This is a genomic window from Kluyvera sp. (assembly GCF_965301105.1).
Window position 1 is genome coordinate 1 of the sequence record NZ_CBDKZX010000008.1, and the last position, 56048, is coordinate 56048.

Below are 56048 nucleotides of genomic sequence, written 5' to 3' on the forward strand. Positions count from 1 at the left end.
TGAAGATTCCGACGTTACTAACTGAGTGTTGTATCTAATCGTGGGGGCAGGTCAGTCATCCAGGCAGGAAGCCCACGAAGTAGCTGCCGGCGGCATACGAAACACCGGATGAGATGACAATAATCAACGCGCAGCAGGCAGTACCGTTCCGTCAGCCAGACGTTAAGGGCACACAGGAGGAATCATGATTGATTTTGCACGCAGACCAGCGCGGCAGCAGGCTGTGAAACTGAGTTGTTTTTCAGTCAAACCAGTCCGGCAGCAGGCCGTAAAGTTGAATTTTATTGAGGTGTGGATCCGCCGCCTCTGCTACTTCCTAGCCCAGAAAGGCGACCCGGCTGCCGACCAACAGCCAGTAAAAAGTTACTAATCGAGTTTTGACCAATGGCCGTTATGGCCGGAGAAGTGATCATGGAATTTGGAATGAAACGCGTTCTGGCATCCGTCCAGGCCGCAGCCACTTTGAATAAGCTCTATAACGGCTCGCCCGTTTCTCTGACGGCCATCAGCAAAGAGTCAAAGCTGTCGACTTCATACCTTGAGCAGATCTTCAAAAAGCTGCGTACGGGTAACCTGGTTATTTCACAGCGCGGCCCCGGTGGTGGATACAGCCCTCGAAGCGATGACATCACCGTTACAGACGTGATCACCGCTGTATCTAAACTGCCAGCCCATAAAACCCTTTATCCTATCCTGCGAGCGCTTGACGGCGTTCGCGTTTCACAGCTGTTACGGGGCGATTCGCCAGCCCCATAAAGCACAAAACCCGCGCAAGGCGGGTTAAGTACCCGGAAAGCCGACCAAAGCGTTCCGGTTTCGAGTTTTGACCAATGACCACCACCAAGGCGGCTGCCATCAGCTGCCGGGTATCTTACAACCTGAAGGAGCCCGAACGCAATGAACAACTATGCGTACCTGATAAAAGCAAAAGCAAAAGCCACAGAAGCAAAAAGCCTTTTCTGCTGGTTTTCCGCAAAGTCCGATTCCCGTGCTGAGCGTGAAATTCTCAACATCCTTGAAGATGAAGGGATCACCGTCGGTCGCGCAGCTGACCACCAGCTGCCTATTCGTACTAACTTCCCTGTTCTGGACGATCTGCCAGAAGAAAGTGTTTTAGACAGCACCTGGTGCGACCGCTATCAACTCGACGACAAGAACTGCTGGCAAAAGATTGAAGCTACTCAGCCAGCTGATGCTGATGCTGATGCTGATGCTGGCGAGGATGACAACAGCAGCAACGCAAAAAGTAAAATCATCGATACTCTCGACAATATCGCGCCTATGCCCTTTCGCATCCAGCTGCTGGCACAGTTCAATGCCAAGGGCGGCCACGTATGGCACATCAACAAGGAAACTCGCGCACAACTTGCCAGCCTCGAAATGGACACGGATAACACCTACGTTCAGAACCTGCTGCTGGCCGTCGAGAACTGTCCGGAAGTTAAAGCATTCGACATGCCGACGCTCTGGAAGCTTACCGACGCGGTGAAAAAGGTATTTCCGCAGGATAAGCGATGCGAACTGAACCAGGTGATCCAGTTCGTCAAAGCGTGGGGAGGCACCGAACACATCGATCGCGGTCTGCTGGTCAAAGAGTGGTTGAGTGGGAACCGTGTGGCGCAGGTTCAGCGCACCGACGTCAAGACAAACGCCGGCGGCGGCAAGACAGACCGTAACCCGACCCTGACTCATACGCTGGACACTCTGGACGTTGATATTGCGCTGGCCACACTGCCAATGGATTTCAATATCTACGATATCCCAGGCGGAGTTTACCGCCGAGCAAAAGAGATCATCACTAAAAACGAAAGCCCGTTCAAAGAGTGGTCCGCCGCCCTACGCAAACGAGCTGGCATTCTGGATTATTCCCGCGCCGCTATTTTCGCGCTTATTCGCGGAGCCGAAGAAAACACTCACCATTTCCCGGAACTGTTGAGCCGTTACATCAACAAGAACCTGACGGAAACAGACCACCAGCACCCATCAGAAGAAATGCTGGCTGCAGCTGGTCACGCTCCAGAAAAAAGCTGGGAAAACGAGATAAGCCACCGACTGGCAGCCGAACGTGGGGAATTCGTTCCGGGTATCAGCGACCCTACGGATCCAAAGTGGGTGCATGAAGACTTGACCAAACCACAGCCAGAAATCGCCAACATGGGCAACGGCGTTTTCTCCATAGATGGTCTGATGGACAGCCAGCCAGCCCCTGCTCTTTCAGTCGTAGATCAGGTGCGCCAGCGCGCAGTCGAAGAAAAAATTCTTCAAGTCGATACCGAGGCAACCAGCGATGTGCAGATGGAAAAAGATCTCAATGATGAAAACTCGGTTGAACCTGAAATGCCAGTTAGCGAAACAACAACTGACCCAGTTACAGGCAATGCTGAAGATAGCGATCAAACAGATACCTTAAATAATGATACCGTTCATCACAATGATGATTTCCGCCACGTTATGGTAGACCTCGAGACTATGGGGAACAAATCTAGCGCACCCATAGTATCGATTGGAGCAGTTTTTTTTAACCCAGCCAGCGGCAGAACTGGCGCCGAGTTTTATGCAGTCGTATCTCTGGAATCAGCCATGCTGTTGGGTGGCTTGCCAGATGCAGGAACAATTTTGTGGTGGTTAAAGCAGTCTCCGGAAGCACGTTCTGCCATCACTATGGGTGACGCAATGCCGCTGGAGGATGCACTGGAGTTATTTTCTGATTTTATCAGTGAAAATTCCGACGCTGGCTCTAACGTACAGGTCTGGGGTAATGGCGCATCATTTGACAATGTCATCCTGCGTTCATCGTATGAGCGAGCAAATATCGAATGTCCCTGGAAGTTCTGGAACGATCGTGACGTGCGAACCATTACAGAAATGGGTGAGGCCATTGGGATAAAACCTCGTTACGACATTCCATTTGAAGGGGATATGCACAATGCCCTTTCTGATGCCCGTCATCAGGTCAAATACGTTTCCGCTATCTGGCAGAAATTGATTAAGAACTGATTTTTCATTATCAGCATGTGGCCCAGCAATGGGCCATACTCTGGAGGAAAAATGGCGAGACTTGTACTGCTCTCGGAATGGGCTGAGCATGAATTTGGTAACCCGATTCCCGGCCCCTCAACATTAAATAAATACGCAAAGAATGGGATGATCTCACCACCAGCCTGTAAGGTTGGAAAGAGCTGGCGCGTTGAGCTGACAGCTCGGTTCGTTGGCTTCTCATCCCAACCAGAAATGAAAAAGCAGGATCATCCGCTGTTGAGGAGAATCTTAGAAGATGGGCAGACCACGGAAACATAATGTCACTATCCCGGGCCTTTCCCCGTATTTAGACTCAAGAACAAATAAAGTTTATTGGCGTTACAAACACCCTGTTACAGGGAAATTTCACGGACTGGGTACCGACGAAAAGATTGCCAAAGAAATTGCAATCGAAGCTAACAGTCGGTTAGCTGAGCAGAAAATGAGGCATATACTCAAAATTAAAAACGAAGTTAATTCACGCCTTGGCGGCTCATCAACTATTTCTGACTTTATACCGAGATATAAGAAAATTCAGGAGGAAAGACTGGTTCGGGGAGAGATAAAAATGTCCACCTTGAAGCAGAAAGATTCCCCCCTAAAGGTTCTTGAACAACATCTCGGCATGTCTCAGATGGATCAAATAACAGTTAAAGATATCGTTGCCATCCTCGATGAATACAAAGAGAAGGGTCATAACAGAATGGGACAAATATTCAGGAAGATTGTGATTGATGTATTCAAAGAGGCTCAGCAAGTGGGGGAAGTACCCGTGGGATTTAACCCGGCGGAAGTTGCGAAAAAACCGCATGTAAAAATATCTCGCCAACGATTAACCTTTGCTGAGTGGCAGTTGATCTACAAAGCAGCAGAAAAGGATAATTATTTTTTACAGCGCGCGATGCTGCTGGCACTTGTGACCGGCCAGCGCCTTGCTGATATATGCAACATGAAATTCAGCGACATCGAGGACAACTATTTACTTGTTGAGCAGGGTAAAACAGGCGCAAAGATCGCAATACCACTAGCACTCAGGAGTCAGCAGTTAAATATTAGCCTCGGGGAGATAGTATCGATGTGCAGAGATAAGGTATTGAGTCCTTTTCTTCTGCATCACCATCACGCGAAAGGAAAGGCAAAGCGCGGTGGGAAAGTCATGCCGGCAACGCTAACTGTAGCCTTTAGCAAGGCAAGAGATGAAGTGGATTATAACTGGGGAGAAAACGGCACGCCTCCAAGCTTCCACGAACAGAGATCACTCTCAGAACGACTGTACAGAACGCAAGGAATTGATACCCAGGTTCTTCTCGGTCATTCGAGCAAAACCATGACAGATCGTTACAACGATTCGCGGGGAAAAGAATGGAAAAAACTGGTCATTTAATGACCAGTTTTGCAGAAAGGTTTTGCAGGAGTTTTGCAGAAGAAATCAGAAGCGATAACCAGCCGAGAACATAAACACCCACGGATCCAGTCTGGTACTGACGCTCTGGTTCACGCCGTTAGCTTTAAACTTCACGTTGGTGTCGATATCCATGTACCAGACCGACATATTAATCAGCCAATCACGGTTAATCAGATAATCCAGCCCCACCTGCCCGGCTGCGCCCCAGGAGTCGTCCAGGCTCAGATCGGAAAGTCCTGCCTCTTTGCCGGTTTTGTTGAAATCATTATCAAAGAAGGTGGTGTAGTTGATGCCCGCGCCAACGTACGGGCGAAACTTACTCTGCGCATCACCGAAATACCACTGGGCCATCAGCGTAGGGGGTAACTGGTGAACGGTCGCGATATTACCGGTTGGGCCGGTGCCGACTTTGTGGCGGAACGGCGTGGCGGCCAGCAGTTCAATACCGATGTTATCCGTCGCCATATAGGTAAAGGTTAAGCCAAGCTGCGTATTGTTGCTGACGTTAAAGCTCCCCAGACTGCCGAGAACATTATCGGAACCCTCGGTAGGCCGCACCGTTGCAGAACCGGCACGAATGAAAAACTCCCCTGCCTCATGCGCCCAGGCACCGCCGGAAACGGTACTCAACATCAATGCAACCACTGCTAACTTTTTCATATCCACTTCCTCATTATGGTTTTTCAAGCGCGGCAAATATACCCACAATGAGTTACTTTTGAACCATCACAGATCACACAAAGTCATTAGATTTAACATTTATTAATCCAGATCAATTTTCACAACCTATGTCAGGCGGGAAATTATCACCCACATCAATTTCATTGATTTTGTCGGAAAAAATTTTTTGCCCCCTCTTGTCGGCATCAAAGCGGCTGGATAATTTAGAGCGTGACAATTTTGTTGATGCGTTTTTATCAGGTGTAATCATGAGTGAAATCAACCCGTGCATGACGTGCGGTGCCTGTTGTGCGTATTTTCGAGTCTCTTTTTACTGGGCTGAAGCCGATGATGCCGGTGGCCCTGTTCCCGCGCAGCTCACCGAGCCCGTTACCCCCTTGTTACGCTGTATGACCGGCACCAACCAGCGTCAGCCCCGCTGCGCGGCCCTCTCGGGGGAAATCGGCGGTTCGGTCAGTTGCACCATCTATGCCAATCGCCCTTCTCCGTGCCGCGAATTCGCTATGTCCGGTGAAAATGGCGAGCCCAATGAAGCCTGCAATCGCGCCCGCGCGCGATACGGCCTGCCGCCGCTGAATCCTATTTACAAAGATATACTTAGCGGAGCCGGCGCAGAGGCTGCTACGCAGGGGAGATTTGCGGTACAATTGCCGGCTAATTAACACCTGCAATACTCAAGGAGAGTGCATGTCTATCACGGCGCAGTCTGTATACCGTGACACGGGTAATTTTTTCCGTAATCAGTTCGTGACCATTTTGCTGATTGCTTTGCTCTGTTCATTTATCACGGTGGTGCTTGGCCATGCCTTTTCCCCCAGCGATGAACAGCTCGCGACGCTGACTACCGGAGAGCATCTGGCAGGCAGCACAGGGCTGTTTGATTTGGTGCAGAACATGACGCCGGAGCAGCAGCAAATTCTGCTGCAATCCTCTGCGGCTTCCACCTTTGCCGGGCTTATCGGTAATGCGATTCTGGCGGGCGGTATTCTGCTGATGATTCAGCTCATCTCCGCCGGTCAGCCGGTCAGTGCGCTGCGAGCGATTGGCGCCAGCGCGCCGGTGCTGCCGAAGCTGCTGGTGCTCATTTTTATCAGTACGTTCCTGATTCAAATGGGCGTCATGCTGATCGTGGTTCCCGGCATCCTGCTGGCCATCGTGCTGGCATTCGCCCCGGTGATGATGGTGCAGGATAAACTGGGCGTTTTTTCCGCCATTCGTCACAGCACTCGTCTCGGCTGGGCCAATATTCGTCTGATTGCCCCCGCGGTGGTTGGCTGGATGCTGGCGAAAACGCTGCTGCTGTTGTTTGCATCAAGCTTTGCCTTCCTGACGCCATACCTTGGTGCCGTGGTGGCTAACACGCTCAGCAACCTGATTTCCGCCTTGTTGCTGATCTATTTATTCCGCGTGTATATGCTTATTCGTCAATAATCTGATGCCGCCCGTGGGTGGGCGGCATGAACTACGGAATCGAAGTATGAAGCAGTTTCTTGATTTCTTACCGCTGGTTGTCTTTTTCGCCTTCTATAAAATCTATGACATCTATGCGGCCACCAGCGCGCTGATTGTCGCCACTGCGGTGGTGCTGATTTATAGCTGGGTACGCTATCGTAAAGTCGAAAAAATGGCGCTGATCACCTTTATTCTGGTGGCTGTGTTTGGCGGCCTTACCATTTTCTTCCATAACGATGAGTTTATTAAGTGGAAAGTCACCGTGATCTACGCGCTGTTCGCCGGTGCGCTGCTGATTAGCCAGTGGGTGATGAAAAAGCCGCTGATTCAACGCATGCTGGGCAAAGAGATCACCCTGCCGGAAGCGGTGTGGTCGAAGCTGAACCTCGCCTGGGCGGTGTTCTTTATCCTCTGCGGGCTGGCAAACATTTATATCGCCTTTTGGTTACCGCAAAACATTTGGGTAAACTTTAAGGTGTTTGGCCTGACGGCATTGACGCTGGTATTCACCGTGCTGAGCGGCGTGTATATCTATCGTCATATGCCACAAGATGACCATAAGTAAGCACAGAGAATAATAATGACACTACAGAATGACGCTCCACAGGGAGAGCTGGTATTACGCACTTTAGCCATGCCTGCGGATACCAATGCCAACGGCGATATCTTCGGCGGTTGGCTGATGTCGCAAATGGATATTGGTGGCGCCATTATGGCGAAAGAAGTGGCCCATGGCCGCGTGGTGACCGTGCGGGTAGACGGTATGACGTTCCTGCGCCCGGTAGCGGTCGGCGACGTAGTGTGCTGCTATGCGCGCTGCGTCAAACGCGGCAATACGTCGGTGACGATTAATATTGAAGTGTGGGTAAAAAAGGTGTCATCAGAGCCGATTGGTCAGCGCTATAAAGCGACCGAAGCGCTGTTTATCTACGTCGCGGTCGACCCTCAGGGGAAACCGCGCGCTATCCCTGCTGCATAATCACAAGCCCGGCCACCGCCGGGCTTGCTGCTTTTAGAGGAAACCTAACACTTTCAGGACAAAGTAGCCGACGACAATCACAATGATCGGCAGAATATAGAGCGGGAAGAATTGCACAAAAATGGTATGACGCGGCACCTCGACGCGGGCCTCCAGCGCTTCACGACTCATCCCTTCCGCCCCTTTCGCTTTCTCCAGAATCAGCTGATCGTTCACCCCTTCACGCAAAAACTTCGCCTGACGCGCCATCCGCGCGCCGGAGTCCTGTAGCGCCAGCGCAACGAAAATCAGCGCAAAAATAACCCAGAACATAATATTCAGGCCGTTATGAAAGTCCGGTTGCGGCGAGTTGTACCAGAAGAGATTCAGGAATGGCGTATTGAAACGCATCATATCGACCATCACGTGGACAAAATCCATCATGACGGCATCGATTCCCGGCTGCTTAGCGCTGTGTTCATACATGAATTTCAGCACGGAAATCAGCGTAGAGATCAGGGCGGGAATAAAAATAACCCACCCGGCAATACGCTTGAGGATGGCAATGCGTCCAGCTTGTTGATACGTCATGGGTTCCCCTTGTTAAGACGCAGACTCTCGGGCTAAGTGCTTATTAAGTCTACCTGCTGAAGGTGACTTTCGCCCGACTTTACGCCCGATATGATATACCATTAACCGGCATTCGTTACCCTAAAGGAGAGGTAGTTATGTCCACCGAGCGTCAAATACGCGCCGCAATATTCGATATGGATGGATTACTGATCGATTCCGAGCCGCTGTGGGACCGTGCCGAGCACGAAGTGCTGAGCGAGCTGGGCGTCGATTTTACCCGTCGTCACGAGCTTCCCGATACTCGCGGTTTACGTATCGATCTGGTGGTCGACCTGTGGTACGGCCAACAGCCGTGGAGCGGCCCGGACCGTGCCGCCGTAGTTGAACGGATGATTGCCCGCGTCATTTCGCTGGTTGAGCAGACGCGCCCGCTGCTGCCAGGCGTGCGTGAAGCCGTCGCGCTATGCAAAGCACAAGGGTTAAAAGTCGGCCTGGCTTCCGCCTCTCCGCTATACATGCTGGAAAAAGTGCTGACCATGTTTGACCTGCGCGAGCAGTTCGACGCGCTGGCCTCCGCCGACACGTTGGCCTATAGCAAACCGCACCCACAGGTCTATCTGAACTGCGCGGCCGCGCTGGATGTCGATCCGCTGTGCTGCGTGGCGCTGGAAGACTCGGTGAATGGCATGATTGCCAGCAAAGCGGCGCGCATGCGCTCCATTGTTGTCCCGGCTCCGGAAAGCCAACTCGACCCGCGCTTCGCTCTGGCCGATGTGAAGCTGCCGTCTCTGGAATTCCTCACCCGCGAAAATTTGTGCGGCTAATCATGATGCGGGCACGGATTGTGCCCGCAAATGCCAACCCAATCATAAAAATGAAACACTGTTTTATTTTTATTTGAATTTTCCGCTACGCCCTTCTATGCTTTAGCCCTGTAGGTCATCTCATAATGATAAAAACCGTATACAGGGGTCGAAATGATTCTTCATGCTTTCAATCTGCAAGGTAAAGTCGCACTCGTTACCGGCTGCGATAAAGGTCTCGGTCAGGGTATGGCGCTGGGGCTGGCGGAAGCCGGATGCGATATCGTCAGCGTCAGCCGAAGCATTCCGCAAGAAACCGCAGAAAAAGTGGCGGCGCTGGGCCGTCGGATGTTTGCGATTCAGGCCGATCTGAGCCAGCCTGAGGCCATTGCTGATATCGTCCCCGCCGCCGTGGCCGCCGCGGGCCGTATCGACATTCTGGTCAACAACGCCGGGACCATTCGACGTGAAGATGCGCTGACCTTCAGCGAAAAGAACTGGGACGATGTGATGAACCTGAACCTGAAGTCGGTGTTCTTCCTGTCACAGGCGGTGGCGAAACAGTTTCTGCAACAAGGTAACGGCGGGAAAATTATCAATATTGCGTCGATGCTCTCTTTCCAGGGCGGCATTCGTGTGCCATCCTACACCGCTTCAAAAAGCGGGGTATTAGGCATCACCCGCCTGCTGGCCAACGAATGGGCTCAGCACGGCATCAACGTCAACGCCATCGCGCCGGGGTATATGGCCACCAACAACACCCAGCAGCTGCGTGACGACGCTGAACGCAGCAAGGAAATCCTCGACCGTATTCCGGCCGGACGCTGGGGGACGCCAGACGATCTCAAAGGCCCGGTGGTATTCCTCGCCTCGTCTGCCTCGGACTACATTAATGGCTATACGGTGGCCGTAGACGGCGGCTGGCTGGCACGTTAATTTTTTGACAAAGAGTTACACTGTAACCTCTTCCGCCTACTGTATAAAAACCCTATACTGTATGAATTCACAGATTAATGGGTTTCATCATGACGGCGGAAGGTCATCTCCTTTTTTCAATCGCCTGCGCGGTATTTGCTAAAAATGCCGAACTGACGCCGGTCCTGGCACAAGGAGACTGGTGGCACATCGTGCCGTCGGCGATATTGACCTGTCTGCTTCCGGACATTGACCACCCACGCTCCTTCCTGGGGCAGCGGCTAAGTTGGTTATCGAAGCCCATTGCGCGGATGTGTGGCCATCGCGGTTTTACCCACAGCCTGCTCGCCGTCTTTGCCGCGCTCACCCTTTTCTATCTGAAAGTACCGGACAGCTGGATAGTCCCCGCCGATGCCCTACAGGGGATGGTGCTGGGCTATCTGAGCCACATTCTCGCCGACATGCTCACGCCAGCGGGCGTCCCGCTGCTGTGGCCCTGCCGCTGGCGTTTTCGTCTGCCGATTCTCGCACCGCGTAAAGGGAATCAGCTGGAGCGCGTTTTGTGTATGGCGCTGTTTGCCTACGCCGTGTTCATGCCGCAATCGCTACCGGAAAACAGCGCCATACGCTGGTCATCGTCGATGATAAATTCGCTGCAAACCGACTTTAATCGCTTCATTCATCGCCGGGCTGAGCAATAATTCGGCGAAGATCGCATTTTTGGCATAAACCATTCCATTTGGATATAAGCGTACCATTTCAGTTCTGTTAACCTTCTCACATCCAGACAAATCTTTACGGGTTTGTCCTAAAAAGACACCCGCCGCGGCAACACAAAATCACCGCGAACGGCGTGAAAAAAACTTCAGGAGAACGGGGATGAACTTTCCACTAATCGCGAACGTCGTTGTGTTCGCCGTATTGCTGCTGGCGCTGGCGCAAACGCGTCACAAGCAGTGGAGCCTGGCCAAAAAAGTGCTGGTCGGCCTGGTTATCGGTGTGGTCTTTGGCCTGGCGCTGCAGCTGATCTACGGTTCTGACAGCCAGGTGCTGAAGGACTCTATCCAGTGGTTTAACGTGGTCGGTAACGGCTATGTGCAACTACTGCAAATGATCGTCATGCCGCTGGTCTTCGCCTCAATTCTGAGCGCGGTAGCCCGTCTGCATAATGCCTCTCAGCTGGGTAAAATCAGCGTGCTGACCATCGGTACCCTGCTGTTTACCACGCTTATTGCCGCGCTGGTCGGCGTGCTGGTGACTAACCTGTTCGGCCTGACCGCTGAAGGTCTGGTTCAGGGCACCGCCGAGACTGCACGTCTGAACGCCATTCAGAGCAACTATGTCGGCAAAGTTGCTGACCTGAGCGTACCGCAGCTGCTGCTGTCGTTCGTGCCGAAAAACCCGTTTGCGGATCTCACCGGCGCTAACCCAACCTCTATCATCAGCGTCGTTATCTTCGCGGCATTCCTGGGTGTGGCTGCGCTGAAGCTGCTGAAAGATGATGAACCGAAAGGCCAGCGCGTACTGACCGCTATCGATACCCTGCAAGGCTGGGTGATGAAGCTGGTGCGCCTGGTGATGCAGCTGACGCCGTACGGCGTGCTGGCGCTGATGACCAAAGTGGTCGCCGGTTCTAACCTGCAGGACATCATCAAGCTGGGTAGCTTTGTGGTTGCGTCCTACCTTGGCCTGCTGATTATGTTTGTGGTGCACGGCATTCTGCTGGGCGTCAACGGCGTGAGTCCGCTGAAGTACTTCCGCAAAGTGTGGCCGGTGCTGACCTTTGCCTTCACCAGCCGCTCCAGCGCCGCGTCTATCCCGCTAAACGTTGAAGCGCAGACTCGCCGCCTGGGCGTACCAGAATCCATTGCCAGCTTCTCTGCTTCCTTTGGTGCGACCATTGGTCAGAACGGCTGTGCAGGTCTCTACCCGGCCATGCTGGCGGTGATGGTTGCTCCAACCGTGGGCATTAACCCGCTGGATCCGCTGTGGATTGCCACGCTGGTTGGTATGGTGACCGTCAGCTCTGCAGGCGTTGCCGGCGTGGGCGGCGGTGCAACCTTCGCTGCGCTGATCGTGCTGCCCGCGATGGGGCTGCCGGTTACCCTGGTTGCGCTGCTGATCTCCGTTGAGCCGCTGATCGACATGGGCCGTACCGCGCTGAACGTCAGCGGTTCCATGACTGCCGGAACCCTGACCAGCCAGTGGCTGCGCCAGACCGACAAAGAGGTGCTGAACAGCGAAGAGGATGCCGAACTGGCGCATCGCTAAAACAGACCGTTATACCGATAAAAAAACCGCTGACTCAGCGGTTTTTTTATATCCAGCCAACGCGATTAAGCGTCGAGCTCCCCTTCCTGGCGCATCTGCACCGCCCAACGTTGGGCCGATTCCGGAATACTGAACGCCTGCGAACGACGAAACGCGCTGCCCATCAACACAAACGCAACGTACTTTCCACGCAGCAGCCACACATCGCGAAAGCCTTCAACCTTCACGGCGTGATCGGGGGGAGCGGGTTCGGTGCGCGGTACGTAGCTGATAATCTGCCGATTTTGTTGGCGAAGCGGTTTCATAAGCAGTTAAATTCACAATCAGTAAGACAAAGCGGTAAACCCCTATAATAGCAGCAATCGCCAGCGATCGTCATACACAAAAAAGCCCGGCAGGGTCGCTGCCGGGCAAAGGGTTGAGGGGGTAAAACGGTCGATTACACGTCGCGGTAAGTACCGAGACGATAGCCTCGCTCCGCAATGGCATATTTCAGCGAGGCGGAGGTCAGGACGTCCAGCTCCGCCAGGCGCGGGTAGCAATAGGCGCTACCCATAATAGTATTGTCGACAAACGCCGGATGACACATGACCTCCAGCGAGCCTTCCCCGCGTGCGGTTGAGTCGTCCAGCACCTTCAGGAACAGCTCATCGGAAATCGCATCGCCGTAAAATTCGCTGCTGAATCCCTCGCTGCTGCGCAGCCCTTCCGGGAGGGCAAACGGGTACGGGATAGAGCGATCAATACGTAGCGCGATGCCTTTGGATTTCGCAAACTCGGCCACCAGCGGAAAGATCTGCGGGATCATATGCACATGGTGGTGGCTGTCAAAATGTGTCGGCTCAGCGTCAAACAGGTCGACAAAACGCTGATACTGACACGCCAGTTCACGCTCAATCTCGTCCAGCGGCAGCGCATCTTCCTCGGCCACCTGCCAGATCCACTTACCGAGTTTGCCTTCGCGGGCCAGACCCGGCATCGGCGTCAAGGGTTCGCCCAGCGTGAGCACAAAGTGCATGCCCACCGCCAGCTCTGGCGTACGGCGGCTCAGTTGAGCCGCGTGGTCAATAGCCGCGCCGTTAACCAGCGCGGTGGTGGACGTGACCAGTCCGTTCTTACAGGCGTCGAGGATGCCGTAGTTCTGCCCTTTACTCAGGCCAAAATCGTCGGCGTTCACGATTAACAAACGTTCCATCATGCCTCCTGTCACTGTTTCAGTTTCTCCACGGTGGCAGCGAAGTTCGGCAACCATTTTTCATGGGCCAGAATCAGTTCGCGCGCCAGAATCTCTGCATCTTTATCAGAGTGGATCAGCGGGCTTAAGTTCAGTGCCAACAGCACATCGTTAAATTCACCGCTGATCGCTGCCTTACTGGCCGCGATTTCAAAACCTTTGATGGTATGGATCAGACCCAGCACTTTCTCGTCAAAATGCGTGACGCGCGGGTGCGGTTTCGCGCCGTCGCGGCCCAGGATGGAGGTGACTTCAATCGCCCAATCCGCCGGGATGTTGTCGATATGACCGTGGTGCGGAATATTCACGTAGTGTTCAGTCTGCTTATCGTTGTAGATAGCGTTGATCACCTCACACGCCGCATCGGAGTAATAGGCCCCGCCGCGCTGTTCCAGCTCTTTCGGCTTGACGTTCAGGTCCGGATTTTTGTACAGCTCAAACAGCTGCTTCTCAACCTTCTGCACCACCTGCGCACGCGCGCCGCCTTTGTAATACTCGCCCATTTCGATAGCCAGCATCTCTTTCTGCTTGAAGTAGTACAGCAGATAAGAGCACGGCAGCAGGTTCAGAGAACGCAGCAGGCCTTCGCTAAACGGCATATCGAAAATGTTTTTCACAGTGTTCGCCGACAGCGTACCGGAGGCCACGCCGTCCAGCAGTTCAGCAAAACGAGACTCGCCGTTGACCAGCACATCGCGTACGAAAACCATGTGGTTCAGGCCGAACAGGTCGATGGAAAGATCGTCTTTCTCACTCAGGCGCAATACGTCGGTGAAGAACATCTTCATGCCGATTGGAATGTTGCACACGCCGATAAAGCGTTTGAAATTGGTGTGGCGATAGACCGCTTCGGTCACCATTCCCGCCGGGTTGGTAAAGTTAATCACCCACGCGTTCGGGCACACTTCTTCCACATCTTTAATGATGTCGAAAATCACCGGAATGGTACGCAGACCTTTAAACAGGCCGCCAGCGCCGTTGGTTTCCTGCCCCAGGTAACCATGGCTCAGCGGGATACGTTCATCTTTCTCACGGGCTTTGAGCTGACCAACGCGCAGCTGCGTAGTCACAAAGTCGGCACCTTCGAGCGCTTCGCGGCGATTCAGCGTCTTATAGACCTTCATCGGTACGCCGGCTTTTTCCACCATGCGCTGGCAAAGGGCATGAATGATATCCAGCTTCTCCTGGCCATCTTCAACGTCAACCAGCCACAGTTCGCTGACCGGCAGTTCGTGATAACGCTTGAGAAAACCTTCCAGCAATTCCGGCGTATAGCTGCTACCACCACCAATTGTGACGACTTTTAATTTCTGGCTCATCTCTTTCTCCCTCGTGATCCACAAGTAAACGTGGGTTACCCTCCACATTATACGTGGATAGTTAAAGTCTTTAATTCAGAGCTGCGGAGTGATTCCGCAGCGCGTTATTTGATAATCGTCAGCTGTTTGCGATAATTGCTCGGTGTGAATGAGGTTAGCTTCTTGAAAGTTTTAATAAACAAACTTGGGCTACTATAACCTGACTCATACGCAATATCGGTCACCGAGTAATTCGTTATTTCCAGCTGTTTCTTGGCAAAGTTGATGCGGATGTCATTAATAATCTGCATCGGTGTTTTACCGTAATAGCGTTGGGTGGCTCGGGTTAAATATTCCTGGGTTTTCCCGGATAACTCGACCATATTCTCCAACGCGCCTTCACCAAACTTTAATTTATCGTGCATGGCTTCGACAGTAGATTTTAACCACTGCGGCGTCACATCCTGCGCCTGTTCTTCGCGATAATGGCGTAAGCGATTAATCACGTAGAAGGAAACCAGTTCAATAAATTCGTCAAATTCCGTTTCACGAAAGTGCAGTGACGAAATAACCGACTCAATGTAACTAAGAAACGTGCTTTTAATCGAATAGACTTGTGATGCAACCAGCGCAAACGGAACCAGCGACTGATAGTGGGTATCGAAGAAGTCTTTGCTGATTCCGACGTTGAGGATTCGCGTCGCGCCAAACTCATAGAAGCTCTGGTGATGTGAACCCATCGGGATAAAGACAAAGTCTCCGCGCTCCAGCATAACCCGTTTGCCGTTTATCTCCTGATAGTAGCGCCCGGTCAGTACGATAGTGAACTCGTAGTAGTCATGCTGGTGCAGCCCGCTGATGCTTTCCGTTTTGTTGTAGATGAAGACATGAAAATTCTTACCGTTAAAGAGCTGTTGTTCTCGGGCGGTGTTGATTTCCATGGTGATCATCTTAGGTTGCCTCATAGGGAAAAGCCTATTGTACCTTCTCGTGAAGTTCGATCAATTCAGCAACCAGCTCACGCGCTAACATTGACGTCATAAGATGATCCTGCGCATGAACCAGCACCAGGCTTACCTTCATACGGCCTTCGCCTTCATCGCTTTCAATCAGCTGCGTTTGCACACGGTGCGCTTCGCTCAGGGCAACGCGGGACTGTTCCATGGTCGCTTTCGCGCCAGCAAAATCACCCTGCTTCGCCTGCTTCAGCGCGGCGTATGCCAGGCTGCGCGCCTGTCCGGAGTTGATAATCAGGCCCATCACCACTTCTTCGAGATCGTTTTCCTGCACGTCCTCAGCAACGACATTATCCAGATCAAACATATTTATTCCTTTTGTTGAGGGCGGTATGGAGACCGGCTCCATACCGCATTGGCATTAGAATTTCAGAGCGGCAGCGATGTCTTCTTCGCTTTCTTCTTCTTCAATGGTGGCCTGCGCTTTGTTCGAGATAATCACGAACGGCATGTACACCATCGTTGCGACACAGAGGTTGAACAGTGCGACCAGCAGCGCCGCGACGCTTCCGTTACTGTTGAAGAAGGCGCCCAGGCCGGTTGGCATGGTCCACGGTGCCAGGTTGGTTACCGGAGGGATGATACCCATCGAGTAAGCAGCCAGGGTGATAGCAGCCAGAATCGGTTGTACCAGCACGAACGGGATAAACATAACCGGGTTCATGATGATTGGCAGACCAAACAGAATCGGTTCGTTAATCTGGAAGATACCCGACGGCAGAGCCAGTTTCGCAACCTGACGATGGTCAGCGCGGCGAGAGGCGATGAAGATAGCGATAATCAGGCCTAAAGTCGCACCGGAACCACCCAGCAGGATGTAGGAATCCAGCATCGGTTTCGCCCAGAAGTGGAACTGCTGGCCCGCAGCGATAGCCGCATCAACAGAGCCGTACTGGTTGTACAGCGCGATGTTTTCCAGCGCCCATGGGGTCATGATGCCGTTGTCCAACGCGGTGAGCGCCAGTGAACCATGCACACCGAAGAACCACAGCAGGGAGTTGAACAGTACGTATGCCCAGCCAACCACGCCACCCATTGCCGCCAGCGGTTTGGAGATGGAGTCCATGATGATCTGGTGGAAGTTGCTGCCGTAAGAAGACAGAATCCACGAGATGATGCCGAAGATGGACAGGATCAGGAAGCCTGGAATTAACGCCGAGAAGGAACGCGACACCGAGGACGGTACGCTGTCTGGCAGAGTGATAACCCAGTTGCGACGGATAACGAAAGTGAACAGTTCAGCCACCACCAGACCGATAATCATACCGGAAATGATGTTCTGACCACCCAGCCAGTTCGCGCCAACCGCATAGGCATCGCCAACGCTGTATGGGGTGACGGTCATAAATGCCGCTACCGCTAACAGGCCAGCCGCCATCGGGTCAACTTTACGCTCTTCCGCTAAGGCGGAACCGATAAAGAAAGGCGCCATCAGCGACATAATACCTAAAGTACCGTTATAAACGTTACCGCCAATAGCTTTAAAACTGTTTAACGTGTCAATGGTTGACGCGTCCAGGCGAACACCCATTGAATAAAAGAATGATCCCTCACCAAAGCTCAGAAAAACGTTGTTAATTAATACAAACATGGCCCCTGCAAGGGTCAGCGGCATTAATTTAATAAAACCGTTTTTAATCGCATTAATGTGTGGCTGTTTTCCTATTTTAACGGCAAAAGGAAGGAGTACCTTTTCAAGCGAATCGATCACTTTACTCATAGAAAAATACCCTTAAAAGGCCGCAATTAATATTGCGGCGATTGAAATATGAAATAACTCTTTGACGGGAAAATTATAAAATTATTGCGCAGCGGCTTTTTTAATTGCAGCAACCGCTGCCTTAAGCACGCCTAAACCATCTACCTTACCGTACAACGTTGAATCGATAACTTCGATCGGCTTGTTCGGTAAAATCTTTTTAATATCGTTCAGCATATAGCCGATTTGCGGGCCGAGCAGAATAACATCTGCCTGCGGGCCTTTTTCTGCGGCAAAAGCTTCTGAGAATGCTTCGATCACTACCGGTACTTCGTACTTCTCAGCCTGCGCTCGCATTTTAGATACCAACAATGAAGTGGACATCCCCGCAGAGCAAAAAAGATAGATATGTTTCTTTTCCATTCACGCTTCCTCAACTTGTGAAATCTGTCATCACCGGGCGATGTTCCATGTGCCCACTACCCTCGTATGTAACAGATGAGTTATCTTCTGTTTATGCATTGAGTATACGGCAACAATTTGCCTACTGATAATTCTTAACAGGCAAAAATTGTCTCTCATTGACCTTCGGTTTTGACTGTCTTCACACTTTGCTCAAAATAATTCGCGACAAGAAATAAGCATCAGATCTGATAAAAAAACCCGACACAAAGGTCGGGTTTTCGTAGGCATCCTATAAACACACGATTATGACTTAGCAGCAGCCGGGTCCGTATCGTACTCAGCACACGTCTGGTAGCCGGAGTTGATCACGTGGCCAGTCTCATCGAGAGCCACAAAATAGGTTTCAGCTTTACCATCTCGTTGACCCAGGATATAGGTCTGGCAGGTGCCGCGAGCGTGAATCATGGTGACTTCAGAAGACGGTTTGCCGGCAATTTGCATTACCTGTGAACGGCTCATCCCTTTTTTAACATCTTTGACCACCGGCTGAGTAAACTGATCTTTAGTACGATCGTATGCAGTACAACCCGCCAGCATCGCCAGCACAGCGCCGGCGCCCAGAAGCCCTACGACTTTTTTATTCATGTTCCCTCTCCTTTCGTTCAATGTGTAATAAGCGTGGGATAAATATTGCTATTTATCAACCAATACGCCGAAATCAATCTCATCAGGACCGAAAAATCGGATTAATTTACCGCAGTCAAAACTGTGATCCTTGTCGTTTTACCGTCAAAGAGGTAGCTTTAACACTTTGTTCTGATGGGCTAACGGCAAGGCTGGCACACTACATTCCGGAGGGGTAAATGGCATTACAACAAGAAATTATTCAGGCGCTCGGCGCAAAACCGCAGATTGAGGTACAAGAAGAGATCCGTCGCAGCGTGGATTTTCTTAAGTCATACCTGAAGACCTATCCGTTTATCAAATCACTGGTGCTGGGCATCAGCGGCGGCCAGGACTCTACCCTGACCGGTAAACTGTGCCAGCAGGCTATTAATGAACTGCGGGCGGAAAGCGGCGATAGCGCGCTGCAGTTTATCGCCGTACGCCTGCCCTACGGCGTTCAGGCCGACGAACAGGACTGCCAGGACGCGATTGCTTTCATCCAGCCGGATCGCGTGCTGACCGTTAATATTAAAGGTGCTGTATTGGCCAGCGAGCAGGCACTGCGTGAAGCGGGTATCGAGCTGAGCGACTTTGTTCGCGGTAATGAAAAAGCTCGCGAACGTATGAAAGCCCAGTACAGTATTGCAGGTATGACTCACGGCGTAGTGGTCGGGACCGATCACGCCGCGGAAGCTATCACCGGCTTCTTTACCAAGTACGGCGACGGCGGCACCGATATTAACCCGATCTTCCGTCTCAATAAACGCCAGGGCAAACAGCTGCTGGCCGCCCTCGGCTGTCCGGAGCATCTTTATAAGAAAGCCCCCACCGCCGACCTCGAAGATGACCGCCCTTCTCTGCCAGACGAAGTGGCGCTGGGCGTCACCTACGACAATATTGACGATTATCTGGAAGGCAAAACGCTGGCGCCAGAGCTGGCGAAGACCATCGAAGGTTGGTATCTGAAGACCGAGCATAAGCGCCGTCCGCCGATTACCGTGTTTGATGATTTCTGGAAGAAATAAAGAAGAAAACCGCCGGAGCTGCCCATAGCCTTTTGGCATTTATGGGCAACTCCGGCGGTCTTAAGACAGTGTGCCGAGTGGATTATTCGGCAGGCGCAGCAGGCATTTTACCTTCTGGCGCTTTGTGTTCTGTCAGACGCTTCTCAAAATTAGCATTAAACTGCTTTTTCTGTTCCGGGGTTAAGATGTTGTAAATCTTGTTCTGGGTTTCCAGACGAGACAGCATCATGGCTTTATGCTGCTCTTCCATCTTCGTAATCTGCGCTTCCGCTTTCGCTTTATCGAAGCTGTCGCTGGCAATCAGGTTATGCATCGCACGCATCTCTTCCTGCGGCGGACGTTTCATATGTTCGCGGTTGTCTTTCATGATGTCGCGAATCTGCTGTTTCTGCGCATCGGTCAGGTTCAGTCCCTGGAACATCATATCGTGACGCGGGCCCATCTTACCTTTGTGATGATGCATCATTTTACCTGCCGGCTGCGTGGCGTCGGTGGTGGTGGTAGAAGTCGTATCTGCCGCATGAGCCAGATTAGCCGCGCCCAGAGCCAGAGTAGAAGCAACAAACAGAGCAGTTAATTTTTTCATCATTAAGTCCTTACTTTCAGTTATTCTGACGGCGCATTGCCGTGTTGACGAGATTAACTTTACGGGGTTTATCGTCAATTAATCAGAGCGAGAGTAAAACAATGAAAGTGTAAAAAACAATTTTTCGCCAATTATGATGAAATTAAGGATAAAGTGTGGAGAGTTGCAACGAAAATATTCAATACGATGATTAATAAGAGATTTTCTTAAAAGTATAAAGCAGCGCCGATTATTAATAAAGCAATATTCCAGGAATAATCCGTAATACCATCAGAACGCCAAAATAAAAAGCCGCAACACAATGCTGTGCGGCTTTTTTCGCTATATAGCAGGCGGGCAACGTTCTAACATCAGGCCAGCACGCAACCCCAACGCCACGTCCGGGTTGGGGAACAAGACATACTCACAGGCCGATTCCACCACGTAGCGCGTATCACCGTCTTCCGCCAACAGTGTCCCCTTCGCGAAAGGCGTGAAGTTCAGCGTCTGCGCGGACATATGCAGCCGGAAGTCCGCGCTGCGGCGGGTAATCTGCTGCACCACCCGGTAGTAAAGCGGCGTTGCCGCTGCGCCACCGCCAGATTCCCCCGCCAGCAAATTCGCCAGCTGTCGCTCAAACAGCGCGAACTGGCTAAGATCGTTTTGTCCGAAAGGTCGTGCCTTACCCAGTTCCAGCGTGCAGGACAGCGCGTCAAACGTTTCGCAGGTAAAATGGGTAAACGTTCCCCCCGGCGCCTGATGAAACACCAGCGCCTGCAGCCCCGCCGAGCCCAGCCAGCGTAAAAAATCCGCGTCCCACGGGGTCTCTCGCATCGGCAATACGCCAAAACGCGGGTGATGAGAACCGCGAATGGCGGTATGCATATCAAGATGCCAGCGCGTCTCAGCCGGGCAGCGCTGGTAAAACGCCGCTACGGTTTGCTCGAGGCTGGCGGCGCGTACGGTTTCATCACTCACCGGGAAATGCCGCCAGCGGGCGCCAAACATCCGGTTGAGATCGCTGTGCAGGTAGCGTTTGTTATCACGCAGCGCTGGCGGGTTACCCAATACCACCAGCAAATGCCAGCGCAAGGCCTGTTTGCCGCTGATTAATGCGGTCAGTAGATTATCGAGGATTTCAACCGGCGCGGTCTCATTGCCGTGGATCCCCGCCGACAGCACCATCGCCTGCGAGCAACTTTGATGCGGCGTCAGCTGTAGCACGCCGGCTTCACGCCACTCCCAGCGAAAGTTGGCCGTTTCGCCCTCCGGCTGCGGCGGCAGCCTCCCCGCCAGCGTTAACGCCAGAAATTGTTTCATGCCGCCTCCTTAGCGCTGAAAAGGGTAGATCGATCCCAACTGTAAAATCTGGGTTAATCTGTCCAGCGCTTCGCGCCCTTCCACCAGCAACTGCGGGTCGGCGAGATCGGCTTGCGTCAGACGATCGCGGTAATAACAGTCAACCCAGTCATTGAGCGTGGCAAATAGCGTATCGTTCATCATCACTGCCGGGTTCACCGCCCTGCGCTCATCGTCGGTCAGCACTACCCGCAGACGCAGGCACGCAGGCCCACCGCCATTGGCCATGCTTTCGCGCAGGTCGAACACCCTCAGTTCGTCAATCGGATTATCCTGCGCCAGCAGCGCGTTGAGATAACGCCAGACGCGCGGATGCTCCTGCGCTTCGCCGGGCAGCACCAGCAGCATGCTGCCGTCGGGTTTGCTGAGCAGTTGGCTGTTAAACAGATACGTTGCCACCGCTTCGGCAACCGTCACTTTCGAGGAGGGAACCTCAATCGGCATGAAGTTCGGTACTTTCAGTGCCAGCTGGCGCAGCAACGCGGGCTGATCGACAAACGCCTGCTCGTGGCAAAACAGCACCTGCCGGTTACTGACCGCGATCACATCGTTGTGGAACACGCCCTGATCAATCACCTGCGGATTTTGCTGGGCAAAAATCACCTGGTTAGGGTTAAGCTGATTGAGACGCGCCACCGCCTCACTGGCGGCTCGCGTTTGTCGCGCCGGATAACGCTGCGGCTGACTGGCGTTCAGCGAATCACGACCGTAGATAAACAGCTGCGTCCCCGGCTGCCCATAGTCACGCCCCAGCCGGTTATGGTTCGCCGCCCCTTCATCGCCCAGCGCCGCCACCGATGGCAGCGGGCCATGTACGGCAAAGTGCGCCGGATGCGCAAAAATGGCCTGCAGCACGGCCTGAGTGGTCGGCGCTTCGCTGGCGCGGTGCAGCAGGCTACTGAGATTGGCGACAGTCAGGTGCACCTTGCCATCTAAAGCATCCGCCGAGGGGCATACCGTCGCCGCGTTCGCGACCCACATTGCTGACGCCGAACTGGCCGCGCTCAACAGTTCCGGTGCCTGTGCGGCGGCCTTCGCGACCACCTGCTCATCGCGGCCGCTAAAACCAAGCTGGCGCAGAAGCGCCACGTTCGGCCGCTCCTGCGGTGGGATCACGCCTTGCGGGAAACCGGCATCCGCCAGCGCCTTCATTTTCAGCAGCCCCTGCTTCGCCGCCCGCTGCGGGTTTGAAATCTGATACTGGTTGCGGGTCGAGGCCTCATTACCAAACGACAGCCCGGCGTAGTGGTGCGTTAGCCCCGGCAGACCGTCAAAATTCACCTCCCAGGCGTTCATGATGGCACCTCGCGCTGGAAATCCAGCCCTGGGTTGAGCGTCGCCGGCAAGGTCGCCGTCGGCGCTTCAAGGCTGGCCATCGGCCACGCACAATAATCGGCGGCATACCAGGCTCCCGGACGATGGTTGCCGGACGCGCCGACGCCACCAAACGGCGCGGTGCTGGCCGCTCCGGTGAGCGGTTTATTCCAGTTCACGATACCGGCCCGCGCTTCCAGCAGCAGGCGCTCAAATTTATCCCGTTCCGGTGAAATCAGCCCGCAGGAGAGCCCATAGCGCGTCGCGTTGGCAAGCGCGATAGCCTGGTCGAAATCATCATAGCGCCAGACGCCCAGCAACGGCCCGAACACCTCTTCATCGGCGATATCATGTGCTTCGCTCAGCTCAACAATACCCGGCGTCAGCAGCGAGGTACCCGGCTGTAACAAACGCGGCGTCAGCAATGTCACACCGCCATGTTCTACCTGCATCTGCCAGGCCTGGTGCACGCGCTCTGCCGCCTGCGCCGAGATCAGCCCGCCAATAAACGGCTGCGGCTCGGCATCCCAGGCCGCGGGAATAATACGCCCGCTTACCTCCACCAGCCGCTGTAAAAAGGCATCACCCAGCGCGCCACGCTTGACCAGCAGTCGACGCGCGCAGGTACAGCGCTGTCCGGCGGTAATAAACGCCGATTGAATGGTCAGGTGTACGGCGGCATCGATATCCGTGGGTTCATCAACGATCAGCGGGTTGTTGCCGCCCATCTCCAACGCCAGCATTTTTTGCGGCTGCCCGGCAAGCTGACAATGCAGATGGAAGCCAGTCGCCGAACTGCCGGTAAACAACACGCCGTCAATACCCGGCTGGACGCTCAGCGCTTCGCCGGTCTCACGACCGCCCTGCACAAGATTGAGTACCCCCGGCGGCAGCCCCGCCTGTTCCCAGAGCTTCACTACGGCCTGGGCGCAGTCCGGCGCCAGTTCGCTGGGCTTAAACACCAGCGTATTTCCTGCCAGCAGCGCGGGAACAATATGGCCGTTCGGCAAATGACCGGGGAAATTATAGGGGCCGAACACCGCCAGCACGCCGTGTGGCCGGTGGCGTAGCGTCGCCGCGCCATCGGCCATATCGGCATGGCTTTCGCCGGTCCGGCTGTGATAAGCCTTCACGGAAATGGCGATTTTATTGATCATCGCCGCCACTTCGGTCGCCGCTTCCCAACGCGGTTTCGCCGTCTCGCGGGCGATGGTTTCCGTCAGCGCCGCTTTGTTCGCCTCCAGCAGACTGGCAAACGTTTCAACAATTTGCTGACGTTCGCTGAACGCGCGCTTCGCCCAGGCAGGAAAGGCGTGCCGGGCCGCGTCCACGGCGGATTCTACCTGCAGAGCGCTGGCATCGTGACCCTGCCATACCGTTTCACCGCTGACCGGATTGGCGCGCTGACGGCGCGGTCCCTCGCCGATCAGCCATTTTCCATTAATCCATAGGCTCATATCTTCTTCTCCTCAGGGCACAGGCGGACCAGGCGAACCGCATCGCCCGGATGACAGTTCAGGGCGTCCAGCTGCTCAGCGTTTAACGTCAGGGTTTCGCCCGCCGGGTCGGCGTGCACCAGCATGGCGCGATAGTGCTGATACTGTTCATTCGCAACCACGCACAGCGGCAGGTCGCTGCCGCCGGTTTCCCCTTCCGTCACCGTCACCAGGCGACTTTTGCGCACCGCGCGCACCCGGTCGATTTCGCACTCCAGCGTCGGGCCGCCGTCAAAAATGTCGACATAATCGCGGTAACGGAATCCCTCTTTTTCCAGCACCGCTCGCGCCGGCGCGGTTTGCGGATGAACCTGCCCGATCACCGCGCGGGCTTCTTCACTGAGAAAATCGGTGTAGATCGGATGTTTCGGCATCAGCTCGGCGATAAACGCCTTCTGACCGGTACCGCACAGGTAGTCAGCGCGGGCGAACTCCATCGAGAAGAAGCGTTTTCCCAGGCTTTCCCAGAACGGCGAGTAGCCGTGTTCGTCAATCACGCCGCGCATTTCCGCCACCACCTTATGGTTGAAGCGATCGCGAAAGGCTGCCATAAATAAGAAGCGCGAGGATGATAGCAAATGACCGTTGCTCTCTTTGCGCCACGCCGGGTCAAGGAACAACGTGCACAGCTCGCTGCTGCCGGTATGATCGTTGGTCAAAAACAGCGTCGGCAGCGCGTTGTAGACGTTTAACTCTTTCGAGGCATGCACCAGCGTTCCGACCCGATAGTTGTACCAGGGGTCGTTGATCCCCACCGCCACTTCGATGGCGCACACCCCCACCACCGCGCCGCTGCGGGTATCTTCCAGCACGAAAACGTACCCCTGATCACCGCGCGGCAACGTTCCCTGCCAGGTCGCCTGCGAGCGGGCGATACGCGCCGCCAGCGTCTGTTCATCGGCGGGCAGCGAGGTCAGCCCGCCGCCCGTTTCCCCTGCGAGGGTTAAGAGGCCAGGCAGATCGCCGGCCCCAACCGGACGGATAATCATCATGATGACTCTCCCGCGACAAAACGTTCACAGGCGGCAGCGAAGCGGTTGAGACCGAGGGTCACATCCTCTTCTTTGACGATAAGCGCCGGGGCAAAACGGACCACGTTGGCCCCGGCAATCAGCACCATCAGCCCTTCTTCGGCGGCCAACAGGCTTATCTGTTTGGCCTTACCGGCATATTCATCGCGTAGCGCGCAGCCAATCAGCAAACCGACGCCGCGAATCTCTTTAAACAGCCCAAACTGCGCGTTAATGGCCTGCAAGCGCTCTTTAAACCACTGCTCGCGCTGCTTCACGCCGTTGAGCACCTGTGGGGTGTTGATAATCGACAGCACCTCGCCGGCGACCGCACAGGCTAACGGATTGCCGCCGTAGGTTGTACCGTGGGTGCCCACCGTCATCACGCTGGCAAAGGCTTCGCTCGCCAGCAGCGCGCCTATCGGGAATCCGCCGCCCAGCGCTTTCGCCGTGGTGAGCAGGTCCGGCGTGACGCCGTAGTGCATATAGGCATAGAGCTCGCCGGTGCGCCCTACGCCGGTCTGCACCTCGTCAAAAATCAGCGCCGCGTGGTGGCGATCGCACAACGCGCGCAGCTCTTGCAGAAACTCAAGCGCGGCCGGGATCACGCCGCCTTCACCCTGGATAGGTTCCACAATCACCGCGCAGGTATCGTCGTCAATCAGTACGCGGGCGGAGTCGATGTCGTTATAAACGCCGTGGCGAATATCCGGCGGCAGCGGCGCGAAGTCCTGTGAGTATGCGGGCTGTCCCCCGGCGGTGACGGTAAACAGCGTGCGGCCATGAAATGCGTTTTTAAACGCCACGATGCCGCTTTTGTGGCTGCCAAAGCGGTCATGAGCATATTTACGCGCCGTCTTCAGCGCCGCTTCGTTGGCCTCAGCGCCTGAGTTACAGAAAAAGAGGCGATCGGCAAAGGTGGCGTCAATCAACTGTTTCGCCAGCCGCAGCGCCGGTTCGTTGGTATAACCGTTACCGGTATGCCAGAATTTCCCCGCCTGCTCGGTCAGCGCGCGGATCATCGCTGGATGGGCGTGCCCCAGCGCATTCACGGCAATCCCCCCCGCAAAATCGATATAGCCCTTACCCTGTTGATCCCACAGCCAGGCGCCCTCACCGCGTACCGGAATAAACGGTGCCGGTGCGTAAACCGGCATCATCCACTGTTCAAAATCTTGACGGCTGATTGACTGAGACATAGCGACCTCGACAGGTAAATAAATGGTTTATTTTTTGTTAATTAATTGAGTGCATTTCACTGTAAATGTAGATTGCACGGTTCGTGCCAGCGAGGAGAAAAAGTGCATAAACGGAGAGCGAATACGAAATATCAATAGGTTACAAGGTCACCTTATTCATCATAATTGCATATAAAGTGAATATTAATGTCATACAGCGATGTTGCAGGGGGAAATTAAGAAATATTATGCATCAGCAAAATATCATTCTGGATTTGTGATCGACTGCGAAATTTATCGTAGATTTACGCCTCATAACGGCGCAGATTGCCTCAACCTGGTGCAAATTTTGCTCGCCCGGATGGCAGCGGCAATAAAAGAAATCGGTGATACCGCTGGGCGAAGGCAGCGGGCAACGTTAAATTCTGCTACTATCCCGTCACAATTCATTCTGCAAAGTGGCGACGACTATGAAATTTGTCTCTTTTAATATCAACGGCCTGCGCGCCCGTCCTCATCAACTGGAAGCCATCGTCGAAAAGCATCAGCCCGATGTGATTGGCCTGCAGGAGACAAAGGTTCACGACGACATGTTTCCGCTGGAAGAGGTCGCAAAGCTCGGTTACCACATTTTCTACCATGGTCAGAAGGGCCACTACGGCGTCGCAATGCTGACAAAAGCCGAGCCGGTTGCCGTTTATCGCGGCTTCCCGACCGATGATGAGGACGCCCAGCGCCGCATTATCATTGCCGAAGTGCCGTCGCCGTTTGGTAACGTCACGGTGATTAACGGCTATTTCCCGCAGGGGGAAAGCCGCGATCACGAGACCAAATTCCCGGCGAAAACCAAATTCTACCAGGATCTGCAGGACTACCTGGAAACCCGCCTGAGTAAAGAGAACCCGGTGCTGATCATGGGTGACATGAACATCAGCCCGACCGACCTCGACATCGGTATTGGCGAAGAGAACCGCAAGCGCTGGCTGCGCACCGGTAAGTGTTCGTTCCTGCCGGAAGAGCGCGAGTGGATGCAGCGCCTGCTGGGCTGGGGCCTGGTGGATACCTTCCGTAACGCTAACCCGGAAACCCACGACCGCTTCTCATGGTTTGACTATCGTTCCAAAGGGTTTGATGACAACCGTGGTCTGCGTATCGATCTGCTGCTGGCAAGCACCCCGCTGGCGGCGCACTGCGTGGAAACCGGCATCGACTATGAAATTCGCGCGATGGAAAAACCGTCGGATCACGCGCCGGTGTGGGCAACCTTTAAGTAAGCGTTATCCTGGGTAGTCCGCGCAGGGCTACCCAAATAATTCTGAGCAAAATCAATAAACAGGCGCTAAACTCTTGCTGGACTCTGGATTGTATAATAACGTCGCGCGCACCTTTTCTTCCCGGCAGGAGGACCCCATGCAAAAGAAGTCGGTACCGCACAGCCTCTAAGCTCCTGCTCATGGCTGTTGTTATCAGCCTGCTTTTCTCTTTGATTCACCGCTTCGGTCTCATTGACCTGATAACCCATTTGCGCCGTCTGCAGGATACCGTGCAGGCCAGCGGCACGCTCGGCTATGCGCTCTACATCGCGCTGTTTATTCTCGCCACGGTCTGCCTGCTGCCAGGGAGCGTGCTGGTGCTGGCAGGCGGTATCGTGTTTGGCCCGTGGCTCGGCACCCTCCTGTCGCTGATTGCCGCCACCGTCGCCTCGACGCTGTCGTTTTTACTGGCGCGCTGGCTGGGACGCGCGCTGCTGCTGAAGTATGTCGGGCATACGCACACCTTTCAGGCTATTGAGCGTGGGATCGCGCGCTCCGGTATCGATTTTCTGATTCTCACCCGCCTGATCCCGCTGTTTCCGTACAATATTCAGAACTACGCCTACGGCTTAACCGCTATTCGCTTCTGGCCGTATACGCTGATCTCCGCGCTCACCACCCTACCGGGGATCTTTATTTATACCCTGATGGCCAGCGAGCTGGCGACGGACGGCATCACCCTCGCCTTCATCCTCAAGCTGAGCCTCGCGGGGCTGGCACTGTTTGCGCTGGTCCAGGCGGCGAAAGGCTATGCGCGCCATAAACGCGTGGCGCTGCCCGTTGAGGATGGCGAATGAAACCTATCTGGTACGCCCGCGCGCTGGTCGTCGCGGCTTTTATCGCCCTGCTGCTGGCCTGGTGGTGGATACCGAGCGTTAACCTTTTTATCCACAATAGCCTGGGCGCATTTCTGGCGCTGGATCAGCAAGGCATCGAGCGCTTTATTCACTCTTATGGCTCGCAGGCCGCGGTGGTGTCGTTCCTGCTGATGATTTTCCAGGCCATTGCCGCGCCGTTGCCAGCGTTTTTGATCACCTTCGCTAACGCCTCGCTGTTTGGCGCCTTCTGGGGCGGCGTGCTCTCCTGGAGCAGCGCAATGGTCGGGGCGGCGCTCTGTTTTTATATCGCCCGCCTGATGGGGCGCGGCGTGGTTGAAAAACTGACCGGGAAAACGGTGCTCAAGAGCGTCGACGGGTTTTTCGATCGCTACGGCAAACACACGATCCTTATCTGCCGCCTGCTGCCGTTCGTGCCGTTCGATCCGGTGAGCTACGCCGCGGGTTTGACCTCGATCCGCTTTCGCCACTTTTTGTTGGCGACCGGCCTTGGCCAACTGCCCGCGACGATTGTCTACTCGTGGGTCGGTAGCTTACTCACCGGCGGCACGTTCTGGTTGGTGACCGGGCTGTTTATTCTGTTTGCACTGACTATCGTTATTTTTGTCGCTAAGACGTTTTATCACGAACGCCAAAAGAGGAAATCCTGATGCGTTATCACGGAGAAACCCGTCGTCGCCTGCGTTATGGCCTGCTGGGGCTGCTTTCACTCTGCTCACTCACTGCGGGTGCCGCTGACTGGCCACAGATTGAACAGGAAGCCAAAGGTCAGACCGTGTGGTTTAACGCCTGGGGCGGCGACGAAGCGGTCAACCACTACCTGGACTGGGTCAGCGGCGAAGTGAAACGTGATTACGCAATTGACCTGCGCATTGTGCACATCGCCGACGCGGCAGACACGGTAAAGCGCATTCAGACCGAATCCCGGGCCGGGCGCAAAACTAACGGTTCAGTGGATCTGTTATGGGTCAACGGCGAGAACTTCCGCACGTTGAAAGAGGCCAATTTGCTGCGTACCGGTTGGGCGGAGCAACTGCCGAACTGGCGCTATGTCGACGTGACAAAACCCGTTCGCGAAGATTTCTCCGTGCCGGTCGAAGGCGCCGAGTCGCCGTGGGGCAGCGCACAGTTGACCTTTATCGCTCGTCAGCAGCAAACGCCGCAGCCGCCCCGCTCCGCGCAGGCACTGCTTGAGTTCGCCAAAGCGCATCCCGGTACCGTCACCTACCCACGCCCGCCGGATTTCACCGGCACCGCGCTGCTGGAGCAACTGTTGATTAACCTCACCGGCCAGCCCGATGCGCTGAAACAGCCGCCGGAGGAGAAAACGTTCGCCGCCGTCACCGCGCCGCTGTGGGCCTATCTGGACCAGCTCCACCCAATGCTGTGGCGCAACGGCAAAGATTTCCCGCCGTCGCCTGCGCGGATGGACACCATGCTGGCCAACGGCACGCTGCGCCTGTCGCTGACCTTTAACCCGATGCACGCAAAGCAAAAGGTGGCGAAAGGCCAGTTGCCGAAAGATAGCTACAGCTTCGGCTTTAGCAACGGTATGCTCGGCAACGTCCACTTTGTCACCATCCCGGCCAACGCCTCCGCCAGCGCCGGGGCGCAGGTGGTGGCAAACTTCCTGCTGTCGCCTGCGGCGCAGCTGCGTAAAGCCGACCCGGCGGTGTGGGGCGACCCCAGCGTGCTGGATCCGGCAAAGCTCGACGCCGGGCAGCAAAAAACGTTGCAGGACCTGATGCCGGAAAATACTCCGCCGGTGCTGGCTGAACCGCATGCGGCATGGGTTAACGCGCTGGAGCAGGAATGGCTGCGCCGTTACGGTACGCATTAATACTGCTGTGCTGGGGCATGATGCTGGTCATCTATCTGCCCCTGCTGCCAGCTGCGGGTATCCTCCTCGCCCCCGCACTGTCGCTGACGCACTGGCAATCGTTACTGTCCGACCCGCAGCTGCCGCAAGCCGTGGCGGCAACGTTGATTTCAACGCTTATCGCCGTCGGCGGTGCGCTGCTGTTGACGCTGCTGCTTATCACCACCCTCTGGCCTTCACCTGCCTGGCAGCGGCTGTCATCGCGCCTGCCATGGCTGCTAGCGCTGCCGCACGTCGCTTTCGCCACCTGCGCGCTGCTGCTGTTTGCCGAGGGCGGCGCGCTGTACCGCCTGCTGCCGACGCTGACGCCAGTACAGGATCGTTACGGCATCGGGCTCGGCCTGGTGCTGGCGGTGAAAGAGAGCGGCTTTTTGCTGTGGGTGTGCTGGGCGCTGCTCGGTGAAAGACGGCTGGCGCAGCAGGTGGTCGTGTTTAAAAGCCTTGGCTACGGACGCGGTCAATGCCTGACCCGCGTGATCCTCCCTGCGCTGATGCCATCGCTGAGCGTCGCGCTGCTGGCCACCACCGCCTGGACACTCTCGGTGGTAGATGTGGCGACGATCATTGGCCCCGGAAACCCGCCGACGCTGGCGGTGCTGGCCTGGCAATGGTTGAATGACGCTGACCCGTATATTCAGGCTAAAGGGGGACTGGCCTGTCTTTTGCTGCTGGCGATCCTCACAGCATTGGCCGCTGCGGCCAGCCTGTGCTGGCACGTCTGGCGGGGACATACGCCGCGTCTGAACGGCACTCGCCAGCCACATTTCCCGATGTTACCCGGCAGACTCATCGGCCTGGTGTTGCCGCTGTGCGGGCTGCTGTGCGTTATGTTTTTGCTGGGGTTAGCGAACAACACCTTGCCTGCTCCCGAAACCCTCGGCAACAGCCTGTGGCTGGCGCTGCTGTCGGCGTTCACCGGCGGCGCAGTCTGCCTGTTCTGGTTGGAATGGGGCCCCAGACGGCATCACCCCTGGCTGGATCTTCCCCTGATACTGCCGGCGCTGCCGTTGGCCGCCGGGCAGTATCAGCTAGCGCTGTACAGCTGGTTGGATGGCCAGTTCACCACCGTGCTATGGGGACATCTGCTGTGGGTCGTGCCGTGGATGCTGTTCGTGCTGCGTCCGGCGTGGAGACAGATTGACCCGCGTCAGACATTGCTGGCGCAAACGTTGGGATGGAGCCGTCTACGCCGATTCTGCCAACTGAAATGCCCGCTGATTATCCGTCCTTTGCTGTCTGCGCTGGCGGTGGGCTTTTCCGTCAGCATCGCCCAGTATCTGCCCACTCAGTGGCTAGGCGGCGGACGAATCCCTACGCTTACGACCGAGGCGGTCGCCTTGAGCAGCGGCGGCGTGACCGACACATTAGCCGCCCAGGCGTTGTGGCAACTGCTGCTGCCGATGATCTTTTTCTTGCTGACCGCGCTGCTGGCACGGCGCATCAGCCATTTTCGACGAGGTCTACGCTAATGTTACAGGTGCGAAATCTGACGCTCACCCTCGCCGGTCAGCCGCTGCTGCGTGCGGTTAACTTTGTCGTTCCCCCCGGCGAAATTGTGACGCTAATGGGCCCTTCCGGCTGCGGAAAATCCACGTTATTTGCCTGGATGGTAGGGGCGCTGGATGGCGCGTTTCGCGCACAAGGCGAACTGTGGCTTAACGATAAGCGTACCGACACGCTGCCAACCGAAAAACGACGTATCGGCATTTTATTTCAGGACGCGCTGCTGTTCGACCACCTGAGCGTAGGGCAGAATTTGCGTCTTGCGCTACCGGCAAGCGTTGCCCGGGATACCCGCCAAATGCGGGTTGAGCAGGCGCTGGAACATGCCGAACTGCCTGGCTTTTACGCCCGCGACCCGGCCACGCTTTCCGGCGGCCAGCGCGCCCGCGTTGCCCTGCTGCGCGCCCTGCTGGCACAACCTGATGCGCTGCTGCTGGACGAACCGTTCAGCCGCCTTGACCAACAGCTACGCGGCAGTTTTCGCCAGTGGGTGTTTAGCGAACTCCGGCAGCAGCACATTCCGGTGGTACAGGTCACCCACGACCCGGATGACGTACCGGCTGGCGGCCGCTGTCTGCAGCTTGCAAACTGGCGTTGACGCGGGAAAAACTGCGTTAACGCAAGGTTTTTCTTTCACCAGAGGTTCAAAATGACGCTCCTTTTATCCTCGTCGGACGATTTGATGAAACGTGTTTCTCAACTGACCGCGCTGGCCCTTGCACTCGGCCTCGCCTCCTCTGTCTTCGCCGCTGAAACGGCAAAAACCTTGACCTTCACCCATCTGCTCCAGCAAAAAGGCACCGCCATCGATACGCGTCTGAGCGCGTTCTACAACGGCTGGCCGCAGCAGGCGAACGGCCCGCAGGGGCATGAACCGGGGGCGCTAAACCTCTCCGCCAGCTGGCTTTCCGCCATGAACAATGAACAGTTGATCGCCTGGGCGCAGCAGCACCAGCTGAAAAAAGAAACTGACATTGCCCTCTACGGCGACAGCAAAGATAACGACGCGGTGGCGAAACGTCTGAAAGAAGCGGGCTACACCAACATCTCCACCCTGAGCGACGCGCTGCAACAGCCCGAGCGTCTGCAAAAGCTGCCGCACTTCGAACAGTTGGTTTATCCACAGTGGCTGCACGACCTGCAACAGGGGAAAGACGTTCCGGCGAAACCGGCGGGCGACTATAAGGTGATTGAAGCCGCCTGGGGCGCGCCGAAGCTCTATCTGGTCAGCCATATTCCGAATGCAGGCTATATCGACACCAACGAGGTGGAAAGCGAGCCGCTGTGGAATAAAGTCTCCGACGCGCAGCTGAAAGCGATGCTGGCGAAACACGGCATTCGTCATGATACAACCGTGATCCTTTATGGGCGCGACGTTTACGCCGCAGCGCGCGTGGCGCAGATTATGCTGTATGCCGGTGTGAAAGACGTTCGTCTGCTCGATGGCGGGTGGAAAACCTGGTCGGATGCCGGTCTGCCGGTCGAGCGCGGCTTAGCAAAAGAGGTGAAGCCTGAGCCAGATTTCGGCGTGACTATCCCGGCACAACCGCAGTTGATGCTGGATATGGAACAGGCGCGCGGTCTGCTGCATCGTCAGGACGCATCGCTGGTGAGTATTCGTTCGTGGCCGGAATTTATCGGCACCACCAGCGGCTATAGCTATATCAAGCCAAAAGGTGACATTGCTGGCGCACGCTGGGGCCACGCGGGGAGCGACTCCACCCATATGGAAGACTTCCATAACCCGGATGGCACAATGCGCAGCGCGGATGATATCGCGGCGATGTGGAAATCCTGGAATATCACGCCAGAGCAGCAGGTGTCCTTCTACTGCGGTACCGGCTGGCGCGCCTCGGAAACCTTCATGTACGCCCGCGCAATGGGCTGGAAAAACGTCAGCGTCTACGACGGCGGCTGGTATGAGTGGAGCGGCGATCCGAAAAACCCGGTTGCCACCGGCGATCGCGGCCCGGATAGTTCACGTTAATCCACGTTTTCATGACGCTGAAGATTTTTCAGCGTCATGTACCCTCCCCACACGCGATTGAAGGTTGTCAGCCAACACAGCGCGCCAAAGATCCACGCCATCCACGCAAACCACGCCGGAAACAGGCAGCCCAGCACAAACAGCAGGATAGTCTCAGTCCCTTCGGTTAAGCCGCCAAGATAGTACAACGACTTATGGGCATAGCCGGGGTTATCAATCTGATGTTTCGCGGCCAGCGCGGCGAAGGCAAGAAAACTGCTACCGGTGCCCATAAAAGCGAACAGCAGCCAGCCGCCAGCCAGCGCGTTGGCCGCCGGGTCGGCAAGCATAAAGCCAAACGGCACCAGCGCGTAGAACAGAAAATCCAGCGCGATATCGAGGAAACCGCCCGCGTCGGTCAGCCCGCGACGACGGGCCATCGCGCCGTCCAGACCATCCAGCAGACGATTAACAATAATGGCGACCAGCGCCGCGCCATACCATCCCAGCGCCAGAAACGGCAACGCCAGTATGCCGATAGCAAAACCGACCAGCGTAATGCCATCCGCCGACACACCGGGCTTATCCAGAGCCTGCGCGGCACGGTTAAGCCAGGGTTTCAGGCGTGGGTGCAGGTGTTTATCAAGCATCGGTTTTTTCTCTCATCGAACACAGCCCTTGTGACGGGATTTCCAGCGCGGCATTGAAGCGCGCAGATAAATTCTGGAACGCCACCAGCGCGGTCATTTCCGTAATTTGCGCCTCGTTAAAGTGACAGTGTAACTCATGCTTATGTGCCTCAGAGATCCGCGGCGGCGTGGCGGTCATCGCCTCGGCGTAATCCAGCGCGGCGCGTTCAGCCGGGGTAAACAGCGCCGAAGTACGCCACGCCTCCAGCGCCAGCACTTTATCCATCGCCCCGCAGCGCTGCGCCAGGCGCAGACTGTTGGCGTCAATGCAGAACGCGCAGTCGCACTGCTGGGATACGCGGGTCATCAGCAGCGCGCGCAGCGTCGGGTCGAGTCGCGCTTTTTTGCGCTCCAGATAGCCAACAAACAGCGCCACCAGCCAGAACAGGCGCGGCATGCGCCCCCACCAGCGCGTAGGATTGAGGACCTCGCCATAATGCTTGCGCTGCATGGCGGCAATCGGTTTTAAACTGAGCGGTAATTGGCTGAGCGGCTGCACCCAGGGTTGGCGGTTTTTCACCCGGAGACTCCTGCAAAACTTTAGCTAACGGCAAAGCAAGGATAATATGGCAACTCCTTTATCTCGTCTTTGACCGTTATGCTGAAAACCATTGATGTTGTTGCCGCTATTATCGAACAAAATGGCAAAATTCTTCTCGCCCAACGTCCACCTCATGCCGATCAGGCCGGGCTGTGGGAATTTGCCGGGGGCAAAGTGGAGGCCGGAGAGAGCCAGCAGGAAGCGCTGATCCGCGAGCTGCAGGAAGAGCTGGCGATCACCGCCTGGCCCGCCTGCTATGTCGCCAGCCATCGTCGTGAAGTCTCCGGACGTATCATTCATCTGCACGCCTGGTACGTGCCGCGCTTTGAGGGCGAGCTCATCGCGCGCGAGCATAGCGCGCTGGTGTGGTGCACGCCTCAGGAAGCGCAAGGCTACGATCTGGCCCCCGCCGACGTGCCATTATTAGCGGCGTTTATGGCTTTACCCGACGCCAAACGAGCGGGTTGGTGCTAATCGCGCGTTCATCACGCTGGCACTGGAGCAACACACCCTCAACTTTCACCACCGCCCCTTCCGAGTAGTTCTGATTTTCATAAATGCAGCACTGGGTACATTGCTGCACGCGTTGGCTGCTGTTGTTGTTGCTGAATACCTCAGGGGGAACGTTAACTTCCACCTGAGGACGCGCCTGCGCGGCGCTACAAAACAGCGCTAACGCGCCAGCAATCCAGAAGCATTTCATCGTCTATCTCCTTAAAAAAGCACCTCGTATTACTATCGACCAAATGGGCGCGCAACTTAACTTTTTTACGTCATCGCTTTTGGTTATGACCCGGCATTGAGTATTAATTTTATTCTGCTTCCGGAAAATCCTTGTCATCCGTTAGCAGGGTAGTGATATAGTCGAAATAACGCACGCTATTAAACACAACCATAACAACTACATACATCCACAATCATAAGAGGTACTTATACTTATGGACAAGGTTTGCTCCCTGGATACCTTCCTGGCTCATGTTCAACAGCGCGACCCACACCAGACCGAGTTTGCTCAGGCCGTACGCGAAGTCATGACAACACTCTGGCCGTTTCTCGAACAAAACCCGCGCTATCGCCAGCTCTCCCTGCTGGAAAGATTAGTTGAACCTGAGCGAGTGATTCAGTTCCGCGTGGTGTGGGTGGACGACCGTAATCAGGTACAAGTTAACCGCGCCTGGCGCGTACAGTTCAGTTCGGCCATCGGGCCGTTCAAAGGCGGGATGCGTTTCCACCCGTCCGTAAACCTGTCTATCCTGAAATTCCTCGGCTTTGAGCAGACCTTCAAAAACGCCCTGACGACTCTGCCAATGGGCGGTGGTAAGGGCGGCTCTGACTTCGATCCGAAAGGCAAAAGTGAAGGCGAAGTGATGCGTTTCTGCCAGGCGCTGATGACCGAACTCTATCGTCATCTGGGCTCTGATACCGACGTCCCGGCGGGCGATATCGGCGTGGGTGGTCGTGAAGTCGGCTTTATGGCCGGGATGATGAAAAAACTGTCTAACGACACCTCCTGCGTCTTCACCGGTAAAGGGCTCTCCTTCGGCGGCAGCCTGATTCGCCCGGAAGCCACCGGCTATGGCCTGGTGTACTTCACCGAAGCGATGCTCAAACGTCACGGTCTGGGCTTCGAAGGTATGCGCGTGGCGGTGTCAGGTTCCGGCAACGTGGCGCAGTATGCGATTGAAAAAGCGATGGAGCTGGGCGCGCGCGTGATCACCGCCTCCGACTCCAGCGGTACCGTAGTTGATGAGTCTGGTTTCACCAAAGAGAAGCTGGCGCGCCTGTGCGAAATTAAGGCCAGCCGCGACGGTCGCGTCGCTGACTACGCGCGCGAATTCGGTCTGGTGTATCTGGAAGGCCAGCAGCCGTGGAGCGTGGCGGTGGATATCGCCCTGCCGTGCGCCACGCAGAACGAGCTCGATGCCGACGCGGCGCGCGTACTGATCGCCAACGGCGTGAAGGCCGTAGCGGAAGGCGCTAACATGCCGACCACGATTGAAGCAACCGATCTGTTCCTCGAAGCGGGTGTCCTGTTCGCGCCGGGTAAAGCGGCGAACGCCGGCGGCGTGGCCACTTCTGGTCTGGAAATGGCGCAGAACGCTGCACGTATGAGCTGGAAAGCGGAGAAAGTGGACGCACGTCTGCACCACATCATGCTGGATATTCACCATGCCTGCGTTGAGCACGGCGGTGAAGCGAAGCAAACCAACTACGTTCGCGGCGCGAACATTGCGGGCTTTGTGAAAGTAGCCGACGCGATGCTGGCGCAGGGCGTAATTTAAAACAAATAGCCCGGACGCGAAAGCGATGCCGGGCTATCGTTTTGAACCGTAGGCCTGATAAGCCAGCGCCATCAGGCAGCCTGAGTATATTGCCGGATGGCGGCGTCAACGCCTTATCCGGCCTACAAATAGACATCCCCGACTATACGTCTGGCTCAGGGCTTGCCGCGGCCTTCTTACTCTTCCCCTTTCCTTTACTGAATGACTTCTTCGCCCCACCCGGCGCTGCCAGTCCGCGGAACTGCCGCACCGGCGTGCTCTTAGCCTGGTCAATCAGCTGGAATAAAGTTCCCACTAACGGCTGCATAAAGTCCTGATAACGGCACTGCTTTTCGCTGATTTGCGTCAACGTGGACTCCCAGTGCGCGGTCATATCCGGACGCGTCGCCATCTCCGGCAAAGAGTGGAACAGCGCTTTACCTGCGTCGGTAGAGTGAATATAGCGTCCTTTTTTGGTCAGGAAACCGCGCTTAAACAGCAGCTCGATAATACCGGCGCGCGTCGCTTCGGTGCCTAAGCCGTCGGTGGCGCGGAGGATTTTTTTCAGATCTTTATCCTGCACAAAGCGGGCGATACCGGTCATCGCCGACAGCAGCGTGGCGTCGGTAAAGTGGCGCGGCGGCTGGGTTTGTCGCTCAACGACTTCGCCGTTCTCGCACAGCAGTTCGTCCGCTTTTGCCACCACCGGCAGCGGCGTGCCGTCGTTCTCTTCGTCACGCTCTTTCGCCCCCAGCAGCGTACGCCAACCCGCTTCCGCCAGGAAACGCGCTTTGGCGACAAACTTACCGTTAGCGATATCCAGATCGATCTGACATTTGCGGTAGACCGCATCCGGGCAGAACTGCATCAGATACTGACGCGCAATCAGGTTATAGACCTTTGCTTCGTTGTCGTTGAGATTAACGTGGCTGGCGCGCGCGGTTGGGATAATCGCGTGGTGGGCATCGACCTTTTTGTCGTCCCAGCAGCGGTTACGGGTGTCGGTGTTGACCACCGGCTGCGGCAACAGGTCCGGAGCGTGAACGCCAATAGCATTGATCACCGCGTGACGGCCCGCGAAATGTTCTTCCGGCAGATAGCGGCTGTCGGAACGCGGATAGGTGATCACCTTGTGGGTTTCGTACAATTTCTGACAGATATCCAGCACGTTCTGCGCGCTAAGGCCAAAACGTTTCGCCGCCTCAATCTGTAAAGCCGACAGCGAAAACGGCAGCGGCGCGGGTTCCGAGTCACGCTTGTCGTTATAGGCCGTGACCAGCGCGGGCTGCCCGGTAATGCGTTTCACCACGTGTTCCGCAAGCGCGCGGTTGAGCAGGCGACCCTCTTCATCCTGATGCGGTTCACAGGCTTCGCTTGGCTGCCAGACGGCGGTGAAGCGCTCGTCTTTCGGCGTGACGATGTGGGCCTTCACCTCAAAGAAGTCTTTTGAGACGAAGTTTTCAATCTCTTCATCGCGGCGCACCACCAGCCCCAAAACCGGGGTCTGCACGCGCCCCACGGAAAGCACGCCCTGATAGCCGGCGTTGCGCCCCAGAATGGTATAGGCACGGGTCATATTGATCCCGTACAACCAGTCAGCGCGTGCACGTGCCAGCGCCGAGACGCACAGCGGAATAAATTCGCTGTTGGCACGCAGACGGGTAATCGCTCGCTCCACCGCCTGCGGGTTGAGGTCGTTTATCAAACAGCGCTGCACCTGCTGGCGTTTTTCCGCTGACAGTTGCAGGTAGTCCAGCACTTCATCCACCAGCAGCTGTCCTTCGCGATCGGGGTCTCCGGCGTGAATAACTTCGCTGGCTTCATGAAGAAAACGCTTAATGACGTTCAGCTGTTTGGTGACCGATGGGCGTGGCTGGAGCTGCCATTTTTCCGGCACGATCGGCAGATCCTGGAGATTCCAGCGCGCATAGCGGCTGTCATAGACGTCCGGCTGCGCCTGCTCCAGCAGGTGACCAATACACCAGGTCACCACCTGGCCGTTGCCACATTCGATAAAGCCGTCGCCCTTGCGGTGGGGCTTCGGCAGTACATCCGCAATGGCGCGGGCCAGACTCGGTTTTTCCGCAATGAACAACCGCATGGGGTCAGCGCAGCTCGACCATCGGACGGCCACCGCGCGCGGTGACCAGTTCACCGATAGCGGTTAGCGTGATACCAAACTCGGCGGCAGCCTCCTGTACGGCGGCTTCGGCGTCAGGCGTCACCGCCAGCAGCAGGCCGCCGGAGGTTTGCGGGTCGCACAGCAGCGCACGCTGAGCTTCGCTCATCGCGCCCATCAGATGGCCGTAGCTGGCAAAGTTGCGTTCGGTGCCGCCCGGCACGGCGCCCTGAGCAATATACTCTTCCACGCCCGGCAGCTTCGGCACGGCGGCAAAATCAATCTGCGCCTGTACGCCAGCGCCCTGGCACATTTCGCTCAGGTGGCCCAGCAGGCCAAAGCCGGTGACGTCGGTCATCGCCTTCACGCCGTCGATATTGGCAAACGCCGAGCCCACAAGGTTCATCTGGCACATCACTTCCGTCGCCAGTCCCTGATGTTCAGGCTTGAGCAGCGATTTTTTCTCGGCGGTGGTCAGCACGCCAATGCCCAGCGGCTTGGTCAGGAACAGCTTACAGCCCGCCTGCGCGGTGCTGTTTTTCTTCACCCGCTCGGTAGGCACAATCCCGGTGACCGCCAGGCCGAAAATCGGCTCCGGCGCGTCGATAGAGTGGCCGCCCGCCAGCGCGATCCCGGCCTGTTTGCAGGCAAAGCGCCCGCCCTCGGTCACTTCGCGCGCGATTTCCGGCGCCAGTTTGTTGATCGGCCAGCCAAGGATGGCTATCGCCATAATCGGCTTACCGCCCATGGCGAAAATGTCGCTGATGGCATTGGTTGCCGCAATACGACCAAAGTCGAACGGATTGTCGACAATCGGCATAAAGAAATCGGTGGTGCTGATGACCGAGGTACCGTTACCCAGGTCGTAAACGGCAGCATCGTCGCGAGTTTCATTGCCAACAAGCAGGTTGGGGTCGATAAACTTCGTTTGCTCGCTGTGCAGGATGGTCTCCAGCACTTTGGGCGAAATTTTACAACCGCAACCCGCTCCGTGGCTGTACTGCGTTAAACGAATGGCCTGCTCGCTCATGGACAACTCCTGTCATTGCTTTGGCATTTGCATAGAAGGTCTATGTTAACGCCAGAACACAGCGGTGATAAGTACGACTGTCTGAATTCGCGGGCATTTGCCTGAAATCCAGACAATCGTGGTGATTTTTCAGAGATAACGGACGAATGGAGCCGTATCCGGTGGCGTAATGGTGGTCGAAGCCTTCAGTTGCGGAGTGCCCAGATAGAGGAAGCCGACGATCTTATCCTGTTCGCCGCAGTTAAAGCCCGCGCGCACTACCGGGCTATCGGTCAGCGCGCCGCTGCGCCAGATACCGTTAAAGCCCTGCGCGACCGCCGCCATTTGCATCGCCATCACCGCACAGCCCGCCGACATCTCCTGCTCCCACTTCGGCACCTTCGGGTGATCCTGACATTTGGCGATCGCCACAATAATCATCGGCGCGCGGAACGGCGCGTTACGCGCTTTCTCGATGGCCTTCTCGTCACCGTTTGCGGCTATCGCTCCCTGTTCCAGCAGCTGGCTGAAACGTTCGCGGCCTTCGCCTTCCACAATCACAAACTGCCACGGTTGCAGCGTGCCATGGTCCGGCGCACGCAGCGCGGCGCGGAGAATATTTTGTAGCGCGTCCCCCGCCGGGGCCGGTTCCGTCAGGCGGGAAGCGCTGCGGCGATTCACCAATAGTTCCAGTGCGTCCATTGAATCACTCCTCTCACGTTATTTTTCATAAAATTAACATGCGCAAGGATTTTGTTACAGCGCAGAAGGCGATTCCTGCTGACAAGCGGCGACGGTCTATTTAGGATAGCCACACGTTTTACCGTTTCGGTAAACCTTTTTTCGTTTTTGCAGGGAGAATACATGCGAACTGTATGGCGCTTCATTGCCGGATTCTTTAAATGGACGTGGCGATTACTCAATTTCGTCCGTGAGCTGGTGCTGAATCTGTTCTTTATTTTGCTGGTGCTGGTCGGCGTCGGCATCTGGATGCAGCTTAGCAGCACCACGGAACACAGTACCCGCGGCGCGCTGCTGATGGACATCAGCGGCGTGGTGGTCGACAAGCCGTCACCGAGCAGCAAGCTTAGCGTGATTGGCCGCCAGTTCTTTGGCGCCAGCTCTGACCGTCTGCAGGAAAACTCCCTGTTTGATATTGTGCAAACCATTCGCCAGGCGAAAGATGACCGCAATATCACCGGCATTGTGTTGGATCTGAAAAACTTTGCCGGCGGCGATCAGCCTTCAATGCAATATATCGGCAAAGCGCTGCGCGAATTCCGCGACAGCGGTAAGCCGGTCTACGCGGTGGGCGATAGCTATAGCCAGGCGCAATACTACCTGGCCAGCTTCGCCAATAAAATCTGGCTGTCGCCACAGGGCGTGGTCGATCTGCACGGTTTTGCCACCAACGGGCTGTACTACAAAACCCTGCTCGACAAGCTGAAGGTTTCAACCCACGTGTTCCGCGTCGGCACCTATAAGTCAGCCGTCGAACCGTTTATTCGCGACGATATGTCCCCTGCTGCGCGCGAAGCGGACAGCCGCTGGATTGGCGAACTGTGGCAGAACTATCTCAACACCGTCGCGGCAAACCGCCAGGTGACGGCGCAGCAGATCTTCCCGGGCGCACAAGGTGTGCTGGATGGTCTGCGCAAAGTCGATGGTGACACGGCGCAGTATGCGCTGGATAACAAGCTGGTTGATAACTTAGGTTCCAGCGCGGATATCGAAAAAGCGATGACCAAAGCGTTCGGCTGGAGCAAGGCCGACAATAACTACAGCGCCATCAGCATGTATGACTATGCGGTGAAAACCCCGGCGGATACCGGTTCAAGTATCGCGGTGGTGTTTGCCAACGGCGCCATCATGGACGGTGAAGAAACCCCGGGTAACGTCGGCGGCGACACCACCGCAGCGCAGATTCGCGACGCGCGTCTGGATCCGAAGGTGAAAGCCATCGTGCTGCGCGTGAACAGCCCTGGCGGCAGCGTAAGCGCTTCTGAGGTCATTCGTGAAGAGCTGGCGGCGGCGAAAGCGGCGGGCAAACCGGTGGTGGTCTCCATGGGTGGCATGGCGGCCTCCGGCGGCTACTGGATTTCTACCCCTGCTGACTACATCGTAGCCAGCCCGAGTACGCTGACCGGCTCGATCGGTATCTTTGGCGTCATCAACACCGTGGAGAACACGCTGGATTCAATCGGCGTGCACACCGACGGCGTCGCCACCTCGCCGCTGGCGGATATGGCGATGACCAAAGCGTTGACGCCGGAAGTGCAGCAGATGATGCAACTCAGCATCGAAAACGGCTACAAACGTTTTATTACCCTTGTGGCGCAGTCGCGTAAGAGCACGCCGGAAGCGATTGATAAAATCGCTCAGGGCCATGTCTGGACCGGCGAGGACGCCAAAGCCAATGGCCTGGTGGATAGCCTTGGCGACTTTGACGATGCGGTAGCGAAAGCCGCCGAGCTGGCGAAAGTGAAGACGTGGCACATCGACTACTATCAGAGCGAACCGACGTTCTTCGATATGGTGATGGACAACCTCTCCGGCTCGGTACGCGCCTCTCTGCCGCAGGCGCTGCAGGCGTATCTCCCGGCTCCGCTGGCGAACGCCGCCAACGCAGTGAAGGCCGAAAGCGATAAGCTGGCGGTGTTCAACGATCCACAAAATCGCTATGCAATTTGCCTGACCTGCGCCAATATTCGCTAATCGCAATCCCCTCCTTGCCGGAGGGGATTTTCTTTTGCTCAATCGATAGACGAACCATGCCAAAAAAATCCATTTACGTCGCCTATACCGGCGGGACCATCGGGATGCAGCGCTCTGACCACGGCTATATCCCGGTCTCCGGGCATTTGCAGCGCCAGCTGGCGCTGATGCCTGAGTTCCATCGCCCCGAGATGCCGGACTTTACTATCCACGAATACGACCCGCTGATGGACTCTTCCGACATGACGCCGGAAGACTGGCAGCACATCGCCGACGATATTAAAGCGCACTACGACGAGTACGATGGTTTTGTGATCCTGCACGGCACCGACACCATGGCGTTCACCGCCTCAGCGCTGTCGTTTATGCTGGAAAACCTCGGCAAGCCGGTTATCGTGACCGGCTCGCAGATCCCGCTGGCGGAGCTGCGCTCCGACGGGCAGATTAACCTGCTGAATTCGCTGTACGTCGCCGCTAACTACCCGATTAACGAAGTGACGCTGTTCTTCAACAACCGTCTGTATCGCGGTAACCGGACGACCAAAGCCCATGCGGATGGCTTTGACGCGTTTGCTTCGCCAAACCTCACCCCACTGCTGGAAGCGGGTATCCATATTCGTAAACTGGGTACCCCGCCCGCCCCCCACGGCGACGGTGCGCTGATCGTACATCCGATTACCCCGCAGCCGATTGGCGTGGTGACGATTTATCCGGGCATCTCCGCCGATGTGGTACGCAACTTCCTGCTTCAGCCGGTCAAAGCGCTTATCCTGCGTTCTTACGGCGTGGGTAACGCCCCGCAAAACGCTGTATTCCTGAAAGAGCTGGCAGAAGCCAGCAACCGCGGTATTGTGGTGGTTAACCTCACCCAATGTATGTCCGGCAAGGTGAATATGGGCGGCTACGCCACCGGCAACGCGCTGGCGCAGGCGGGCGTCATCGGCGGTGCCGATATGACGGTGGAAGCGACGCTGACCAAGTTACATTATCTGTTGAGTCAGGGGCTGGACGCCGACGCCATTCGCGCGGCGATGCAGCAGAACCTGCGCGGCGAACTGACGCCAGACGATTAAGGAGAGAGTGATGAGCAAACGCGCGCTGTTATTAGTCGACTTACAGAACGATTTTTGTGCGGGCGGCGCCCTTGCCGTGGCCGATGGGGACAGCACGATTGATGTCGCCAATGTGCTGATCGCTGAAGCAAAAACCCGCGGTGAACCGGTGGTCGCCAGCCAGGACTGGCATCCCGCTAACCATGGCAGCTTTGCCAGCCAGCACGGTGTGGAGCCTTACAGCCAGGGAACGCTCGACGGCCTGGCGCAGACCTTCTGGCCGGATCACTGTGTGCAAAACAGCGAGGGCGCGGCGTTTCATCCGCTGCTGGCGCACAACGCGATCGACGCGGTGTTCCACAAGGGCGAGAGCGTCAACATCGACAGCTACAGCGCCTTTTTCGACAACGGTCATCGGCAGAAGACCGGGCTGGACGTCTGGCTGCGCGAACAGGCGATTGACGAACTGACCGTTCTCGGGCTGGCTACCGACTACTGCGTGAAGTTCACCGTACTGGACGCTCTCCAGCTTGGCTATGCGGTCAACGTGATTACCGACGGCTGTCGCGGCGTCAACATTCAGCCGCAGGATAGCGCTCACGCCTTTATGGAAATGGCGGCAGAGGGCGCGACGCTGTATACGCTGGATGACTGGCTGGAAATTCAGCGCTAGCCCCGTAGGCCGGATGAGCGCCATCCGGCCTACAATTCCCTCCCCCTCGTGAACCACCTCTCAGATTTGCCTCAACGGCAATGCTATGTTTAATCGGTTGTTTTTTCGCCACGCCATTTCCGTGGCGTGTTTGCTTTTTTAATGTCAAAGAGGACCGTGTATGAAACTTTTGCCTTTGCTGGCAGCATTACCCCTGCTCTGCGCCTCAGTTGTTTCCGCGAATTCCCTGATGTCCGTTGGCTACTTCAACGGCGGCGGAGACGTTACCGCCGGGCCGGGCGGTGATATCGATAAGCTGGACGTCCGACAAATTACCCACCTCAATTATTCGTTTGGCCTTATCTACAACGACGAGAAAGACGAAACCAACGATGCGTTAAAGGACCCCGCGAAGCTGCATCAAATCTGGTTATCGCCGAAGGTACAGTCCGATTTAGCCAAAATACCGACACTGCGTAAGCAGAACCCGAATCTGAAAGTGCTGCTGTCGGTCGGCGGCTGGGGCGCGCGCGGCTTCTCCGGCGCGGCCGCCACGCCGGAAGCACGGGCTGTGTTCATCCGCTCGGCGCAGGAAGTGGTCGAAAAATACGGCCTCGATGGCATCGATCTCGACTGGGAATATCCGGTCAACGGCGCGTGGGGTCTGGTGGCAAGCCAGCCGGCGGACCGCGATAACTTCACCACCCTGCTCAAAGAGCTGCGCGCGGCGTTTGGCAATAAAAAGCTGGTGACCATTGCCGTCGGCGCTAACGCCGAAAGTCCGAAAAGCTGGGTTGACGTTAAAGCCATCGCGCCATTGCTGGATTACATCAACCTGATGACCTACGACATGGCGTACGGCACCCAGTACTTTAACTCGAACCTGTACGACTCAACGCAGTGGCCAACGGTGGCGCAGGCCGATAAATACAGCGCTGACTTCGTGGTCAATAACTATCTCGCCGCCGGTTTAAAACCCAGCCAGATGAACCTGGGGATTGGCTTCTATGGCCGCGTGCCAAAACGCAGCGTGGAACCGGGTATCGACTGGAGCAAGCCGGACGCGCAGAAAAATCCGGTGACTCAGCCTTACTTCGGCGCACAGGAAGTGGCGCTGTTTAAATCACTCGGCGTCGACCTCAGCAAAGACACCTACGTGAAATACAACGACATTGTCAGCAAGCTGCTGAACGACCCGCAGAAGCGCTTTACCGAGCACTGGGATGACCAGGCGAAGGTTCCGTGGCTGTCGGTGCAATCGGCGGAGGGCAAACCGCTGTTCGCGCTCTCCTACGAGAATCCGCGTTCGGTCAGCATTAAAGCGGACTATATCAAGAGCAAAGGGCTAGCGGGCGCGATGTTCTGGGAGTACGGCGCGGACGACAATAACCAGTTGGCGAAGCAGCTGGCGGAGTCACTGGGGATTAAACACTAAGGTCAACCCGAGACGATAACCCGGCGACCTGGCCGGGTTATCGTTAATTGGCCAGCATTACACCGGCGTTAAAATCCCGCTTTGTTCATGAATACGGTACCCCGCGCCCGGGTGCGGAGCCTGAAGTCTGGCGCTACCGCCAAACAGCTTTTCACGTAACGTCCCCTGGCTGTACTCGCGCTTATAGACGCCGCGTTTTTGCAGCTCCGGAATCAACAGCTCGACCACATCGGTAAAGGTCTCGTGCGTTACCGCATAGGCGAGATTAAAGCCATCCACGTCCGTCTCCTCCACCCACGACTGCAGCTCATCGGCGACCGTTTCAGCGCTGCCAACAATCAGCGGACCAAAACCGCCGATACCGACCCACTCGGCCATGGCTTTAACCGACCACTGTTTATCCGGGTCGGCGGTGGAGAAGGTATCGACCACCGACTGAATCGCATTGGTTTTGGCATAGGTAAACACTTCATCCGGCTGATACTGCCCGAAATCGATGCCCGTCCAGCCGGAGATCAGCGCCAACGCGCCTTCGTAGCTGGTCCAGTTTTTATACTCCTGCCACTTCGCCTGCGCGGCCTTATCCGTCTCGCCGACGATTGCCGTTTGCATATTGAAAATGAGAATACTGCGCGGATCGCGCCCCGCCTCCGCCGCACGACGGCGAATGTCCGCCACGGTCTTTTTCAGCGCGCTTTTTGACGGCGAAGCCACAAACACGCACTCGGCATGGCTGGCGGCGAACTGCTTGCCGCGGCTGGACGCGCCCGCCTGATACAGCACCGGTGTGCGCTGCGGCGACGGCTCACACAGGTGATAGCCCGGCACATCAAAGAATTTGCCATGATGATTAATGGCGTGAATTTTACTCGGATCGCTGAAAATGCGCCGTTCACGATCGCGCAGAATCGCCCCCTCTTCCCAACTGCCTTCCAGCAGTTTGTAGATAACCTCCAGATACTCATCGGCATAGTCGTAGCGGGCATCGTGCGCCGTTTGCGCCTGTTGGCCGATATTGCGCGCGCCGCTTTCCAGATACGAGGTGACGATATTCCAGCCTACGCGGCCTTTGGTCAGGTGATCCAGCGTCGAGAGACGGCGAGCAAACGGATAGGGGTGTTCAAATGACAGCGAGGCGGTCAGGCCAAAGCCCAGATGCTCCGTCACCAGCGCCATCGGGGTGACCAGCGCCAGCGGATCGTTTACCGGCACCTGCGCCGCCTGACGAATCGCCGCGTCACCGTTGCCGTTATAGACATCGTAGACGCCCAGCACGTCGGCAATAAACAGACCGTCAAACTTTCCGCGCTCCAGCAGACGCGCCAGATCGACCCAATAATCCAGATCTTTATACTGCCAGGAGCGATCGCGCGGGTGCGCCCACAGCCCCGGCGACTGGTGGCCGACACAGTTCATATCAAAAGCATTCAGACGAATTTCACGTTGTGATGACATAACAATCTCTCCTGCGCCCGGTTATTCCCGGCACAATAATGCGTTTATCTCGAGGTTCAGGCCGTCACGTTCTGACGGCTCGTCAGGGTTTGCAGCACCGTTTGTGCGACCTGCCGGGCATGCTCCGCCACCTGCGGGAGTCCCATCAGTTCGCCGAATCGCCCGCGCGCCGCCGGGCCGGCAACCCATATGCGCGAAGAAGCGCCAACCGCCTGCGAATGCGCGTTAACCTCAATGCCCATGCCCAGGGCATCCGGGCGAATCTGCCCATCCTGATGCAGTGCCGCCAGAAACGGCTGGCTCGCCACTAAATCGGCATGGTCTGGCCCGGTGGTGAGCACCAGATAGTCAACCTCTTGCCACACGGTGCCCCCGCTGCGCTGCGCCAACTGAAGGCGAAATGCCTCGCCTTCAACCGTCAGCGCCTGTAGCCGAGCCGCCAGCGAGCGAAAAGTGCCGTCCGCTCGTTTTTCCGCGATGGCTTGCGCCACCTGCGGCGCAATACGGTAGCGATGCACATCCCAGAAGCGACGCAGGTGACGTAAAAACTGTCGCTTTTCAGCCTCAGTAAGCTGCTGCCAGATCGTCTGGCCCTGACTGCGTACGGCATCCAGAACGGCCTGCCAGGGCAACCCCTGCGCCGCCGCCCGCGGGATATCCGCGCGAATCTGCCGTAGGCGCTGGCGTAATGTGCCCGTCTGATAGCTGGCCTGCCACGCCGATGCGGCGAGCGGCGCGTTGGCTCGGGAGAGTAATCCATGGCGTGAGAAAGCAAGCGTTGTTCCCTGATGCCCCTGACGATGCAGCGTCGCCACGACATCTGCCATGCTCAGCGCCGTGCCCATAATGGCGACCCGCGCGTTCAGCGGAATGGCCGCCAGCGCACCAGCCCGCCAGGGGTTCGCAATCAGTCGTGGGTGCTGAGCGACGTGCTGGACCACCGTCGGCAAGCGTGGCGGCGGGTGACTCACCGCCAGCACCAGACCATCGGCGCGCAGCCGCTGCCCCTCGGCGGTGATCACACACCCGTCATGCCAGCCCGCCGCGCGATCCCGTATATGGGTCAGGCTGCCGCTGTACGCTTTTATCGCCTGTGCCAGATTTTCCTGGACGTAGCGACCAAATGCGCCACGCTGCGGGTAGACGCTCCCGTCCGCCAGCTGTGCCTGAGGGTCCTGCGGAAAATCGCCGTGCCGGCGATACCAACGGTCAAATGCGCCGTCGTCGTCACCCGCCAGTTGCATGCGCGCGGCGGGAACGTTGATTCGATGCGCGGGATCGGTCGCCGAGTAGGCCACCCCAAACCCAAGCGCGGGACGCGGCTCCACCACGCTAATGCGCAGGGCGCGGCGCGACTCGCGCAGCAAATGAAGGGCAACGGCCGCGCCGCTGAATCCGCCCCCGACAATCACAATATGCGGTTCGCTTTCTGGTCGTGACATCGCAAACTCCTCAGCTGGCGCTCGCCTGCGGGACAGGCCGTTTCGCCCCACCGATGGTCTCGCCAAACGGCCCGGTGTTAACTTGCCCCTTCGCGGAACGCGGCTGGGTGCTGGTTGGCAGCAGCGGCATGACCAGCTCGGCGAAGCGGTGCGCTTCTTCCAGATGCGGATAGCCGGAGAAAATAAAGTTGGTGATTCCCAGCGCCTGATATTCGCGGATACGTTCGGCAACCTGCTGAGGATTTCCCACCAGCGCGGTCCCTGCGCCGCCGCGAACCAGACCGACACCCGCCCACAGGTTTGGCGCAATCCGCAGCTTGTCGCGATTTCCGTTGTGCAGCGCGCTCATGCGCGCCTGCCCGGTTGAGTCCATGCGGGCAAAAATCTGCTGCGCCTGAGAGATAGTGTCATCATCCAGGTGTGCAATTAGCTTATCGGCGGCGGCCCACGCCTCTTCCTCCGTCTCGCGCACAATCACATGCAGACGAATACCGTACTCCAGTTGACGCCCCTTCTCTTCCGCCCGAGCTTTCACGACCGCCAGCTTTTCCGCCACCTGCGCCGGCGGCTCCCCCCAGGTCAGATAGGCATCGATATGGTCGGCGGCAACGTCAATCGCCTCTGCCGAGGAACCGCCAAAGTACAGCGGCGGGCCATTGCGCTGTACCGTCGGGAACAGCACTTCCGCCCCTTCCACCTGAATATGCGTACCGTGATAGTCCACCTTTTCACCGGCCAGCAGGCGACGGTACACCTCCAGAAATTCATGGGTCACTTCATAGCGTTCGCTGTGGCTGAGGAAAATACCGTCGCCTTTGTTCTCCACCGGATCGCCACCGGTCACCACGTTGATCAGCAGACGCCCTTCGGAGAGGCGGTCCAGCGTGGCGGCCATCCGCGCCGCCAGCGTGGGCGGCTGAAGACCGGGACGTACGGCCACCAGGTAGCGCAAATGACGGGTAATCGGCGCCAACGCGGCGGCCACCAGCCAGGAGTCTTCACAGCTTTTGCCCGTGGGGATCAGTACGCCGTAATAGCCGAGGCTATCCGCCGCCAGCGCCACCTGTTGCAGATAAGGGAGATCCACCGGACGACCGCCTTCGGTGGTGCCCAGATACCGCCCGTCGCCGTGGGTGGGTAAGAACCAGAAGACATTGATTTGTTCAGCGGCTTGTACTGTCATTATCCATTTCCTTTATAACTATATTTGGTATTTATCGAAGCGGTTATCTTCGTCAGTTATAAAGGAGTTAGCGAAATACATGCCAATTTTCAGAAGAAAAAATATCGTTACTTATCAAGTAATTAAATGAAATATTAATTTTCAGAAACTGTTGCAAATGCAACACCCTGACGGCATCCGCTGCCGCAATGGCGACAACCACGCGCCTCCCCCCTATGGAAACTTACGCCGCCAACAGATACCGTCCAGACATGAACTTGCTGGAGAATTCCGATGCTCAACGCAGAACTCACATTATCCGGGCCGGCGCTGGTCGACCCGGCCTCACAGGCCTTTCAGAAGGTGCTGGCGCGCCTCGCCCCCACCGACGCCACAGTGCTGATCGTCGGGGAAACGGGGACCGGCAAAGAGGTGGTCGCCCGTTATCTGCACCGTCATAGCCCACGGGCAAACGGGCCTTTCCTCGCCGTTAACTGCGGTGCGTTGACCGAGTCGCTGGCCGAGTCAGAGCTGTTTGGCCATGAGAAAGGCGCATTCAGCGGCGCAACGCATACTCACCAGGGTTGGTTTGAGGCCGCGGAAGGCGGAACGTTACTACTGGATGAGATTGGCGAGCTGAGTCTGTCATTGCAGGTGAAGCTGCTGCGCGTCCTCCAGGAGCGGGAGATTACCCGCGTCGGCTCCCACAAACCTATTCGCATTAACGTGCGGGTCGTGGCAGCGACGCACGTCGATCTGGCACGCGCCATTCAGGAGCGTCGCTTTCGCGAAGATCTCTTCTATCGCCTGAACATCGCCGCCGTGACCCTGCCGCCATTACGTCAGCGCCGGCAGGATATCCCGGTTCTGGCGCACCATTTCGTGCAGCTTTACGCGCGCCGACTTGGGCGTCCGGCGCAGCGGCTTTCCGGGCAGGCGCTTGCGCTGCTGCAGGACTATCCGTGGCCGGGGAACATTCGCGAACTGGAAAATACCCTGCACAATGCGGTGCTGCTGAATCCGGATGTGGAACTGGGCCCTGAGCATCTTCGCCTCGCCTCTGCGACCTCGGCGCCCTCCTCATCGCCTGCGCAACACGATGAACTGGGAGAGTTTATGCGCCGTCAGCTATTGGCCCACAGCGGCGCGCTGTACGACCGTATGCTGCGCGCCATGATTCAGGCGGCAATGAGTCAAAGCCAAAATAATCAGAGCCAGGCCGCACAGCTGCTTGGCGTCAGCCGCCATACGTTGCGCACACAGCTGGCGCATCTGGGCGTCATTAAGCAACGGCGTAAGCCTGGAGAGTTGCCACCGACCACGCCGCGTGAGCGCGAACTGCGGATTGGCTACCAGCGGTTTGGCAATCTGGGCGTGCTGAAGGCGCGTCAGCTGCTGGAGCAGAATTTCGCTGATCTGGGGATTAACGTGATGTGGAGCGAATATCCGGCCGGCCCGCAGCTGCTACAGGCGCTCAGTCACAACGAAATTGACTTTGGCACCACCGGCGAAGCGCCCCCTATTTTCGCGCAGGCGAAAGACAACGCGCTTCTGTATGTGGCCTGGGAGCCACCGGCGCCGCGGAGTGTGGCCATGGTCGTGCCCAACGCCAGCGATATACGCTCACTCGCCCAACTACGGGGAAAGCGTATTGCGCTGAACAAAGGTTCGAACGTGCACTGGCTGCTGGTGCAGTTGCTGGAAGAAGCTGGGCTGGGTCTGGATGACGTTAAGATCGTCTACGCGCCGCCAAAATACCCGCTTACCGCCAGCGACTATCTGTCCGCCGATGCCTGGATGATGTGGGACCCGGTACTGAGCGCCGCTGAACGCAGCGGAACGCTGCGCGTGCTGGCGACCGGCGAGGGCCGCGTCAGCAACCATCAGTTCTATCTCACCCACCGCCAGTATGCGCAGCAGAACGAGGACATTATCGCCGGTGTCGTGGCGGCACTGGTGAAAACGGGGAAATTTATTGACCGGCATCGCCTCGAGGCGGCGCAACTGCTGGCGGGAGAACTGGGGCTGGACACCGCATCGCTGGCCTGTGCGTTGGCGCGTCGCAGCCATCAGACGCGAGAAATGGATATGCAGGCCATCCGCGCACAGCAGACCATCGCCGACCGCTTTTACGCGCTGGGCCTGCTGAGCAGGCCCGTCGCGGTCAGAGAAGCGATGTGGTACGCCAGAGAACGGCTTATCGAGCCGTGGGCAGCCGCTTAGTGCTGCTTAAACGTCGCAATCGGCTTCGGTGCAATACCGAAGTCTTCCTTCAACTGCTGCTTGCTCTTCATCACCATCTGGCCGTTGGTATCAATGGTCATATGCTGCGCGTCGCGGTTATTGCGCGATTGCCAGAGCATCACCAGCTGCAGGCAGTTCTCTTTTTGTTCGTCGGTCAGCGCCACGCCATCCGGCCATTTTCCCAGCTCCACCGCGGTGGCTAAACGCTGATAAATCTCCGGCGTCATGTTGTCGATCATTTGCTCAATATTCATGCTCAGCCCCCTCTCCTGTGGAATAATTTGCTGAATCGTTTCTTCAGCCTTTGGTGGAGTCACCATTTTCGTCATCCGTGAAGCTGAGCGACGCAGAGTTGACGCAAAAACGCTCACCGGTTGGCTGTGGGCCATCGGGAAAGACGTGCCCCAGATGCGCATCACAATTTCCGCAACGAATTTCAGTACGTTGCATGCCGTGGGAGTAATCATTGAGATACCGAATGGCGGTTTCGCTCACCGGCTCATAAAAACTCGGCCAGCCGCATCCGGAATCATACTTGCTTTGGGAGTGAAAAAGCGGCGCGTCGCACACCAGACAGTGGTAAATACCATCGCGCTTGTTGTGCAGTAAACGCCCGGTAAACGGCGGCTCTGTGCCATGTTTCTGCGTGACATAGAACTGCATTTCACTCAGGGTATTTTTCAGGTCATCCGGGGAAGGTTTGTTCACCATTTTGCTCACATCTCGCTATGAAAAATACATTTGCCAGGCGATTCTAACAAAACATTAACAATGAAGCGTGAACTTTTGTTCTAAACTTAATCGGCGTGAAAAGGCAGCGGGGTAATTGTGACACTCGTCACATTTTTATCTCGCGTGCCCTTTAAAATTCCCGGCGCCGCCCTCATGTGGTTTCTAGCTCATAGGAAGAGTGAGACAGGTTAGTCATGCAAAGCTTAGGCAGCAGATTGATTTGTCGCAATGATTGACACGATTCCGCTTGACGCTGCGTAAGGTTTTTGTAATTTTACAGGCAACCTTTTATTCACTAACAAATAGCTGGTGGAATATATGACTATCAAAGTAGGTATCAACGGTTTTGGCCGTATCGGTCGCATTGTTTTCCGTGCTGCTCAGGAACGTTCTGACATCGAGATCGTTGCAATCAACGACCTGTTAGACGCTGACTACATGGCTTACATGCTGAAATATGACTCCACTCACGGCCGTTTCAACGGTACCGTTGAAGTGAAAGACGGTCATCTGATCGTTAACGGTAAAAAAATCCGTGTTACCGCTGAACGTGATCCGGCTAACCTGAAATGGGACGAAGTTGGTGTTGACGTAGTTGCTGAAGCAACCGGTATCTTCCTGACCGACGAAACCGCTCGTAAGCACATCACTGCTGGCGCGAAAAAAGTGGTTCTGACTGGTCCGTCTAAAGACAACACTCCGATGTTTGTTAAAGGCGCTAACTTTGACAAATACGAAGGCCAGGACATCGTTTCCAACGCATCCTGCACCACCAACTGCCTGGCTCCGCTGGCAAAAGTTATCAACGACAACTTCGGCATCATCGAAGGTCTGATGACTACTGTTCACGCGACCACCGCTACTCAGAAAACCGTTGATGGCCCGTCTCACAAAGACTGGCGCGGCGGCCGCGGCGCAGCTCAGAACATCATCCCGTCCTCTACCGGTGCTGCTAAAGCTGTAGGTAAAGTACTGCCAGAACTGAACGGCAAACTGACCGGTATGGCGTTCCGCGTTCCTACCCCGAACGTATCCGTAGTTGACCTGACCGTTCGTCTGGAAAAAGCTGCTTCTTACGAAGAAATTAAGAAAGCAATCAAAGCTGCTTCCGAAGGCCCGATGAAAGGCGTTCTGGGTTACACCGAAGACGACGTTGTATCTACTGATTTCAACGGTGAAGTTTGCACTTCCGTATTCGATGCTAAAGCTGGTATCGCTCTGAACGACAACTTCGTGAAACTGGTTTCCTGGTACGATAACGAAACTGGTTACTCCAACAAAGTTCTGGACCTGATCGCTCACATCTCCAAATAAGTTGAGATGAGAACCTGATCCAAAAAGGCGACTTCGGTCGCCTTTTTTTATGGTTACGTTTTCAACACCAAGGATTGCATTATGATTAAGACAATTTTCGCTCTCCCGGTTATCGAACAGCTTACCCCTGTGCTCTCTCGTCGCCAGCTGGATGAGCTGGACGTTATCGTTGTCAACCACCCAAAAGTGAAAGCCTCCGTGGCCTTCCAGGGCGCTCACCTGCTCTCCTGGAAACCGGAAGGTGAAGAAGAAGTGCTGTGGCTTAGCGGTAACACACCGTTCAAAAACGGCGTTGCCATTCGCGGTGGCGTACCGATCTGCTGGCCTTGGTTCGGCCCGGCGGCGCAGCAAGGTTTCCCGGCTCACGGTTTTGCCCGTAATCTGCCGTGGGAGCTGAAAGCGCACAATGAAGACGATAACGGCGTGGTGTTAACCTTCGAACTGAAAAGCAGTGATGCCACCCGCCAGTACTGGCCGCATGAGTTCAGCCTGCTGGCCCGATTCAAGCTGGGCCACACCTGCGAGATGGAGCTGGAAGCGCACGGCGAATTTGAAACCACCACGGCGCTGCACACTTACTTCAACGTCGGTGATATTCACGCCGTTAAAGTGAGTGGCCTGGGCGATCGTTACATCGATAAAGTGCAGAATGCCGAAATCGGCGAGCTGAGCGACGGCGTGCAGACCTTCCCGGACCGCACCGACCGCGTCTATCTGAATCCAGAAGCCTGCAGCGTCATCCACGACGCCTCGCTGAAGCGTGCGATCGACGTTATCCACCATCATCACGTCAACGTGGTGGGCTGGAACCCAGGCCCGGCGCTTTCCGTCAGCATGACCGACATGCCGGATGACGGTTACAAAACCTTCGTGTGCGTCGAAACCGCGTGCGCCAGCGCACCTCAGAAAGCGACCGAAGACAAACCGGCGCGCTTGTCGCAGACGATCAAAGTCGCGAAACGCTAATGACCGGAACACCCGTCGTCGCCATGCGACGCCGGGTTTTCGTCAACACCGCCACCTCGTCCAGCAAGACCTCTCCCAGCTTTGCCCCAATTGGATGCACCATCATTGTGCACCCGGTCAGCGCCGCCCGATTTCAGTGCATAAAAAAAGCCCGCCAGAAGGCGAGCCTTTGTCGATCATCAACACTGACGATTAGAAGGTGTAGGTGATACCGGTAGACAGCAGGCCGGTCCAGCTCTTATCAATCATCGGGCTATCGGTAATTTCGTCAGACAGACGAGTATAACGCGCAGTACCGTACACGCTCCAGCTGCCGGCGAAGCGATAGTTCGCGGTCAGTTCCAGATACGGGTTCCAGCTGCTATCCGGGCTATAGCTGCGCAGGCCGCTACGCGCCGATTCACGATGGGATACACCGTAGT

The 56048-nt window shown here is 56.2% G+C and carries 59 protein-coding genes (1 of these 59 running past the window's edge); 30 read left to right on the plus strand and 29 right to left on the minus strand.

The window, feature by feature from the left end:
- Window positions 1–184 precede the first annotated feature (184 nt).
- The 5 genes from ACW14G_RS05135 (at window position 185) to ACW14G_RS05155 (ending at window position 4402) form a co-directional block, all read left to right on the plus strand.
- Entirely contained in the window at window positions 185–370 is a 186-nt protein-coding gene (locus ACW14G_RS05135; protein WP_455648498.1) for a hypothetical protein, read from the plus strand.
- A 41-nt stretch (window positions 371–411) separates the two neighbouring features.
- Window positions 412–756, plus strand: coding sequence for an Rrf2 family transcriptional regulator (locus ACW14G_RS05140; protein ID WP_455648499.1), 345 nt, complete (start codon window positions 412–414; stop codon window positions 754–756).
- Window positions 757–897: 141 nt separating this feature from the next.
- Window positions 898–2997, plus strand: coding sequence for a 3'-5' exoribonuclease domain-containing protein (locus ACW14G_RS05145; RefSeq protein WP_455648500.1), 2100 nt, complete (start codon window positions 898–900; stop codon window positions 2995–2997).
- Window positions 2998–3048: 51 nt separating this feature from the next.
- Window positions 3049–3297 carry an excisionase gene (locus tag ACW14G_RS05150; protein WP_064546140.1) on the plus strand — a complete coding sequence of 83 codons (249 nt, stop codon included), beginning with the start codon at window positions 3049–3051 and terminating at the stop codon, window positions 3295–3297.
- Window positions 3275–4402: a phage integrase Arm DNA-binding domain-containing protein gene (locus ACW14G_RS05155; RefSeq protein WP_455648501.1), complete on the plus strand. Its 1128-nt coding sequence runs from the start codon at window positions 3275–3277 to the stop codon at window positions 4400–4402. Before ACW14G_RS05150 ends, ACW14G_RS05155 begins: the two co-directional genes overlap by 23 nt.
- A gap of 45 nt (window positions 4403–4447) precedes the next feature.
- On the opposite strand, the gene ompW is transcribed toward ACW14G_RS05155, so the two are convergent.
- A complete protein-coding gene (ompW, locus tag ACW14G_RS05160; protein WP_163445640.1) occupies window positions 4448–5083 on the minus strand; it encodes an outer membrane protein OmpW in 636 nt (211 codons plus the stop codon).
- 112 nt (window positions 5084–5195) lie between these two features.
- A complete protein-coding gene (locus tag ACW14G_RS05165) occupies window positions 5196–5354 on the minus strand; it encodes a hypothetical protein (protein ID WP_249021961.1) in 159 nt (52 codons plus the stop codon).
- Between ACW14G_RS05165 and ACW14G_RS05170 the strand changes: the two genes are divergently transcribed.
- The 4 genes from ACW14G_RS05170 to yciA are packed head-to-tail and all read left to right on the plus strand — an operon-like array spanning window position 5353 to window position 7535.
- Window positions 5353–5766: a YkgJ family cysteine cluster protein gene (locus ACW14G_RS05170; protein ID WP_249021962.1), complete on the plus strand. Its 414-nt coding sequence runs from the start codon at window positions 5353–5355 to the stop codon at window positions 5764–5766. The two genes, ACW14G_RS05165 and ACW14G_RS05170, sit on opposite strands and share 2 nt — an antisense overlap.
- 25 nt (window positions 5767–5791) lie before the next feature.
- A complete protein-coding gene (locus tag ACW14G_RS05175; protein WP_163445644.1) occupies window positions 5792–6535 on the plus strand; it encodes a YciC family protein in 744 nt (247 codons plus the stop codon).
- Window positions 6536–6581: 46 nt separating this feature from the next.
- Entirely contained in the window at window positions 6582–7121 is a 540-nt protein-coding gene (locus tag ACW14G_RS05180) for a septation protein A (RefSeq protein ID WP_065357604.1), read from the plus strand.
- A gap of 15 nt (window positions 7122–7136) precedes the next feature.
- Window positions 7137–7535: an acyl-CoA thioester hydrolase YciA gene (yciA, locus tag ACW14G_RS05185; RefSeq protein WP_106926567.1), complete on the plus strand. Its 399-nt coding sequence runs from the start codon at window positions 7137–7139 to the stop codon at window positions 7533–7535.
- Window positions 7536–7568: 33 nt separating this feature from the next.
- Here yciA and ACW14G_RS05190 read toward each other — a convergent pair whose 3' ends face one another.
- A complete protein-coding gene (locus ACW14G_RS05190) occupies window positions 7569–8105 on the minus strand; it encodes a YniB family protein (RefSeq protein ID WP_163445646.1) in 537 nt (178 codons plus the stop codon).
- 137 nt (window positions 8106–8242) lie between these two features.
- Here ACW14G_RS05190 and hxpB point away from each other — a divergent pair, with 137 nt between their 5' ends.
- The 4 genes from hxpB to ACW14G_RS05210 all read left to right on the plus strand — a co-directional run bounded on the left by hxpB (window position 8243) and on the right by ACW14G_RS05210 (window position 12076).
- Complete coding sequence (hxpB, locus tag ACW14G_RS05195) at window positions 8243–8911, plus strand: hexitol phosphatase HxpB (RefSeq protein ID WP_163445648.1); 669 nt, start codon at window positions 8243–8245, stop codon at window positions 8909–8911.
- 153 nt (window positions 8912–9064) lie between these two features.
- Window positions 9065–9826, plus strand: coding sequence for a 2-dehydro-3-deoxy-D-gluconate 5-dehydrogenase KduD (kduD, locus tag ACW14G_RS05200; protein WP_167576118.1), 762 nt, complete (start codon window positions 9065–9067; stop codon window positions 9824–9826).
- Window positions 9827–9915: 89 nt separating this feature from the next.
- Window positions 9916–10506: a metal-dependent hydrolase gene (locus tag ACW14G_RS05205; protein ID WP_065357639.1), complete on the plus strand. Its 591-nt coding sequence runs from the start codon at window positions 9916–9918 to the stop codon at window positions 10504–10506.
- Between the two features lie 178 nt (window positions 10507–10684).
- Window positions 10685–12076: an L-cystine transporter gene (locus ACW14G_RS05210; RefSeq protein WP_249021964.1), complete on the plus strand. Its 1392-nt coding sequence runs from the start codon at window positions 10685–10687 to the stop codon at window positions 12074–12076.
- 65 nt (window positions 12077–12141) lie between these two features.
- On the opposite strand, the gene cedA is transcribed toward ACW14G_RS05210, so the two are convergent.
- From cedA to osmE, 8 genes are all read right to left on the minus strand, one after another.
- Entirely contained in the window at window positions 12142–12381 is a 240-nt protein-coding gene (cedA, locus tag ACW14G_RS05215; RefSeq protein WP_065357608.1) for a cell division activator CedA, read from the minus strand.
- Window positions 12382–12515: 134 nt separating this feature from the next.
- Window positions 12516–13271: a chitin disaccharide deacetylase gene (gene chbG / locus ACW14G_RS05220; RefSeq protein WP_163445653.1), complete on the minus strand. Its 756-nt coding sequence runs from the start codon at window positions 13269–13271 to the stop codon at window positions 12516–12518.
- A gap of 11 nt (window positions 13272–13282) precedes the next feature.
- Complete coding sequence (locus ACW14G_RS05225) at window positions 13283–14629, minus strand: 6-phospho-beta-glucosidase (protein WP_163445655.1); 1347 nt, start codon at window positions 14627–14629, stop codon at window positions 13283–13285.
- Between the two features lie 104 nt (window positions 14630–14733).
- Entirely contained in the window at window positions 14734–15558 is an 825-nt protein-coding gene (gene chbR, locus ACW14G_RS05230) for a transcriptional regulator ChbR (RefSeq protein WP_163445657.1), read from the minus strand.
- Window positions 15559–15583: 25 nt separating this feature from the next.
- Window positions 15584–15931, minus strand: a complete 348-nt coding sequence (chbA, locus tag ACW14G_RS05235) for a PTS N,N'-diacetylchitobiose transporter subunit IIA (protein WP_163445659.1) — start codon at window positions 15929–15931, stop codon at window positions 15584–15586.
- Between the two features lie 54 nt (window positions 15932–15985).
- Complete coding sequence (gene chbC, locus ACW14G_RS05240; RefSeq protein WP_163445661.1) at window positions 15986–17344, minus strand: PTS N,N'-diacetylchitobiose transporter subunit IIC; 1359 nt, start codon at window positions 17342–17344, stop codon at window positions 15986–15988.
- A gap of 81 nt (window positions 17345–17425) precedes the next feature.
- Entirely contained in the window at window positions 17426–17746 is a 321-nt protein-coding gene (locus tag ACW14G_RS05245; protein WP_163445663.1) for a PTS sugar transporter subunit IIB, read from the minus strand.
- 285 nt (window positions 17747–18031) lie between these two features.
- The gene (osmE, locus tag ACW14G_RS05250; RefSeq protein WP_163445665.1) at window positions 18032–18373 is read right to left on the minus strand and encodes an osmotically-inducible lipoprotein OsmE; all 342 of its coding nucleotides are present in this window, start codon (window positions 18371–18373) and stop codon (window positions 18032–18034) included.
- A gap of 218 nt (window positions 18374–18591) precedes the next feature.
- Between osmE and nadE the strand changes: the two genes are divergently transcribed.
- A complete protein-coding gene (nadE, locus tag ACW14G_RS05255) occupies window positions 18592–19419 on the plus strand; it encodes an ammonia-dependent NAD(+) synthetase (protein WP_163445667.1) in 828 nt (275 codons plus the stop codon).
- Window positions 19420–19501: 82 nt separating this feature from the next.
- Here the strand turns inward: nadE and spy are convergent, their stop codons facing one another.
- The 6 genes from spy to astC all read right to left on the minus strand — a co-directional run bounded on the left by spy (window position 19502) and on the right by astC (window position 26362).
- On the minus strand, window positions 19502–20008 hold the full coding sequence (gene spy / locus ACW14G_RS05260; protein WP_167576126.1) for an ATP-independent periplasmic protein-refolding chaperone Spy: 507 nt from the start codon (window positions 20006–20008) through the stop codon (window positions 19502–19504).
- A 318-nt stretch (window positions 20009–20326) separates the two neighbouring features.
- Entirely contained in the window at window positions 20327–21304 is a 978-nt protein-coding gene (gene astE / locus ACW14G_RS05265; RefSeq protein ID WP_249021965.1) for a succinylglutamate desuccinylase, read from the minus strand.
- 9 nt (window positions 21305–21313) lie between these two features.
- Entirely contained in the window at window positions 21314–22639 is a 1326-nt protein-coding gene (astB, locus tag ACW14G_RS05270) for an N-succinylarginine dihydrolase (protein ID WP_163445673.1), read from the minus strand.
- Window positions 22636–24114 carry a succinylglutamate-semialdehyde dehydrogenase gene (gene astD, locus ACW14G_RS05275; protein ID WP_249021966.1) on the minus strand — a complete coding sequence of 493 codons (1479 nt, stop codon included), beginning with the start codon at window positions 24112–24114 and terminating at the stop codon, window positions 22636–22638. The genes astB and astD overlap by 4 nt, the downstream gene beginning before the upstream one ends.
- Complete coding sequence (gene astA / locus ACW14G_RS05280; RefSeq protein ID WP_163445677.1) at window positions 24111–25145, minus strand: arginine N-succinyltransferase; 1035 nt, start codon at window positions 25143–25145, stop codon at window positions 24111–24113. The genes astD and astA overlap by 4 nt, the downstream gene beginning before the upstream one ends.
- Complete coding sequence (astC, locus tag ACW14G_RS05285; RefSeq protein ID WP_249021967.1) at window positions 25142–26362, minus strand: succinylornithine/acetylornithine transaminase; 1221 nt, start codon at window positions 26360–26362, stop codon at window positions 25142–25144. Before astC ends, astA begins: the two co-directional genes overlap by 4 nt.
- A 449-nt stretch (window positions 26363–26811) precedes the next feature.
- Between astC and xthA the strand changes: the two genes are divergently transcribed.
- The 7 genes from xthA (at window position 26812) to ACW14G_RS05320 (ending at window position 33859) form a co-directional block, all read left to right on the plus strand.
- Window positions 26812–27615 (plus strand): exodeoxyribonuclease III, encoded by an 804-nt coding sequence (xthA, locus tag ACW14G_RS05290; protein WP_065357619.1) that lies wholly within the window; start codon window positions 26812–26814, stop codon window positions 27613–27615.
- A gap of 179 nt (window positions 27616–27794) precedes the next feature.
- Window positions 27795–28451 carry a TVP38/TMEM64 family protein gene (locus ACW14G_RS05295; RefSeq protein ID WP_249021968.1) on the plus strand — a complete coding sequence of 219 codons (657 nt, stop codon included), beginning with the start codon at window positions 27795–27797 and terminating at the stop codon, window positions 28449–28451.
- Complete coding sequence (locus ACW14G_RS05300) at window positions 28448–29140, plus strand: TVP38/TMEM64 family protein (protein ID WP_163445685.1); 693 nt, start codon at window positions 28448–28450, stop codon at window positions 29138–29140. Before ACW14G_RS05295 ends, ACW14G_RS05300 begins: the two co-directional genes overlap by 4 nt.
- Window positions 29140–30330, plus strand: a complete 1191-nt coding sequence (locus ACW14G_RS05305; RefSeq protein ID WP_419058797.1) for an ABC transporter substrate-binding protein — start codon at window positions 29140–29142, stop codon at window positions 30328–30330. The genes ACW14G_RS05300 and ACW14G_RS05305 overlap by 1 nt, the downstream gene beginning before the upstream one ends.
- Window positions 30303–31838, plus strand: a complete 1536-nt coding sequence (locus tag ACW14G_RS05310) for an ABC transporter permease subunit (protein WP_249021969.1) — start codon at window positions 30303–30305, stop codon at window positions 31836–31838. The genes ACW14G_RS05305 and ACW14G_RS05310 overlap by 28 nt, the downstream gene beginning before the upstream one ends.
- The gene (locus ACW14G_RS05315) at window positions 31838–32470 is read left to right on the plus strand and encodes an ATP-binding cassette domain-containing protein (RefSeq protein WP_249021970.1); all 633 of its coding nucleotides are present in this window, start codon (window positions 31838–31840) and stop codon (window positions 32468–32470) included. The genes ACW14G_RS05310 and ACW14G_RS05315 overlap by 1 nt, the downstream gene beginning before the upstream one ends.
- 84 nt (window positions 32471–32554) lie before the next feature.
- Entirely contained in the window at window positions 32555–33859 is a 1305-nt protein-coding gene (locus tag ACW14G_RS05320) for a rhodanese-like domain-containing protein (RefSeq protein WP_249021971.1), read from the plus strand.
- Here the strand turns inward: ACW14G_RS05320 and ACW14G_RS05325 are convergent.
- Window positions 33856–34488 carry a CDP-alcohol phosphatidyltransferase family protein gene (locus ACW14G_RS05325; protein ID WP_249021972.1) on the minus strand — a complete coding sequence of 211 codons (633 nt, stop codon included), beginning with the start codon at window positions 34486–34488 and terminating at the stop codon, window positions 33856–33858. The two genes, ACW14G_RS05320 and ACW14G_RS05325, sit on opposite strands and share 4 nt — an antisense overlap.
- Window positions 34481–35047, minus strand: a complete 567-nt coding sequence (locus ACW14G_RS05330) for a carboxymuconolactone decarboxylase family protein (protein ID WP_249021973.1) — start codon at window positions 35045–35047, stop codon at window positions 34481–34483. The genes ACW14G_RS05325 and ACW14G_RS05330 overlap by 8 nt, the downstream gene beginning before the upstream one ends.
- 78 nt (window positions 35048–35125) lie before the next feature.
- Here ACW14G_RS05330 and ACW14G_RS05335 point away from each other — a divergent pair, with 78 nt between their 5' ends.
- Window positions 35126–35542: a pyrimidine (deoxy)nucleoside triphosphate diphosphatase gene (locus ACW14G_RS05335; RefSeq protein WP_283164033.1), complete on the plus strand. Its 417-nt coding sequence runs from the start codon at window positions 35126–35128 to the stop codon at window positions 35540–35542.
- On the opposite strand, the gene ACW14G_RS05340 is transcribed toward ACW14G_RS05335, so the two are convergent.
- The gene (locus ACW14G_RS05340; RefSeq protein WP_163445695.1) at window positions 35502–35771 is read right to left on the minus strand and encodes a DUF1496 domain-containing protein; all 270 of its coding nucleotides are present in this window, start codon (window positions 35769–35771) and stop codon (window positions 35502–35504) included. The genes ACW14G_RS05335 and ACW14G_RS05340 overlap by 41 nt on opposite strands.
- Before the next feature lie 235 nt (window positions 35772–36006).
- On the opposite strand from ACW14G_RS05340, the gene gdhA reads away from it, so the two are divergent.
- Complete coding sequence (gdhA, locus tag ACW14G_RS05345) at window positions 36007–37350, plus strand: NADP-specific glutamate dehydrogenase (protein WP_064546221.1); 1344 nt, start codon at window positions 36007–36009, stop codon at window positions 37348–37350.
- Between the two features lie 142 nt (window positions 37351–37492).
- On the opposite strand, the gene ACW14G_RS05350 is transcribed toward gdhA, so the two are convergent.
- The 3 genes from ACW14G_RS05350 to ACW14G_RS05360 form a co-directional block, all read right to left on the minus strand.
- Window positions 37493–39430, minus strand: a complete 1938-nt coding sequence (locus tag ACW14G_RS05350) for a DNA topoisomerase III (RefSeq protein ID WP_163445697.1) — start codon at window positions 39428–39430, stop codon at window positions 37493–37495.
- Window positions 39431–39434: 4 nt separating this feature from the next.
- On the minus strand, window positions 39435–40478 hold the full coding sequence (gene selD / locus ACW14G_RS05355; protein WP_163445699.1) for a selenide, water dikinase SelD: 1044 nt from the start codon (window positions 40476–40478) through the stop codon (window positions 39435–39437).
- 129 nt (window positions 40479–40607) lie between these two features.
- Window positions 40608–41159: an NAD(P)H nitroreductase gene (locus tag ACW14G_RS05360; protein WP_223802447.1), complete on the minus strand. Its 552-nt coding sequence runs from the start codon at window positions 41157–41159 to the stop codon at window positions 40608–40610.
- A gap of 162 nt (window positions 41160–41321) precedes the next feature.
- Here ACW14G_RS05360 and sppA point away from each other — a divergent pair, with 162 nt between their 5' ends.
- From sppA to ACW14G_RS05380, 4 genes are all read left to right on the plus strand, one after another.
- Complete coding sequence (sppA, locus tag ACW14G_RS05365; protein ID WP_167576137.1) at window positions 41322–43172, plus strand: signal peptide peptidase SppA; 1851 nt, start codon at window positions 41322–41324, stop codon at window positions 43170–43172.
- A 56-nt stretch (window positions 43173–43228) separates the two neighbouring features.
- The gene (gene ansA / locus ACW14G_RS05370) at window positions 43229–44245 is read left to right on the plus strand and encodes an asparaginase (protein ID WP_163445704.1); all 1017 of its coding nucleotides are present in this window, start codon (window positions 43229–43231) and stop codon (window positions 44243–44245) included.
- A gap of 10 nt (window positions 44246–44255) precedes the next feature.
- Window positions 44256–44897 (plus strand): bifunctional nicotinamidase/pyrazinamidase, encoded by a 642-nt coding sequence (gene pncA / locus ACW14G_RS05375; protein WP_249021974.1) that lies wholly within the window; start codon window positions 44256–44258, stop codon window positions 44895–44897.
- Window positions 44898–45057: 160 nt separating this feature from the next.
- Window positions 45058–46311 carry a glycoside hydrolase family 18 protein gene (locus ACW14G_RS05380; RefSeq protein WP_167576139.1) on the plus strand — a complete coding sequence of 418 codons (1254 nt, stop codon included), beginning with the start codon at window positions 45058–45060 and terminating at the stop codon, window positions 46309–46311.
- 57 nt (window positions 46312–46368) lie between these two features.
- Here ACW14G_RS05380 and ACW14G_RS05385 read toward each other — a convergent pair whose 3' ends face one another.
- The 3 genes from ACW14G_RS05385 to ssuD are packed head-to-tail and all read right to left on the minus strand — an operon-like array spanning window position 46369 to window position 50391.
- Window positions 46369–47766, minus strand: a complete 1398-nt coding sequence (locus ACW14G_RS05385; protein ID WP_249021975.1) for an LLM class flavin-dependent oxidoreductase — start codon at window positions 47764–47766, stop codon at window positions 46369–46371.
- Window positions 47767–47822: 56 nt separating this feature from the next.
- Window positions 47823–49208: an FAD/NAD(P)-binding protein gene (locus tag ACW14G_RS05390; protein WP_249021976.1), complete on the minus strand. Its 1386-nt coding sequence runs from the start codon at window positions 49206–49208 to the stop codon at window positions 47823–47825.
- Between the two features lie 10 nt (window positions 49209–49218).
- Window positions 49219–50391 carry an FMNH2-dependent alkanesulfonate monooxygenase gene (gene ssuD, locus ACW14G_RS05395; RefSeq protein WP_249021977.1) on the minus strand — a complete coding sequence of 391 codons (1173 nt, stop codon included), beginning with the start codon at window positions 50389–50391 and terminating at the stop codon, window positions 49219–49221.
- 273 nt (window positions 50392–50664) lie between these two features.
- Here ssuD and ACW14G_RS05400 point away from each other — a divergent pair, with 273 nt between their 5' ends.
- Window positions 50665–52593 carry a sigma-54-dependent Fis family transcriptional regulator gene (locus ACW14G_RS05400; protein ID WP_249021978.1) on the plus strand — a complete coding sequence of 643 codons (1929 nt, stop codon included), beginning with the start codon at window positions 50665–50667 and terminating at the stop codon, window positions 52591–52593.
- On the opposite strand, the gene ACW14G_RS05405 is transcribed toward ACW14G_RS05400, so the two are convergent.
- A complete protein-coding gene (locus tag ACW14G_RS05405; RefSeq protein WP_163445718.1) occupies window positions 52590–52868 on the minus strand; it encodes a YeaC family protein in 279 nt (92 codons plus the stop codon). The genes ACW14G_RS05400 and ACW14G_RS05405 overlap by 4 nt on opposite strands.
- 43 nt (window positions 52869–52911) lie before the next feature.
- Complete coding sequence (gene msrB, locus ACW14G_RS05410) at window positions 52912–53325, minus strand: peptide-methionine (R)-S-oxide reductase MsrB (protein ID WP_163445720.1); 414 nt, start codon at window positions 53323–53325, stop codon at window positions 52912–52914.
- A gap of 339 nt (window positions 53326–53664) precedes the next feature.
- On the opposite strand from msrB, the gene gapA reads away from it, so the two are divergent.
- Both gapA and ACW14G_RS05420 read left to right on the plus strand, forming a co-directional pair.
- Window positions 53665–54660: a glyceraldehyde-3-phosphate dehydrogenase gene (gene gapA, locus ACW14G_RS05415; RefSeq protein ID WP_064546246.1), complete on the plus strand. Its 996-nt coding sequence runs from the start codon at window positions 53665–53667 to the stop codon at window positions 54658–54660.
- Window positions 54661–54741: 81 nt separating this feature from the next.
- Window positions 54742–55626, plus strand: a complete 885-nt coding sequence (locus ACW14G_RS05420; protein ID WP_167576144.1) for a D-hexose-6-phosphate mutarotase — start codon at window positions 54742–54744, stop codon at window positions 55624–55626.
- A 192-nt stretch (window positions 55627–55818) separates the two neighbouring features.
- On the opposite strand, the gene ACW14G_RS05425 is transcribed toward ACW14G_RS05420, so the two are convergent.
- On the minus strand, window positions 55819–56048 hold the end of the coding sequence (locus ACW14G_RS05425; protein ID WP_167576145.1) for a MipA/OmpV family protein. The gene runs 517 nt beyond the window's last position; only the last 230 of its 747 coding nucleotides appear in the window; its start codon lies off the right edge, out of view — the gene reads right to left on this strand; it ends in the stop codon at window positions 55819–55821.

Coding starts and splice junctions, on each gene's coding strand:
- msrB (WP_163445720.1), bottom strand. CDS start 53,325: ATGGTGAACAAACCTTCCCCGGATGACCTGAAAAATACCCTGAGTGAA.
- ACW14G_RS05350 (WP_163445697.1), bottom strand. CDS start 39,430: ATGCGGTTGTTCATTGCGGAAAAACCGAGTCTGGCCCGCGCCATTGCG.
- ACW14G_RS05170 (WP_249021962.1), top strand. CDS start 5,353: ATGAGTGAAATCAACCCGTGCATGACGTGCGGTGCCTGTTGTGCGTAT.
- ansA (WP_163445704.1), top strand. CDS start 43,229: ATGCCAAAAAAATCCATTTACGTCGCCTATACCGGCGGGACCATCGGG.
- pncA (WP_249021974.1), top strand. CDS start 44,256: ATGAGCAAACGCGCGCTGTTATTAGTCGACTTACAGAACGATTTTTGT.
- ssuD (WP_249021977.1), bottom strand. CDS start 50,391: ATGACAGTACAAGCCGCTGAACAAATCAATGTCTTCTGGTTCTTACCC.
- ACW14G_RS05340 (WP_163445695.1), bottom strand. CDS start 35,771: ATGAAATGCTTCTGGATTGCTGGCGCGTTAGCGCTGTTTTGTAGCGCC.
- xthA (WP_065357619.1), top strand. CDS start 26,812: ATGAAATTTGTCTCTTTTAATATCAACGGCCTGCGCGCCCGTCCTCAT.
- astD (WP_249021966.1), bottom strand. CDS start 24,114: ATGAGCCTATGGATTAATGGAAAATGGCTGATCGGCGAGGGACCGCGC.
- gapA (WP_064546246.1), top strand. CDS start 53,665: ATGACTATCAAAGTAGGTATCAACGGTTTTGGCCGTATCGGTCGCATT.
- ACW14G_RS05380 (WP_167576139.1), top strand. CDS start 45,058: ATGAAACTTTTGCCTTTGCTGGCAGCATTACCCCTGCTCTGCGCCTCA.
- ACW14G_RS05360 (WP_223802447.1), bottom strand. CDS start 41,159: ATGGACGCACTGGAACTATTGGTGAATCGCCGCAGCGCTTCCCGCCTG.
- sppA (WP_167576137.1), top strand. CDS start 41,322: ATGCGAACTGTATGGCGCTTCATTGCCGGATTCTTTAAATGGACGTGG.
- nadE (WP_163445667.1), top strand. CDS start 18,592: ATGGCATTACAACAAGAAATTATTCAGGCGCTCGGCGCAAAACCGCAG.
- ACW14G_RS05165 (WP_249021961.1), bottom strand. CDS start 5,354: ATGATTACACCTGATAAAAACGCATCAACAAAATTGTCACGCTCTAAA.
- astA (WP_163445677.1), bottom strand. CDS start 25,145: ATGATGATTATCCGTCCGGTTGGGGCCGGCGATCTGCCTGGCCTCTTA.
- spy (WP_167576126.1), bottom strand. CDS start 20,008: ATGATGAAAAAATTAACTGCTCTGTTTGTTGCTTCTACTCTGGCTCTG.
- ACW14G_RS05175 (WP_163445644.1), top strand. CDS start 5,792: ATGTCTATCACGGCGCAGTCTGTATACCGTGACACGGGTAATTTTTTC.
- ACW14G_RS05145 (WP_455648500.1), top strand. CDS start 898: ATGAACAACTATGCGTACCTGATAAAAGCAAAAGCAAAAGCCACAGAA.
- ACW14G_RS05400 (WP_249021978.1), top strand. CDS start 50,665: ATGCTCAACGCAGAACTCACATTATCCGGGCCGGCGCTGGTCGACCCG.
- cedA (WP_065357608.1), bottom strand. CDS start 12,381: ATGAAACCGCTTCGCCAACAAAATCGGCAGATTATCAGCTACGTACCG.
- kduD (WP_167576118.1), top strand. CDS start 9,065: ATGATTCTTCATGCTTTCAATCTGCAAGGTAAAGTCGCACTCGTTACC.
- ACW14G_RS05420 (WP_167576144.1), top strand. CDS start 54,742: ATGATTAAGACAATTTTCGCTCTCCCGGTTATCGAACAGCTTACCCCT.
- ACW14G_RS05335 (WP_283164033.1), top strand. CDS start 35,126: ATGCTGAAAACCATTGATGTTGTTGCCGCTATTATCGAACAAAATGGC.
- ACW14G_RS05225 (WP_163445655.1), bottom strand. CDS start 14,629: ATGAGCCAGAAATTAAAAGTCGTCACAATTGGTGGTGGTAGCAGCTAT.
- ACW14G_RS05210 (WP_249021964.1), top strand. CDS start 10,685: ATGAACTTTCCACTAATCGCGAACGTCGTTGTGTTCGCCGTATTGCTG.
- ACW14G_RS05135 (WP_455648498.1), top strand. CDS start 185: ATGATTGATTTTGCACGCAGACCAGCGCGGCAGCAGGCTGTGAAACTG.
- ACW14G_RS05180 (WP_065357604.1), top strand. CDS start 6,582: ATGAAGCAGTTTCTTGATTTCTTACCGCTGGTTGTCTTTTTCGCCTTC.
- ACW14G_RS05245 (WP_163445663.1), bottom strand. CDS start 17,746: ATGGAAAAGAAACATATCTATCTTTTTTGCTCTGCGGGGATGTCCACT.
- astC (WP_249021967.1), bottom strand. CDS start 26,362: ATGTCTCAGTCAATCAGCCGTCAAGATTTTGAACAGTGGATGATGCCG.
- ompW (WP_163445640.1), bottom strand. CDS start 5,083: ATGAAAAAGTTAGCAGTGGTTGCATTGATGTTGAGTACCGTTTCCGGC.
- chbC (WP_163445661.1), bottom strand. CDS start 17,344: ATGAGTAAAGTGATCGATTCGCTTGAAAAGGTACTCCTTCCTTTTGCC.
- ACW14G_RS05320 (WP_249021971.1), top strand. CDS start 32,555: ATGAAACGTGTTTCTCAACTGACCGCGCTGGCCCTTGCACTCGGCCTC.
- osmE (WP_163445665.1), bottom strand. CDS start 18,373: ATGAATAAAAAAGTCGTAGGGCTTCTGGGCGCCGGCGCTGTGCTGGCG.
- chbG (WP_163445653.1), bottom strand. CDS start 13,271: ATGGAACGTTTGTTAATCGTGAACGCCGACGATTTTGGCCTGAGTAAA.
- ACW14G_RS05190 (WP_163445646.1), bottom strand. CDS start 8,105: ATGACGTATCAACAAGCTGGACGCATTGCCATCCTCAAGCGTATTGCC.
- astB (WP_163445673.1), bottom strand. CDS start 22,639: ATGAACGCCTGGGAGGTGAATTTTGACGGTCTGCCGGGGCTAACGCAC.
- hxpB (WP_163445648.1), top strand. CDS start 8,243: ATGTCCACCGAGCGTCAAATACGCGCCGCAATATTCGATATGGATGGA.
- ACW14G_RS05295 (WP_249021968.1), top strand. CDS start 27,795: ATGGCTGTTGTTATCAGCCTGCTTTTCTCTTTGATTCACCGCTTCGGT.
- yciA (WP_106926567.1), top strand. CDS start 7,137: ATGACACTACAGAATGACGCTCCACAGGGAGAGCTGGTATTACGCACT.
- gdhA (WP_064546221.1), top strand. CDS start 36,007: ATGGACAAGGTTTGCTCCCTGGATACCTTCCTGGCTCATGTTCAACAG.
- selD (WP_163445699.1), bottom strand. CDS start 40,478: ATGAGCGAGCAGGCCATTCGTTTAACGCAGTACAGCCACGGAGCGGGT.
- ACW14G_RS05150 (WP_064546140.1), top strand. CDS start 3,049: ATGGCGAGACTTGTACTGCTCTCGGAATGGGCTGAGCATGAATTTGGT.
- ACW14G_RS05155 (WP_455648501.1), top strand. CDS start 3,275: ATGGGCAGACCACGGAAACATAATGTCACTATCCCGGGCCTTTCCCCG.
- astE (WP_249021965.1), bottom strand. CDS start 21,304: ATGAAACAATTTCTGGCGTTAACGCTGGCGGGGAGGCTGCCGCCGCAG.
- ACW14G_RS05140 (WP_455648499.1), top strand. CDS start 412: ATGGAATTTGGAATGAAACGCGTTCTGGCATCCGTCCAGGCCGCAGCC.
- ACW14G_RS05305 (WP_419058797.1), top strand. CDS start 29,140: ATGCGTTATCACGGAGAAACCCGTCGTCGCCTGCGTTATGGCCTGCTG.
- ACW14G_RS05325 (WP_249021972.1), bottom strand. CDS start 34,488: ATGCTTGATAAACACCTGCACCCACGCCTGAAACCCTGGCTTAACCGT.
- ACW14G_RS05385 (WP_249021975.1), bottom strand. CDS start 47,766: ATGTCATCACAACGTGAAATTCGTCTGAATGCTTTTGATATGAACTGT.
- ACW14G_RS05300 (WP_163445685.1), top strand. CDS start 28,448: ATGAAACCTATCTGGTACGCCCGCGCGCTGGTCGTCGCGGCTTTTATC.
- ACW14G_RS05315 (WP_249021970.1), top strand. CDS start 31,838: ATGTTACAGGTGCGAAATCTGACGCTCACCCTCGCCGGTCAGCCGCTG.
- ACW14G_RS05390 (WP_249021976.1), bottom strand. CDS start 49,208: ATGTCACGACCAGAAAGCGAACCGCATATTGTGATTGTCGGGGGCGGA.
- chbR (WP_163445657.1), bottom strand. CDS start 15,558: ATGATCACCATGGAAATCAACACCGCCCGAGAACAACAGCTCTTTAAC.
- chbA (WP_163445659.1), bottom strand. CDS start 15,931: ATGTTTGATCTGGATAATGTCGTTGCTGAGGACGTGCAGGAAAACGAT.
- ACW14G_RS05310 (WP_249021969.1), top strand. CDS start 30,303: ATGGCTGCGCCGTTACGGTACGCATTAATACTGCTGTGCTGGGGCATG.
- ACW14G_RS05205 (WP_065357639.1), top strand. CDS start 9,916: ATGACGGCGGAAGGTCATCTCCTTTTTTCAATCGCCTGCGCGGTATTT.
- ACW14G_RS05405 (WP_163445718.1), bottom strand. CDS start 52,868: ATGAATATTGAGCAAATGATCGACAACATGACGCCGGAGATTTATCAG.